Below are 56,187 nucleotides of genomic sequence, written 5' to 3' on the forward strand. Positions count from 1 at the left end.
CGTACTGGATCCACTCCTTGCCGCGCAGCGCGTGGCCGACCGGCGAGAGCAGCCGGTGCGCCAGCTCGATCACCTCGGAGTGGGCGTCCCGGACGCCGGCGCCGCAGAACAGCATCACCTTCCGCGCCCGGTTGAGCGCGCCGGCGAGCTGCTCGACCTGGTCGGCCGGCGGACGGACGATGCCCTTGCGGACGAGGAAGTCGTGCTCGCCGGTCGGTTCGGCGGTGTCACGGCCCGCGACGTCCCCGGGCAGCGTCAGCACGGAGACGCCGCCGAGCCCGATCGCGTGCTGGATGGCGGTCCGCAGGATGCGCGGCATCTGCTCCGGGGTGACGATCGGCTCGCAGAAGTGGCTGCAGTCGACGAACAGCCGCTCGGGGTGGGTCTCCTGGAAGTAGCCGCTGCCGATCTGCACGCTCGGGATCTGCGACGCCAGCGCCAGCACCGGCGCCCCCGACCGATGCGCGTCGTAAAGCCCCTGGATGAGATGGGTGTTGCCCGGGCCGCAGCTCCCCGCGCACACGGCGAGCCGTCCCGTGGTCTGCGCCTCGGCCGCCGCCGCGAACGCGCCCGCCTCCTCGTTGCGGACGTGCACCCAGTCGATCCCGCGCGTCCGGCGCACGGCGTCGACGACCGGGTTGAGGCTGTCGCCCACCACCCCGTAGATCCGCCGGACCCCGGCCTGCCGCAGCACCTCGATGAACTGGTCGGCGACGGTCGCCATTCGCCCTCTCCCCCGCTGAGTCCCCCGCTACGTCTCCCCCGCCATGCAATGCCCCCTGGCTCACGGCTGACACCGGGCTACGGCTGACACCCCCGGCCCCACCGGGGTTAAATGGTCAAACCATGAACTAGATGGGCGGGACTGCGAGCGGATGACGGACGACCACGCGGACATGAGCACCGACGACCGGGCGGAGCTGGACTTCTGGTCGTTCGTCGATCTCGCGGGACGGCGGCTCTCGGAGGAGTACGGGTTCCGGCACCGGCTGGCGACGCGGCTGCTGCTGACGCTGAACCGGGCGTCGGCGATCGTCACCTACGACCTGGAGTCCACGGTGCACCGGCCGCGCGGCCACTCCTGGTCGGCGTTCCGGCTGCTGTTCGTGACCTGGCTCGCCGGGCCGCTGGAGCCCGGCCGGGCCGCCACGCTGGCCGGGATGAGCAGGGCCGCCGTCTCCAACCTGAGCAAGACGCTCGTCGCGGACGGGATGCTCGCGCGCACCCGGGGCGAGCGGGACGGCCGGTCGGTGATCCTCGCGCTGACCGAGCGGGGGCAGGAGGCCATGCTGGAGATCTTCGCCGGGCAGAACGAGCGCGAGCGGCAGTGGGCGGACGTGCTCACCGAGACCGAGCAGCGGATGCTCGTCATGCTGCTGGACAAGCTCATCGCGGGACGCGGCTCGTTCGACGCCCGCGAGCGCAGCTGACCGGGGCGCCGACGCCGCCGCCGATTAGGGCCTTCCCCTCTGAGGGAGAACAGCCGTAAGGTCGGCAGAAAGTAGTTAATGCGTTAATCATCGGAGGCGATGGAGCATGGCCCACTACCGCCGGGTCGGCCACGTGCCGCCGAAGCGCCACACCCAGCACCGCCACAGCGGCCAGGGGGGCGGCGAGGAGCGGCTCTACTTCGAGGAGCTGATGGGCGAGGAGGGCTTCTCCTCCGACTCGTCACTGCTGTACCACCGGGAGATCCCGTCCGCGATCGTCGACTCGCGGGTCTGGGACGTCCCCGACCAGACCACGACGCCCAACCATCCGCTGCGGCCCCGCCATCTGAAGCTGCACGAGCTGTTCCCCAAGGAGACGTGGTCCGAGACCGACGTCGTCACCGGCCGCCGGATCGTCCTCGGCAACGGCGACGTCCGGATCTCCTACGTCGTGTCCGCCGCGGACTCGCCGCTGTACCGCAACGCGACCGGCGACGAGATCGTCTACATCGAGTCCGGCACCGCGACGGTCGAGACGATCTTCGGGGCGGTGGAGGCGAAGCCGGGCGACTACGTCGTCATCCCGACCTCGACCACGCACCGGTGGCTGCCGACCGGCGACCAGCCGCTGCGCGCGTACGCGATCGAGGCCTCCGGCCACGTCGCGCCGCCGAAGCGCTACCTGTCGCGCTACGGCCAGTTCCTGGAGCACGCCCCGTACTGCGAGCGCGACCTGCACGGCCCCGGCGAGCCCCTCCAGGCCGACGGCGCCGACGTCGAGGTCCTCGTCAAGCACCGCACGTCGCGCGGCATCTCCGGCACCCGGCTGACCTACGCGCGCCACCCGTTCGACGTCGTCGGCTGGGACGGCTGCCTGTACCCGTTCACGTTCAGCGTGCACGACTTCGAGCCGATCACCGGCCGCGTCCACCAGCCGCCGCCCGTCCACCAGGTGTTCGAGGGCCCGGGCTTCGTCGTGTGCAACTTCGTGCCGCGCAAGGTGGACTACCACCCGCTGTCGATCCCGGTGCCCTACTACCACTCGAACGTGGACTCCGACGAGATCATGTTCTACTGCGGCGGCGACTACGAGGCCCGCAAGGGCTCCGGCATCGGGCAGGGCTCGGTCTCGGTGCACCCGGGCGGCCTCGCGCACGGCCCGCAGCCCGGCGCGTACGAGCGCAGCATCGGCGTCGAGTTCTTCGACGAGCTGGCGGTCATGGTCGACACCTTCCGGCCCCTCGAACTGGGCGAGGGCGGCCTGGCCTGCGAGGACGAGGCGTACGCCTGGACCTGGGCGGGGCGGCGATGACCACCCCGTTCGCGGTTCCCCCGTTCGCGGCGGCCCTGTGCGACGACGCCGCCGTCTTCCCGCCGGGGCTCGCGCCGCTCGCCGACGCCGTCCCGGCGCACCGCGACCACCGCGCCGCCGCCTACGCCGACCTCGTCGGCCCGCTGGTCCTGCCCGCCTCCGCGCTCGACGCCCTGCACCCGCTGCTCGACGGCGAGCCGCTCGACGTGTCGGTCACCGCGCCGAACGGCCCGTGCGAGGCCGCCAAGGCGGTGGGCGTCGCCGCCGGCCTGCCCGTCGACCTGCGCGGGCTGGAGGTCGCCGTCCCGACCGGCATGGGGCCGGAGGAGTTCTTCCGCGTGCTCGGCCGCCCCGGCGTCCCCGTGTACGTCGAGATCCCCCGCGACGAGCGGCGCCCCGCGTTCATCGAGGCGGTCGCCGCGCGCGGCGACCGCGCGAAGTTCCGCACCGGCGGGGTGAAGGCGCACCTGTACCCGGGCACGGACGAGCTCGCCGCCGCCGTCACGTCGGTCGTGGAGGCGGGCGTTCCGTTCAAGGCGACGGCGGGGCTGCACCATCCCGTCCGGAACACCGATCCCGAGACCGGGTTCCACCAGCACGGATTCCTGAACCTGCTGCTCGCGACCGACGCCGCCCTGCGCGGCCGCCCGCACGCGGAGCTCGCCGCCGTCCTGGCCGACCGCGACGCGCCGGCGGTCGCCGCCCGCGTGGCGGGGCTCGGCGAGGCGCGCACGGCCGCGGCCCGCGCCCGCTTCCTGTCCTTCGGGACGTGCAGCATCACCGACCCCCTGACCGAACTCGCGGACCTCGGACTGCTCGGGTCCGCCCTCCTGGAGACCTCCCGATGACCCGCATCGCGATTCCCGGAGACTCCCTCTTCGGGCTCGCCAACCTCCCCTACGGCGTGTTCTCGCCCCCGGGCGCCGCGCCCCGCGTGGGCGTCCGCGTGGCCGACTCCGTCGTGGACCTCGCCGCCGGCCTCGGCGACGACGTCTTCGCCGCGCCGACGCTGAACCCGTTCATGGCCCAGGGCCACGCGCGCTGGGTCGAGGTCCGCGAGCAGGTCCTCGACCTGGTCTCCGAGGACGTCCCGGACGAGGCCGTCCACCCCCTCGGCGCGGTGACCCCGCACATGCCGTTCGAGGTCGCCGACTACGTGGACTTCTACGCCTCCGAGCACCACGCGTCCAACCTCGGCCGGCTGTTCCGCCCGGACTCCGAGCCGCTCATGCCGAACTGGAAGCACCTGCCGGTCGGGTACCACGGCCGCGCCGGGACGGTCGTCCCGTCCGGGACGCCGATCGTGCGCCCGAGCGGGCAGCGCAAGGGCGAGGCGGCGCCCACGTTCGGGGAGAGCCGCCGCCTCGACATCGAGGCCGAGGTCGGCTTCGTGGTCGGCACCGGCTCGGCGCTGGGCGACCCGGTGGGCGCCGACGACTTCGACGAGCGGGTGTTCGGCGTCGTCCTCGTCAACGACTGGTCGGCCCGCGACATCCAGGCGTGGGAGTACGTCCCGCTCGGCCCGTTCCTGGGGAAGAGCTTCGCGACGTCGGTGTCCCACTGGGTCGTCCCGCTCCTCGCCCTGGAGGCCGCCCGCGTCGCCACGCCGCCGCAGGACCCCGAGCCGCTGCCCTACCTGCGCGAGAAGAACCCGTGGGGCCTGGACCTCGACCTCGCCGTCTCCTGGAACGGGCAGGTCGTCTCCCGTCCGCCCTACCGGGAGATGTACTGGTCGCCCGCCCAGATGCTCGCGCACATGACGGTGAACGGCGCCTCGTCCCGCACCGGCGACCTGTTCGCCTCAGGGACGGTCTCCGGCCCGGACAAGGACCAGCGCGGCGCCTTCATCGAGCTCACGTGGGGCGGCAAGGAGCCCGTGACGGTGAACGGCGAGCCGCGCACCTTCCTGGAGGACGGCGACGAGGTCTCGATCACCGCCTCCGCCCCCGGCCCCTCCGGCGCCCGCATCGGCTTCGGAGAGGTCACCGGCCGGATCCTTCCCGCCCGCTGAGTTTCCGGCGGGCGCCGCCCTCGGGGGGTGGCGCCCGCCGGACCCGCGGTCTCAGAGGGCGGCGAGGAAGGCGAGCATGGCGGCGTTGACCTGGTCGGGCGCCTCCATCTGGACGAAGTGGCCGGCGCCCTCGATGACGTGGACGCCGCGCAGGCCCGGTACCTGAGTCTCCATCTGCTTCAGTGCGTCGGACCCCATCATCTGGAGGACGGGGTCGCGCTCGCCCACGAGGAACAGCGTGGGAACGGTGACAGGCTCGTCCGGACGGCTCTGCTTCTCGTTCCACACGTGGTCGTAGGCCCGGTACCAGTTGAGGCCACCGGTGAAGCCCGTCCGGCGGAACTCGTCGGCGTAGAAGGCGAACTCGTCCTGCGACAGCCACGGCCATGGAAGGGGCGGGGCTTCGGGGAGCACATCGAGGTATCCGTTGCCTTCGCTCGGGTGCTGCCAGATGTCGAGGTACCGGTAACCGCCGCTGAGCGCCCAGAAGACGTTCGCCAGGAAGCGGTCTGGTTCGGCCCCCAACTCCTCGTCCGCAGGCCCCTCCTCCTGGAAGTAGTGCACGTGCACGAAGTGCTGTTCGGCCATGCGCGCGTACAGCTCGGTGGGAGGACGCTTCGAGACGGGCATGCGCGGCACGCTCAACTGCATCAGCGCCTTGACCCGTCCGGGGGCCCATTGGGGAAGGTCCCAGACGAGAGCGGCCCCGAAGTCGTGGCCCGCGAAGACGGCCTCGTCGATGCCCAGGGCGTCCAGGACACCGACCATGTCGGCGACGGTGTGCCGCCGGTCGTAGGCCCGCGGCGAAGGCGGGCGGCCGCTGCGCCCGTATCCGCGCATGTCGAGGGCGATGGCCCGGTATCCCGCCGCGGCCAGAGCCGGGAGCTGCCGCCGCCAGCTGAACCAGAGGCCCGGGAAACCATGGCACATCACCACCGGGAGACCGTCGCCCTGCTCGACCGCGTGAAGGGTGACGTCACCCGCGTCCAGCATGTGGTGGCGCTCGCGGAAGCTCATCCCGGGCCCTCCCTCCGCCAGGGACGATCCTGAAGCCTCGCGCGCGGCGCGGCGCTCCGCCCTCCCGGTCACCGGGACGGCGGTTGGACGGGCGGCCGTCCCGTCGGCGAGGGTCGGGCCACCATGTCACGACTCCCGAGGACGCAGCCCCCGAGTCCCGACCTCGCCGCGCGCGTCGCCCGGCTGGAGGCCATCGAGGAGATCAAGGCGCTCAAGCACCGCTACCTGCGGGCCTGCGACGCCAAGGACCCCGACGGGTTCCGCGCCTGCTTCATCGCCTCGGGCGCCTCGATCGACTACGGCCGGCTGGGCGCGTTCGACGACGCGGAGGGCATGGTCAGGGTCTTCGAGGCGATCGCGCTCCGGAAGGTCGACGGCCGGAGCGCCGTCCTCGACATGCACCACGCGACGCACCCGGACATCACCGTCCACGACGGGACGCGCGCGTCGGGACGCTGGACGCTCAAGTTCCGCCAGGTGAACCTGGAGGACGGCACCGAGTCGGTGAGCACCGGCGAGTACGACGACGAGTACGTGGTCGAGGACGGCCGCTGGAAGATGGCCAGGTGCCGCTTCCGCCGCCACTGGACGATCACCCGTCCGCTGGGCCCCGGCTGCCGCGTCGACCTCGACGGTCAGTTCGAGCCCGCGAAGGAGACGTAGCCACCGGTGTCGGTGATGAGGACCGTCCTGCCGTCCTTCTCTCCGGCCGGTGGCCGCGGTGCCGGGACCTCGGGGGCCGGCCGGTTGCGGCACGGAACGGCTCGCCCGCTGACCAGGTAGGTGCCGACCGAGGTCCCGGATCCGGTGCGCCGGCCGTCCTGGTCGTAGACACCGGAGGTGGTCAGCGTCCAGATCATGAACTGGCCGCGCTCGAAGTGGCCCGGGTTGATCGTCATCTTCCAGCCGCCGCCCGGCCGCGGGAGATCGCTCGGCACGGTGTAGAGCCCGTCCGGCATGTCGTACACGTTCGGCGGGAGGTCGACCTGCCTGGCATGGGGCTGCGGGCACACCTGGCCCTCAGGGATGGAGTACACGACCGCCGGCACGCCCAGCGAGCGCAGCTCCCGCGAGAGCGCGTCAGCGTCGCGCGAGTCCAGGGTCTTCTCGGTGACCTCGACGGTGACCAGGCCGGACGGATCCCGGGTCACCGCGTAGGCGGGCTGGGCGCCGCCTGTCCAGGCCGGAAGAACGCCGGCGACCGCGCACGCCGCGCACGCCGCCGCGAGTCCCCACGCCCGTCGCCCGCGCACCGCCCGCGGCCGGCGCTGCGGCCCGGGCGCCGACGCGCGAGCGTCCCGCTCCGTTCTGGCGGCGACCGCCGCGGTCAGCTCGGCCAGCCGCCGTTCCTGGTAGCCCGCGAGCGGAGTGTCGTCGCCGGAGATGCTGCTCATGAGGAGGCTCCCTTCGCCAAGGGGGACGGTGGAGTGGCGGTCGACCGAGCGGATGCCGCGTCGTCCGCGGAGAAGGCGGCCTTCAGCCGCCTACGGGCCCGGTGCAGTCGAACCCGGGCGGTACCGTCGCGGATGCCCAGCGCCGCGGCCGCCTCGGCCAGGCTCAGGCCGTCCAGATCGACGAGCTCGATGACGCTGCGCAGCCGCTCGGGCAGCACGGAGAGCTTCGCGTGCAGGCCGCGCGCCGCTCGCTGGGCGTCGATCTGCTCTTCCAGCCGGACGATGTCGTCACCGTCCAGATGGCGATGACCCCCGGCCCGCCGCGCCTTGTCGCGTTCACCGGCGTGGCGCCGCCACTCGGCGGCCACCACGTTCCGGGCGATGCCCAGCAACCACGGCCGCGGGCTTCCCCGGCCGGCCTGGTAGCGCCCGGCGGCGTCGATCGCCGCCAGGAACACCTCGGTGGTCAGATCGTCGACCGTGTGAGGATCGGAGATCCGGCGGGCCACGAAGCGGGTCACGTCCGCGACATGCCGCCGGTAGAAGACCTCCAGCGCCGCTGGATCACGGCCGATCGCGGTGACGTCCGCCGGATCCGTGTCCACGGCCGACTTCTCATCTCCCATCCAAGAGCCTCCCGCCATGTGCTGTTTGGTCTTCTTGGTGGGAGGGCCTCGTCGTGTTACACCCGCCGTCCCTGTGCGGATCGGGACCACGGCCCGGCTAGAGTCGCACCCGACGAACGACGCGAGCCCGCGGGCCGCCCCGACCTGGTGAGCAGCACGGACCTGGTGAACAGCGTGGACCTGGTGAACAGCGTGGAACCGATCTTCCGGACGGCCGAGGCGGACGACGTCCCGGCCCTCGTCGCGCTCGTCGAGAGCGCCTACCGCGGAGACTCCAGCCGCGACGGCTGGACCACCGAGGCCGACCTTCTGGACGGCCAGCGCACGGACCCGGAGGCCGTGGCCGCCGTGGTGCACGACCCGCGCGCGGTGATGCTGGTGGCCGAGACGGACGGCGCGCTCACGGCGTGCTGCCAGCTGGAGGACCGCGGCGGGCACGCCTACTTCGGCATGTTCGCCGTCAGCCCGTCCCAGCAGGGCGGCGGGCTCGGCCGCCGGGTCCTGGCCGAGGCCGAGCGGCGGGCGCGCGAGCAGTGGGGCGCGGCCGAGATGCGCATGACGGTGATCAGCCAGCGCGAGGACCTGATCGCCTGGTACGTCAGGCGCGGCTACACCCGGACCGGCGAGACGAGCCCGTTCCCCTACGGCGACGAGCGCTTCGGCCTGCCCAAGCGCGACGACCTGGAGTTCGAGCTGCTGGTGAAAAAGCTCAGCTGACGCCCGCGTACCGTTCGAGCCGGGCCGCCGCGTACGCCGGGCCCGGCGCGGCGCGCAGCCGTCCGGCCAGCGCGGTCGCGGCCTCCCGTTAGGACGGGTCCTCGATCACCGTGCGGACGGCCGCCGCGATCTCCTCCGGGCCGGCGCTCTCACCTTCCAGCGCCAGCCCGGCGCCCAGCTCGGCCGCGCGCCGGGCCAGGGCGGGCTGGTCGGCCGCCGGGTTCGGGAGCGCGACGACCGGCACGCCATCGTCAGCCCCCCGCCAGCAGAGATTCGATCATCACGGTCATCGTCGCCTCGGCCTCGGCCCGCGATCCGGCGGGGTCCGCAGTGCTGTTGAGGGTTGACCTCCGTCAGGCAGCTCATTGGCGACCAAAGCCTCACCGGGAGTTTCAATGACACCCTTGAAGGCGTGGATCGATGGGAGGCGGACGCGTGAAGTTCGTTCTTGAAGTGGACATGAGTGAGGGCGCCGTCGCGAAGGACGCCGTCGCCGAACTGGGGCGGATCCTGCGGTACTGGGGCGGGAACGTCCGGCACTACGAGTTGAGGCCGGGAGACGGGTCCGCCGTCTACGACTCGGACTACCGCGAGGTGGGGCGCTGGGAGATCACCGAGACGCCCGCATAGCCCGGGAAACCCCACGCCCGGCCGGGAGATCCGGCCGGGCGCTGTGCGGGGAGCTCAGCGGGAGTTCAGGAGCGCGACGGGACCAGGCGGAAGGCGACGAAGGCGGGAGAGTGCTCCAGCTTCGCGTGGTCCTCCGGGTAGCGGTCGGCCATCTCGGGGACGGGCCGCGGCTCCACGAGCTCCTCGATGAGGAACCCGGCGGCGCGGAACTCGGCGCAGATCGCCGTCAGGGGGCGCCGCCACGCCCGGATCGGCCAGTCCCGTTCGGGGCTCAGCGACTCCTCCACCGGCTCTTCGAGGAAGTAGGAGCCGCCCAGGCGCAGCCATCCCGCCATCGGATGCTCCGTCGAGAGGACGACGGCGCCGCCCGGGGCCAGCATGCGGCGGAACTCCTCCAGCAGCGCGACGCGGTCGTCGAAGTAGTGCAGCGCCAGCGCCAGCACCACCAGGTCGACGGAGGCGTCCGGCATCCAGGCCACGGGCGTGGACAGGTCGTGGACGCGCAGGTCGGCGCGGCCTCCGGTGCGTTTCACGGCCATGTCGACGAAAGTGGGGCTGACGTCGCAGCCGGCCACGCGGGCGCCGCGGTCGAGAAGTTCCCGCGCGTAGAGGCCGGGACCGCACGCGGCGTCGAAGACGGTCAGGCCGGCCACGTCCCGCGCGAGGCCGAGCACGGCGGGACGGTCGTAGAGGGCGTTGTAGGAGCTGTCCTCGGCATGGGCGGCGTACTCGTGGGCGAAGCGCTCGTACATGCCCCCGATCGTGCCAGAAAGATCAACCGGAAGTGTCAGGAGGACGACCGGTCTCTGTCAGGTCCTCGGGGACCTCCGGCAGGACGGAGGTGAGGTAGTCGCGCGCCGCGGCCGACGTTCCGACGTCGCGTCCCGCCTTCTCGGACAGGAACCAGCGGTGTTCGAGCACCTCGTGGAACAGTTCGACGTCGTCCAGCCGGTCGCGCAGACCGGGCGGGACCGCGGTGACGACCGGCTCGTACACCTCCGCCAGCCACCGGTTCGACGCGACCACCTCGGGGACCGGGCCGCCGCGCACCCGCTCCAGGTGGCCGCGGTAGGCGGCGATGTCGTTGAGGAGGCGGCGGGCCTGGTTCTCCTGCGCGTCCAGCCCGGTGCGGGCCATGAGGATGCGGCGGTGATGGCCGGGTTCGGCCACGCGGGTGCGGACGCGCAGGCGGGCCCCGGACGGTCCCGCGTCCACCAGCTCCACCTCGTCCACGTCGAAGCCGAGGGAGTTGATGCGGCGCAGGCGCTCGGCGATGCGGTAGCGCTGCTCGTCTGGACGCAGGATCTCCTCGCGGGTCAGCTCGTCCCACAGCCCCCGGTAGCGGCGGACGGTGTCGTCGGCGACGTCGATCGGGTCGACCTCGCGGGGGAGCGTGCCCGCGGCCGCCAGGTCGAACAGCTCCCCGGCGATCCGCTCGCGGGCGAGGGAGAGGTCGTAGCCGCGCTGCCCCTCGGTGAGGGAGGGGTGCAGCTCGGCGGTCTCCGCGTCCACCAGGTAGGCGGCGAACGCTCCGGCGTCCATGCGGAACAGGACGTTGGACAGCGAGCAGTCGCCCCACATGAAGCCCGCCAGGTGCAGCCGGACGAGCAGCTCCACCAGCGCGTCCAGCAGCCGGTCCGTGGGGTGGCCGTAGCGCGCGTTGGCGAAGAGCGCGCGGTAGGACGAGGAGTGGTCGAGGAACCGGGTGACGAGGACGGCGTCCAGCTCCGGGCGGTCCACGACCACCCCGACGACCTCGACGGCGGGCAGGCCGAGCTCGCGGAGCCGCCGCAGGAGCCGGTACTCGCGGCGCGCCAGCCGCGCGTCCAGCTCCTTCACCGCGTAGACGCCCCCGCCCTCGGACACGAACCTGACCGTGTGCCGCGACAGGCCCCGCTGCCGGATCTCCACGAGCCGCTCGTCGTCCCAGGCGTCGAGCGGCTCGGACCACGGCAGGTCCAGCAGGCCGGCCGACGACTCACCGGGCGGGGTGAAGACGAAGTGCACGGCTCAGGGCCGCGCCGCGGACGTCCCGCCCGCGGTCCCGGCGGCCGGCTCGCGCTGCGCCTCCCGGTGGGCGGCGCGCGACTCCTCGGCGAGCCGGTCGAGCTGCGCGACGCGCTCCTCGTCGCGGGTCAGGTTCTCGCCGGTGGCCGGGTCGAACAGGTGCACCCGCGTCGTGTCGATCCACAGCTCCGCCCCGCGCCCCGGCGCGATCATGCTGGCCGCGTCCAGCGCCACGACCGCCTGGGTCCGCAGCTGGTCGCCGTCGAGCTCCCGCGACAGGTCCCGCAGCTGGGCGGCGAGATCCTCGGGCGCCTCGTACGGGACGTAGGCGTACAGCTCGTTGCCCAGCCACTCGGTCACGTCCACCCGGACCCGCACGAGGCTGCCGCGCGCCTGCTTCTCCTCGCCGACGAGCGAGGCGTCCTCGAAGTGCTCGGGGCGGATCCCGACGAGCACGACCGACCGGTCGCCGACCGCGGCCGCCTTGCGCGCGTCGCGCAGCTCGAACCGCCCGAGCGGCGTCTCCAGGAACACGCCGTCCGCCGCGCGGTCCACGGACGCGGGCAGGAAGTTCATCGACGGCGACCCGATGAACCCGGCGACGAACAGGTTCACCGGCTCCTCGTACAGCTCGCGCGGGCTCCCGACCTGCTGCAGGACGCCCCTGCGCAGCACCGCGACCCGGTCGCCGAGCGTCATCGCCTCGGTCTGGTCGTGGGTGACGTACACGGTGGTGACGCCGAGGCGCCGCTGGAGCCGGGAGATCTCGGTGCGCATCTGCCCGCGCAGCTTGGCGTCCAGGTTCGACAGCGGCTCGTCGAACAGGAACGCGTCCGCCTGCCGGACGATCGCGCGGCCCATCGCGACCCGCTGCCGCTGCCCGCCGGACAGGTTCGCGGGCTTGCGGTCCAGGTGCTCGGTCAGCTCCAGCAGCTCGGCGGTCTCCGACACGCGCCGCCGCACCTCGTCGTCGGCGACCTTCGCGAGGCGGAGCGGGAAGGCGATGTTCTCGTACACGCTGAGATGCGGGTAGAGCGCGTAGTTCTGGAACACCATCGACAGGTTCCGCTCCCGCGGGGCGACCTTGTTGACGACCCGGTCGCCGATGACCATCTCGCCGGACGTGATGTCCTCCAGCCCGACGATCATCCGCAGCAGCGTGGACTTGCCGCAGCCGGACGGCCCGACCAGGATCATGAACTCGCCGTCCCGCACGTCCAGGGAGACGTCGTTCACGGCCGGGAAACCGTCGCCGTACCGCTTGACGATGTTCTTCATGGTGATGGCGGCCATGGTTTCCTCTCAGCCTTTGACGGCGCCGGACGTCAGCCCGGCCACGATGCGGCGCTGGAACGCCAGGACGATGATCACGACCGGGACCGTGACGACGACGGCGGCGGCGCAGATGGCGGTGGTGGGCTGCTCGAAGTAGGACTCCCCGGTGAAGAACGCCAGCGCCGCCGGGACGGGCCTGGCCCGGTCGGTGGAGGTCAGCGAGATCCCGAAGACGAAGTCGTTCCAGCAGAAGAAGAAGGTCAGGATCGCGGCGGTGAACACGCCGGGCGCCGCCAGCGGGACGATCACCTTGCGGAACGCCTGCCAGGAGGTGGCCCCGTCCACCTGCGCGGCCTGCTCCATCTCCCACGGGATCTCGCGGAAGAACGCCGACAGCGTCCAGATGGCGAGCGGCAGCGCGAACGAGATGTAGGGGATGATCAGGCCCGGCCAGGTGTCGTACAGGCCGATGTTGCGCCACAGGTCGAACAGCGGCCCGACCAGCGACACCACGGGGAACATCGCGATGGCGAGCGCGAACGACAGGATCAGCCGCTTGCCGGGGAACTCCAGCCGCGCGATGGCGTAGGCGACCAGCGTCGCGAACACCACCCCGACGAACGTGGCGATCAGCGAGATGCCGATCGAGTTGATCAGCGCCGAGGTGAACAGGTCGGTCTTGAAGACCGTCTCGTAGTTGGCCCACGTCCAGGTCTTGGGGAAGAACCCCTGGACGTTGCCGATCTCGCTGGGCTGCTTGAACGACAGCATCACGATCCACACGATCGGGAACGCCGTCCACACCAGGATCAGCAGCGAGGCGACGATCCACAGCGACTTCGAACGCGCCGACTCCATCAGCGATCACCTCGCACCTGGGACAGGTCCACGCGGAACCCCTTGATGAACACGGCCGCGATCAGCACCACCGACAGGAACAGCAGCACCCCGACCGCGTTGCCGAGGCCGAGCTCGGTCCGGGTGATGATCTGCTGGTAGGTCAGGAACGACAGCACCTGGGTCTTCTCCTGGCCGGACGTCATGATGAACACGTTGTCGAAGATCCGCCACGCGTCCAGCGTCCGGAACAGCACCGCGACGAGGATCGCGGCCTTCATGTTCGGGATCGTCACCCGCCTGAGGCGCTGCCACGCCGTCGCGCCGTCCACCGTCGCGGCCTCGCCGAGGTCGGCCGGCACCTGCGCCAGCCCGGCGAGCAGCAGCAGCGACACGAACGGGGTCGTCTTCCAGATCTCCGACAGGATGATCACGAACAGCGCCGCCCAGCGGTCGGAGAACCAGGCGAAGTCGCCGAGCCCGAACCAGGAGTTGACGAACCCCGACTGGACGTCGAAGGCGTACTTCCAGGCGAACGCGGAGATGACCGTCACGATCCCGTAGGGCAGCAGGATCGCGGTCCGCACCGTCCGCCGCCCGAAGACGGCCCGGTGCATCACCATCGCGAGCGCGAACCCGATGACCAGCTCCACCCCCACCGTGGCCACGGTGATGATCAGGGTGGTGAGCACCGTCTGCCAGAACAGGGCGTCCGACAGCGCGGTCGCGTAGTTGCCGAGCCCGACGAAGCGCCGGTCCTCGGGTGCGGTGATCCGGTAGCTGAACAGCGACTGGTAGACGGCGTTGACCAGCGGATACGCGGTGACCAGCAGCATCACCACCACGGCGGGCAGCGAGAGCAGCAGCCCCAGCCTGCGCTCCGCGCGGCCGCGGTCGGAGATCTCCGCGCGGGCGGGGGCGGGGGCGCCGTCGGCGCGGCCGAGCTTCGGCGCCGTTTCTGCGGACGTCATCCGGACACCTTTCTCTCCGAGGCTTCCCTCACGGCGGCGCCGGCCTCGCGGCGGCCCTGCCTCACAGCAGGGCCTGGTCGCTCAGGACCGCCCGGACGAACTCCGCGGACCGGCGCGGCGTCGTCGCGGGGTTCACCGAGGCGGGCGGATGCCAGCGGTTCTGGACGGCGCCGGACAGGTCGGCGTAGTAGGGGGTGGCCGGACGGACCGCGGCGGCGGCGATGGAGTCCCGCATCAGCGGGGCCATCGGGAACTCCTTGAGGATGTCGGGATCGTCGTAGATCGCCGGGCGGGCCGCGACGTTGCCCTCGTCGAGCATGTAGCGCTTCATGTTGGCCGGAGAGGTGATGCACCGGACCGCGTCCACCGCCAGGTTCTGGTGCTTGCCGTAGGCGCCCACGCCGATCTCGATGCCCCCGAACGGCGGTCTGCTCGGCTGCCGCGGGTCGACCCGCGGGTAGCGGGCCCAGCCGAGGTCGCCCACGATGTTCTTGCCGATGGCGCCCGCGTCGGCGTCGCCCTTCTCGGCCCGCCAGACGTAGCCCCAGTTGAGCAGGAAGCCGCCGCGCGCGCCGTTGATCGTCGCCCGGGACTGCTCCTCGATGTCGGTGGACAGCGTCGGGCTCGCCGCGGCGGACCGGGCGAGCCTCCGGATGATCGACGCCGCCTGCCGGCCGGCCGGCGAGTCGATGTCGATGCTCGCGTCGTCGCCCTTCTCGGCCTCGCTGATGACGCGTCCCCCCGCCGAGGCGATCAGGGCGTTGATCCACACCATGTAGCCCTCGTACCGGTTGCCCTGGACGCCGATCGTGGTGTTCGTGCGGCCGGCCGCGTCGATGAGCTTGTCCCAGGTGAAGTCGGCCGCGTTCGGGTCGATGCCCGCCTTCTTCGCCACCGACTTGCGGTACCAGAGCAGCTGCGTGTTGGCCCAGAAGGGCGCCGCGTAGAGCTTGCCCTCCCACATCGAGCTCTGCACCGCGGGGGCGAACACCCCGTCGGTCAGCGGCGCGGCCTCGCTCCTGGTGAAGGGGCGCAGGAACCCGGCGTTGGCGGCCTCCGCCACGAAGACCGGGTCCAGGCTCATGAGGTCGAGCCCGGAGTCCTTGGCGGCCAGCCGCCTGATCAGCTGCTCGCGCTGCTGCGTCGCGTCGCTCGGCAGCAGGGACGTCCCGATCCGGTACCGGCCGCCCGCGGCCTGCGTGCAGGACTTCGCGATGGCCGCCTGGCCGCCGTTGTCAGGGTTGACGTACCAGGTGAGCTTCGGCGCCCCGCCGCCGTCCCCGCAGGCCGTCAGCCCCCCGGCCAGCAGTGCCGCCGCCACCGCGCCCCTGAGCCAGGCCGATCGCGCCCGCTCCGCGGGACCGCGCCGGCCGGCCGTCCCCTCCCAGGGCCGGGCGTGTCCCGCCCGGTCGCTCTCCGCTCGGTCGACTCGCTCGCCCATAGGGCCTCCCGGTGCTCCCACCGGACTGCGGGCGCTTCGCCGGGCCGCACCTGGCGGGATTGGCCCTCCATTCGACCATCGGATCGCGTGACTGTCGAGATCCGGAGAGTCATCGGAAGGCAAAGGCCCTTGGTCCGGATATGGGAATGCCCCGGGCGGAACGCGCTACACGTCCGCGAACCGAGAAGGCGCGAAGGGGGCGCGGACCCCGACCGATCCGCGCCGCCCTCCGCGCCTTCGCCTGATGGGCGGGTAGCGCGTGGCGGACGGCCCTAGTAGCCGCCCCCCGACCCGTAGCCTCCGCCTGTGCCGCCCCCGTCACCGGTGCCGGAGCCCGTGCCGACGGCCTTCTTGCCGGTCGGCGTCGTGGCCCACCAGACCCCGCCCACGCCCTGGCCCTTGGTGTCGCCGGGCCGCTTGTCCTGCTCGTAGTAGTACATGGGCCAGCCGTCGATGGTGAGCTGGCACTTGCCGTCGTCCTTGCGCTCGATGAAGTCGACGACCTTCTTCGAGACGCCTTCGAGCTTGAGGTGCTTCCAGCCGTTGAAGACGGCCGGCGGCCACGCCTTCTTGCACGAGCCGAAGCAGTTGGTCGTCGGCGGCTTGTTCCTGTCCTTGTCGTAGCGGTAGAGCGTCATGCCCTTGCCGTCGGTCAGGATCAGGCCGAGCTTCGGGTCCCGCCTGGCCTTGACGACCGTCCAGCCCTTCCAGCGGTTGCCGTTCGCCTGCTTGAGCGGGGCCGCCTTCTTGCCGGTCGGGGCCGCCGCGTACCAGGTGCCGCCCACGCCCTGGCCCTTCGTGTCGCCGGGGCTGCGGTCCTTGGCGAACCGGTAGAGCGGCCACCCGCCGAGCGTGACCTGCCACTTGCCGTCCGGCCGCTTCACCTTGCCGACCAGCGACTGCTGGACGCCCTTGACCTCGGTGTTCCCCTGGCCCGCCCACACCGGCGGCCACGCCTTGGCGCACGCGGCCGCGCAGGTCGACGCGGGCGGCCGGGAGGTGTCGTTGTCGAAGCGGTAGAGCGTCATGCCCGTGCCGTCGGTGACGACCCTGCCGAGCTTGGTGACGCTGGCCACCTCCAGCACCGTGGGCTCGGGGGCGGGCGGCTCGGACGGCTCGGCCGACGGCTCCGCCTGCGCCCGGGAGCCCGCGGCGTTCTGCTTCCCCCCGGCCTTCTCCTGGCCGCACCCGCTCAGCACCAGTCCCGACGCCGTGAGGGCGGCCGCAGCGGGGATCGCCCAACGTGGGAATTTCATGTCGTGTCCTCCAGGTCGTCCCGGGCCCCGGCTCCGGTTCCAGGTCCCGCACGTCGATCGAGGTGGAGCCGCCGCTCCGGGATCGAGGAGGAATACGGTGAACCCCTCGGATCGGGTTCAACCACCTGGAACCGGTCGTCCGCGCGCCGAGTCACATCCCTGTGCCGCAGGTGTGCGGCGGCGGACGAGGAAGGCAGCGGTGACCACGGGAAACGACGCGGCGGGCGGCCCCGTCGACCTGACGAAGAAACGTCCCCCGGCGCCGGAACCCGAACGCGGCGCGGGCCCCGCGTGGCTCGTCGTGCCGGCCCGCGTCGTGGCGCTGATCGTCGTGGTCCCGCTGCGGCTCGGCTGGGACCTGGTCGTCCTGCTGGCCCGCGGCGTCCGGGCGGCCTGGAACGCTCTCATGCGGGTGCCGGGCCGGTTCGGCCGGTTCCTCGGCCGGATGCTGCGCGGCGCCTGGCGCGCCCTGTACCGGTGGCTGCTCGCCCCGGTCGGACGCCTGCTGGCCGCCGTCGGACGGGGCATCGCCGCGCTGCTCGACCTCCTCCTCGTCCGGCCGCTGCGCTGGCTCGCCGTCGTCGTGGTCCTCGGCTTCCTGCGGTGGTTCGGACGCGGGACCGGGCGGCTGGCCCGATGGGTCCACCGCGTCCTCATCGCGCCGATCGGCCGGTTCCTGGCCCTGCTCGGACGCGGCCTCGCGGGACTGCTCGCGTTCCTGCTGCTGCGTCCGCTCCGCGCCCTCGGCCGCGGGCTCGCCCGGCTGTTCGGCGTCCTCGGGCAGGGCCTCAGGCTGCTGTTCCAGGGCATCGGCCTGCTGATCGGCGTGCTCGTCGTCCTGCCCGCCGTGCTGCTGTGGCGCTACGTCCTGCGCCCGCCGCTGCTCGGCCTCGCCTGGCTGGCCCGCGCCCTGTGGGCCGGTCTCTCCTGGCTCGGCCGCGGCGCCCTGACCCTGCTGGCCGCGCTCGGCGGCGTGCTCGCCTCCGGCTGGCGCGCCTTCGCGGCGGCGGTGGCCTGGTCGTGGCGGCTGATCGGACGCTGCCTGGCCTGGCTGGGACGCGTCCTGATCGTCGCGCCCGCGAGGGCGGTGTGGCGGTACTTCCTGGCCCCGATCGTCGCCGGAGCGGTGGGAACGTGGCGTCTCGCCGCGCGAATCCTCCGCTGGCTCTGGCGGACGCTGGTCGTCGTCCCCGTGCGGGTACTGGTCGTCGCCCCGGCCCGCTGGGTCCGCGCAAGCGTGCTGCGCCCGCTGGGCCACGGCATCCGCTCGACCTGGCGCGTCACCGTAAGCGACCCCCTCCGCGCCGCACGCCGCACGATGCGAGAAGCAGCCCGCGACGTCCGCCTCACCCTCCGCCGTACCTTCCGCGGAAGGTGAACCGCGCCGGTCCCGAGCAGGGACCGGCGCGGTTCGCGTGTCACTCGTCGTTGGCGGTGGTGCGCCGCTCGTTGCGTTCGCGCATCTTGCGGAGCAGGTCCTTCTTCTTCTCGGCCGCCTTGGCGGCGTCGGTGTCGGCCGCCCGCGCCTTACCCCCGCGCAGTTCGCTCCGCGACAGGTTCCTGCGCTGGCCGCCTACGCCGAGCATGCCGTTGCGACCTCGGCTCTTGGACATGGGTTCTCCCGTTCGGCTGGGTGTGCGTGGTTCTTCGGCACCCAGGTCCGGCCGCGCGGGAGCGTGCAGCTCAGACGTCGATGGCGTCCCGGCCGGACCTGGCGGCGGGACGGTCGCGGTAGACGCGCTGCGGCGTGGGCCACCAGGCGGTGGCCTCGGCATGGAGAAGCATGGGGTCAGGGTAGGGAGCCGGTTCGGCGGCCCTCAAACGATTTTCCTTTGGGGCTGCTGGGATACTGGCCAGTGATGTATCGACTCTTCTTCTCACTGGTCATCGCCCGCATACCGGCGGAGCGCGCCCACCATCTGACCCTGCGCGCTCTGCACGCGATCCAGGTGGTGCCCGGCGCCGTGCCGCTGCTGCGGCGGCTGTTCGTGCCACGCGACCCGGCGCTGGCAGTCCGCGCGTTCGGGCTGGACTTCCCGAGCCCGCTGGGCCTCGCCGCCGGGTTCGACAAGGACGCCGTCGCCTACGCGGCGCTCGGCGCGTTCGGGTTCGGCCATGTCGAGATCGGGACCGTGACCGGGCGCCCGCAGCCCGGCAACCCGCGCCCGCGGCTGTTCCGGCTCGTCCAGGACCGGGCGGTCGTCAACCGGATGGGCTTCAACAACGCGGGCTCCGAGGCCGCCGCGCGGCGGCTCGCCCATCGGGCGCCGGGGACCGTCGTGGGCGCCAACATCGGCAAGACCAAAGCCGTCCCGGAGGCGTCGGCCGCCGCCGACTACGTGGCGAGCACCGAACGGCTCGCCCCGCACGCCGACTACCTCGTCGTCAACGTCAGCTCCCCCAACACGCCCGGCCTGCGGAACCTCCAGGCCGTCGAGCACCTGCGCCCGCTGCTGACGGCCGTGCGCGAGGCCGCCGACCGCTCGTGCGACCGCCGCGTCCCGCTGCTGGTGAAGATCGCGCCGGATTTGGCGGATGACGACGTCGACGCCGTCGCCGACCTCGCCCTCGAACTCGGTCTCGACGGCATCATCGCGACCAACACCACCATCGCCCGCGACGCCCTGCTCAGCCCGCCCGCGCTGGCCAAGGAGACCGGCGGGCTGTCGGGCGCGCCGCTGCGGGAGCGGTCCCTGGAGGTCCTGCGCCGGCTGCGGTCCCGCACGGGCGGGCGGCTCGCGCTGGTCTCCGTCGGCGGCGTCGAGACGGCCGACGACGTGTGGGAACGCGTCCGGGCGGGCGCGACCCTCGTCCAGGGCTACACCGGCATGATCTACGGCGGCCCGCTCTGGGCGCACCGCGTCAACCGCGACCTGTCGCGCCGCCTGCGCGGCAGCGCCTTCCGCACCCTGGACGAAGCCCGCGGCTGACCCCCGGAGGCGGCGCCTCCGGGTCAGGCGAAGAAGCCGTCGGCGATCAGCTCCGGCAGGACGGCGTCGGCGTGCGCGCGGACCTCGCCGGGGTCCATGCCGGTGAGCTGGGCGATGGCGTCCAGGAGCGGATCGAGCGGCAGGGCGCCGTCGCAGACCCCCGCGAGGGCGGCCTCGACCGTCCCGACGCCGGCGGCGCGGCGGAGCCGGTCCGCCTGCCGCAGGATGATCCGTTCCGGGTCCTCGGCGCCCGGCGGGCCTATCTGCTCCTGGACGAGACCCGGCACCGCGGCGAGCGGCCGTCCACAGGCTGTGGAAAACTCTTCGGCCTTCACGAGGCCGTCCAGCACGTCGTGCGCGTACGCGCCGACGGGCTGATCGACGGCGTGCCGCAGCTCCTCGATCCGGACGGCCGGGCGCTCGCTGCGCCGCAACGCGATCCAGCCGAACCCGATCCCGGTGACGTTCCGGCGCTCGAACTCGTCGAGCCACGCCTCATACCGGGCGCGGTATTCGGGCGTGCCCGCCTCGCAGGAATCGCGCAGCCACAACTCGGCGTACTCCGCCGGATCCTGAACGTCGCGCTGGACGATCCACGCGTCGCAGCCGTCCACCCACGCGCCGACACGCTCCTCCCAAGGAACCCCGTCGACATGCAGCCAGTTGGCCAGGAGCTGGCAATACCCGCCGTCGTTCAGGTACCGGGAGGCGCTCCCGACGAGCCGGCGGCAGAAGTCGTCGCCCGCCATCCCCGACTCGCGGTAGGTGAACCGCCGGTCGCCGGGCGGCGCGACGACGAACGGCGGATTCGACACGATCAGGTCGAACCGGCGGCCCTCGACCGGCTCCAGCAACGACCCCCGCAGCAGTTCGGCGCCCTCCACACCGGACAGCGCGAAGCTCATCGCGGCCAGCTCCAGCGCCCGCGGGTTCACGTCCGTCGCGGTGATGCGCGCGGCCGGCGACCGGCCCGCCACGTGCACCGCCTGCACGCCGCAGCCCGTGCCCAGATCGAGCACGTTGTCCACAGGCCTGTGGACGACCAACCCGGCGAGGCTGCCCGACGCGCCTCCGGTTCCCACCACGTGATCGTCCGCCGGGACGCGCCCGTCCCCGGGGCGCACCTTCAGATCGGAGACGGCGTAACCGGCGTGCCCGTCGCCGTCCACCGCCTCCAGCGGCTCGACGCGCAGCAGCGCCCGCACCTGCCCGCCGGACACCTCGGCGAGCCCCGCCGCCGCCAGCTCGTCCGCGGCGACCGCGGTTTCGGGGACGGGCACCTGGAGCCAGAACAGCCGGGTCAGCACCTCGACCGGCGAACCGCCGGCCGTCGCCCGCAGCGCGGGCACGATCTCGTCCCGCGCCAGCGCCCCGCCCGCGACCGGGCCGAGCGACTCGCGCACCCCCGCGACGGTGTAACCGGCTCCGAGCAGCAGTTCGCGCACACGACGAAGATCAGGCATCCGCTCATCCTGCCCGCTGCGGGCCCGGCGCGCGTCCCGGATCGCTGTCCGCGATCAGCCCGGGATCAGCCCAGGTAGGTCTGGAAGCCCTCGGCCAGGGACTCGGCGATGCGCTGCCGGAAGGACGCGCTGGACAGCTTGTCCGCGTCGCCCTGGTTCTGCATGTTGCCGCACTCGATGAAGACCTTCGGCACGGTCGACATGTTGAGCCCGCCGAGGTCGTCGCGCCGGTCGATGGCCTTCTTGCCGAGGTAGTTGGAGTACGGGATGCCCGTGCCCTCGTGGTAGGCGTTCCGCAGCGCCTCGCCGAGCGCGGACGAGGCGGACACCATCTCGGCGTTCCGGCCGATGGAGAGCGGCTCGATGATGTGGAAGCCGTGGCCGGACGCGGACGCCCCGTCGGCGTGGACGGACAGCGCGGCGTCGGCCTTGAGCCGGTTGCCGAGCGCGGCCCGCTCGGTGACGCACGGGCCGACGCCCTTGTCGTCCTTGCGGGTCAGCGAGACCTTCGCGCCCCGGGACTTCAGGATCGCGGCGAGCCGCTTCGACACGTCCCAGGTGAAGGCGTGCTCGGTGTAGCCGGCCTTGGTCTCGGTCCCGGTCGTGTCGCACGCCTTGCTGCCGTTGCCGATCTTCACCTGCCGGTTGATCTCCGACGGGTGGTCGGCGTTGCCGCCGTTGTGCCCGGGGTCGATGACGATCACCTTGCCGTCCAGCGACGTGGGGTCCCCCTTGGCGGACGCGGGCGACTTCCCGCCCTTCGCGCCCGGGGACGCAGCCCCGGCCGTCGGCGGCCCGGCCGCCTCGCCGCCGGACGTTCCGGAGGAACCGTTGCACGCGACGAGCGCGCCCAGGCACAGCGCGATACCGGCGACCGCGGGGCCGCCCCGATGAATTCGCACAGGCCGTTTTCCTCCGTGATGACTTCGTTACCGACCCTGACAGTCTGCACACCGGCGCAGGTTCGTCAAACGGAGTCGGGGAAATCAGCCGCGCAGCGGGTCCTCCTTGCCCAGCAGGGCCGCGAGGGCGCGCGCCTCGTCGGCGTCCAGGCCGAGGACCACGCGGGGACGGCCCCACGGGTGGTCGATCGAGTGGGCCACGTAGCTGGCGACGGACTCCGACACCTGCTCGGCGAGGCCGCGGGCGTGCCGCCACTCCGACCACGCGCGTTCCAATTCGCTCGCCGCGCGCTGCGCGCACGACACCAGTTCCGGATCACGCACGACCTGTTCTCCTCTGGGTGAACGGACCCTCTCCCGACCGCCGGCCCGGCCCGGCCCGGCGGCCTTCCGCGAGGCCGCCAGGGGCTGCCCGCCGACGGTGAAGTCCCATTAACCACCTGGCCGCGGGCCCCGTCCCGGCGAATGCGGCAGGTTTGGCCTGCCCCTTACCCGGCGCACACCGTCTCGTGGAACGATCGACCGTCCCCGTACCCCGCCCATGACCGGCCCCGGCGACGCCTGCGCGATGCGCGGCGCTGCGCGCGGGTCACGTGAGCCGCGGGCCACCGGAACGACGGGCCTCGGGATCACGGCCGCGGCGGCGCTGGGCGGCGGCGCGGCGCGCGGCGTCGCGCGGCCGGGCGGCAGGCGTCACGACGCGCGGATCACAGCACGCACGGGGCCGGTGGGAGCGAGGGGAAGGCGGGGGGTCGTCCTGCGGCGCGGCACAGGCGGGGTCACCGGACGGGAGCGGGCCCCGTCGTCGAGCGGACCACCAGGTGCGGGACGACCAGCTTCTGCCGCGGGGCGCGGGGCGGGTCGCCGATGCGCGCGGTGAGCATCTCGGCGGCCACCCGGCCCATGTCACGGCGCGGCTGGTCGACGCTGGTCAGCGAGATGTGCCGGATCGCCGCGAGGTGGGTGTTGTCGTAGCCGACGATCGAGAGGTCCGCCGGGACCCGCATGCCGAGCTCGTCGGCGGCCGACAGCGCCCCGGTGGCGACCAGGTCGTTGGGAGCGAAGATCGCGGTCGGCCGGGGGTCGCGGCGCAGCAGGGACAGCGCGGCCCGGTAGCCGCCGTCCTCGGTGAAGTCGCCGGGCTCGACGACGATCTCGCCGGCCAGGTCGTGCCGCCGCATCGCCTTCTCGTAGCCGGCGCGGCGGTAGCGCGCGGTGGTGGAGCGCGCGCCCTCGATGTGGGCGATCCGGCGGTGGCCGTGCTGGACGAGATGGTCGACCGCGAGGCTCGCGCCGAGCTCGTCGTCGTCCACCACGATGTCGACGCCGACCACGTCGCGCTCGCCGACGACCACCACGGGGACGCTGGCGGCGGCCTCCTTGAGCGACTCGGGCACGACGCTGAGCAGCACCAGCCCGTCCACCCGCATCTCCAGGAACGCCTCGACCGCCTCGGCCTCGAACATCGGGTCCCAGCGGCCGCTGCCGACCAGCATCCGCAGGCCCGCGCCGTGCAGGCTCTCCTGGAGCCCGTCGAGGAACTCGGCGAAGAACGGGTTGTGCAGGTCGGCGACGATGGCGCCGATCAGCCGGGTGCGCCCCTCGACCAGGCTGCGCGCCACCGCGTTCGGGCGATAGCCGAGCTCCCGGGCGGCCTGCAGGACGGCCTGCCTGCGGCGCTCGCTCACGTGCGGTGACCCTCGCATGACCAGCGAGACGAGCGATTTGGACACTCCGGCGCGTTCAGCGACATTGCGGATCGTCGGTTTCGGCGCGGGCATCGTCTTGCCCTCGTCGCGCGGTGCGGGAGAGGGCTCGTTGCGCGGCCGAGGCACCGCGCCCTCTCCCAGCATGCCGTGCGGGGGATTTGCTTCATCAGCTGACATGGCGCTCCGTCCAGGGGAACCTGCAGGACCTGCCGCGGCGGCGCCCCGGAGGGGTATTCGGCGCGCCGCCCTCCGCTCAGGAGGAGATGCCATGATGCCGCGCCTTCCCCCCATAGCGCCGCGACAGTGAGTAACGGGCATCCGACAATGGTGGTTCGGGCCTGTGGTGTTCTGGATCACAACCGGGGCGGGGAACCGGCGGCGGGCCCGCGTCCGGCCCGCTCGGTGTGGGCCCTGACAGCGTCCGGCTCGGATACCCTGCCCAGGTGGGAGATCGTGCGGTGGCCGGCGCGAAGGCGCGCACCCGGCCGAGCGGCGGGCGCGGCCGTCGCCGACTCAGCGTGGACGAACGGCGGGACGAGCTGATCGAGGCGGCGCTGCAGCTGTTCAGCACGCGCTCGCCCGAGGACGTCTCGATCGACGACGTCGCGGCGAAGGCCGGGGCCTCCCGGGCGCTGGTCTACCACTACTTCGGCGGCAAGAACGAGCTGTACATCGCGGCGCTCGGCAGCGCCGCGAAGCACCTGTCGGTGCTGCTGGAACCGCCCACGGAGGGCAAGCCGCTCGAACGGCTGCGGATCTCGCTGAAGCGCTACTTCGACTTCGTGGAGAGCCACGCGGCCGGTTACACGGCGCTGCTGCGCGGCGGGCCGGCCGATCGCTCGGGCGAGGCCGGCGAGATCGTGGACGGGATCCGCCGGCTGCTGCTGGACCGGATCCTGCACTCGCTGGACGTCGACGTCCCGCCGCCGATCCTGCGCATCACGCTGCGCTGCTGGATGGCGACCGTGGAGACCGCCGGCCTGGACTGGCTGGAGAACCGCGACGTGGCCCGCCCCGACCTGGAGCGGCTGCTGGTCGACCAGCTCGTGGTGATCATGCAGGTCTCCGGCAGGCACGACCCCGGCACTGGCGCCCTGTTCGAGCGCCTGGCCCACGAAGAGATGAACCCTTAGCCGCCCGGAGACGAACCAGTAACCGCTCGACCTGCGGTTATCGCGTTGACGTGCGCGGAGTTTCGGACATCCAACTCGGCTGCGTCCACAACCGGACACAACCCCCGGAACAGCATTCCGTCGCCCGAAGGCAGCGCGCTCTGCCCCCGGAGCGGGCGGACTGGTGCCCGTTCCGGGGACAGTGCGGCTTCGGCGTCCGGGACCGACGGTTCTCGGATGACCGTTGTCCCGTGTCGGCCAGGAGACACCGAGCGGGTCCCCGCACGTGACTCGGGTGCGAGGTCCGTTCCAAAGCCTCCTGGCCGCCCCCCTCCTGCGCTGTGCGTCCGGAGGGCTCCCTCGGAGCCCCGCCGGTCGGCGTGTCTACTCCGAACGCTGCTGCGGGATTCCCGCGAGCAGCGCCCGCACCTCCGCCTCGCGGTACCGGCGATGCCCGCCGAGCGTGCGGATCGACGTGAGCTTTCCCGCCTTCGCCCAGCGCGTGACGGTCTTGGGGTCGACGCGGAACATCGTCGCCACCTCCGCCGGCGTCAGCAGGGGCTCGGCCTCTGGCGTACGTGCTGACATGTTTGCGGCCTCTCCTCCGTGGACCGATGACAGCGATCCTGCGATTGATCCTCGCGTGGTCACTGATGTCCCCTATGGCCCGAAAGAGCCACTATGACATCACAACGTGTAACCTTGCCACCACTCAGCGCAACAAGCAAGTTCCTGGCGGTAGTTGCGTGCAAACATCCCCGCGAGAGCGGGGAAGTGTGCATGTCCGGTGGCTGCTGGGTCACGCTGCGTGATTCTAGCGACACGTATAGTCGTATCGCGCGCGGATTCGGGAAATTTGTTTTAGTTCGCGGCCTCCAGCGCCCGCACGGGGCGCCAGCGGGCCAGGAGACGCTTGTACATCGCGACGGTCAGCTCGACCTCACCTCGCTCCATCCCGGTGAGGGCCACGGTCATCTCCGCGACCGACTCGTCGGTACGGAGCGTGGCGTCGTCCAGGAGGTGGACGAGCCCGCCGTAGTCGAGTTCCACGAGCGCGCGGGGATGGAACTCGCCGAGCCACCGGTCGAGGGTCTCCAGCCGCCCCGCCGACAGGAGGTAGATGTCCTCCGCCCCCTCGCCGAGGTTCTCGCGCACCACCGGGAGCGCGGCCGCCACCCGGTGGCGGGCCTCCCCCATCGAGGTGACGTAGACCAGGGTCCGCGCGGGCGCCGCCGTCGCCGGCCCGTGGGCCGCGAGCTCCTCGGCCGTGTCGTCCGCCGGCCGGTACCCGGTCCCCGGCGTGCCGAGCATCAGGCTCCGCTCGCCGCGCGCGAACGGCACGAACCAGTCCAGCGGGATGTGCCAGGTGCTCGTCAGGATGTGCGGGCGGAGGGACCGGCCGGCGTTCTTCCACTGCTCGAAGTCGCTCCGCACCCGCTCGGACAGGGGCGGCGGGACGAAGGCCGCCGCCACGCCCGCCGCGTGCTCGTCCCTGAAGCGCTCGAACGCCAGCCAGGACCGCAGCCGCGTGCCCCACGGGCACACGTAGACCATGTCCTCCAGGCGCCGCACGTAGGCGTCCCTGCTCTCGCGTTCCGGGACGACCTCGGGCGGCGAGCCCGTCAGCCTGAGCACGGACTCCCGGTGCTCCGCCCCGAGCGCGTGGATCCGCCTGGGACGGCGCCTGGAGTCGGCGTAGACCGTCCACAGGGTCCGCGCGGGCTCCGGGAAGGCGGTCACCGGTTCATAAACCCGTAGGTACGCCGCGTACGGAAGCACCATCGCATCGTGACATGAGATCCGGTCGGGCGTGGCGCCATCGCGCGCCCTAGGCTGATCTTAGAGACAGAGAGGAGGGCACTACCGTGCCTAATGTCTTCGGGGCGCCCCACAAGGGCACCGAACCCCGACACGAGCAGGTCGTCTTCTGCCAGGACGAGGCCAGCGGTCTGCGCGCGATCATCGCCATCTACTCCACCGCGCTCGGCCCGTCCCTGGGAGGCACCCGCTTCTACCCGTACGGCTCCGAGGAGGATGCCCTCGCGGACGTGCTGAACCTGTCCCGGGGCATGGCGTACAAGAACGCCCTCGCCGGGCTCGACCTCGGCGGCGGCAAGGCCGTCATCATCGGCGACCCCGCCACGGACAAGTCCGAGGCGATGCTGCGGGCCTACGGGCGTTTCGTCCAGTCTCTGAACGGCCGGTACTACACGGCGTGCGACGTGGGCACCTACAGCGAGGACATGGACATCGTCGCGCGCGAGTGCCGCTTCGTCACCGGGCGGACGGTCGCGCACGGCGGCGCCGGGGACTCGTCCATCCTGACGGCGTTCGGCGTGTTCCAGGGAATGCGGGCCGCGGCCGAGACCGTGTGGGGCCGGCCCACGCTGCGCGGCAGGCGGGTCGGGGTGGAGGGCGTCGGGAAGGTCGGTCACCGCCTCGTGGAGCACCTGCGCGAGGACGGCGCGGACGTCGTGATCTGCGACGTGGACGAGGCCGCCGTCGACCGCGTCCGGGCGCTGCACCCCGAGGTGGAGGTCGTCGCCGACACCGGCGCCATGGTCCGCACGGAGCTCGACGTCTACGCGCCGTGCGCGCTGGGCGGCTCCCTCGACGACGACACCGTGCCCGTGCTGGCGGCCAAGGTCGTCTGCGGCGCCGCCAACAACCAGCTCGCCCACCCGGGTGTGGAGAAGCGCCTCGCCGACCGCGGCGTCCTGTACGCCCCCGACTACGTGGTGAACTCCGGCGGTGTGATCCAGGTCGCGGACGAGATCGAGGGCTTCAACTTCGACCGCGCCAAGGCCCGGGCCGCGGGCATCTACGACACCACTCGCAAGATCTTCGCGCTGGCCGCCGACGAGGGCGTCCCCCCGGCGGTGGCCGCCGACCGCCTCGCGGAGCGCCGGATGTCGGAGGTCGGCAGGCTGCGCGGCATCCTCCTCTGAGCGCCCGGACGGCTCCGAGCTCCCGGAGGGCTCGGTCCGGGTGTGGGTTTCCTAGACCTGATTAGACCGTTGCAAAACCGTTGTGAGGGCCACCGCGGGGCGGCGTACGACCGTCCCACGGTGGCCTTCCCACGTTGACGTGACCACCGGATACACTGTTGTCATCAGCAACAGGGGCGCCGCCACGTACCGTCGATGTACCGAGCCAGGCGCAAAACGGGTACGGTTGTACCCGTGACTGACGCATGGCTCATCAGGCACCGGTTCGTGTGGTACACGCGCGCGTTGATGGGCCCACGAAAGCCCTGACCATCGAGGGGGTCGAGCCAATGGGTCGCGGCCGAGCCAAGGCCAAGCAGGTGAAGGTTGCCCGGCAGCTCAAATACAGCACCGGCAACACGGACCTCGACCGCCTTAAGGATGAACTAGGAGTCAGCGACTCCGGCGAAGACTCCTATGACGAGCTCGCCGAGAAGTACGCCGACTACGCCGACGACTACGGCACGGAGCCCCGCAAGGACGGCACCTCCGGTTGACCGGCAGACGAACGCCACCGCCCGCATCGCCGGGCGGTGGCGTTTGTCTTGGGTCGGAACACGCCCCGGGGGACCGGCGCTCACGCTGAGCGACCCCACGGGCGACGTTGGGTGTCCGGCATGCCCCTCATGACCTGACAGGTCTGGGAGGCCCTCAGCGTCCCGTTCACCCCCGTCCGCGAGGTCGGACAGGGCCGTCCAGGGGCCTCCGGTCAGCGAACCGTCGCGGCGCCGGAGCCTTCGGTGATCTCTCCGAGGGTCCAGGACGGGACGCCGCGGGAGGCCAGCAGGCGGAGCGCCTCGTCGGCGCGGTCCGGGGCGACGATCGCGGCCATGCCGACTCCGAGGTTGAACGTCTTGTCCATCTCGGCCTGCGGCACGTCGCCGTGCGCCTGGAGCAGGCGGAACACGGCGGGGACCTCCCAGGACGAGCGGTCCAGCACGGCGTCGACCCCCGGCGGAAGCGACCGGGCCAGGTTCGCCGCCAGCCCGCCGCCCGTGATGTGGGCGAACGCCCGGACCGCACCGGTCTCGGCCAGGGCCAGGCAGTCCTTGGCGTAGATGCGCGTCGGGGTGAGGAGTTCCTCGCCGAGCGGACGGTCGAGTTCGGCCGTCCGGGTCTCCAGCGTCAGGTCCGTCGTCGCCAGGATGTGCCGGACGAGCGAGTACCCGTTGGAGTGGATGCCGGACGACGCCATGGCGAGGACGACGTCGCCCGCCCGCACGCGTTCGGGCCCGAGGATCCGGTCGGCCTCGACGACGCCCGTGCCGGCGCCCGCCACGTCGAACTCGTCGGCCCCCAGCAGGCCCGGGTGCTCGGCGGTCTCGCCGCCCACGAGGGCGCAGCCGGCCAGGGCGCACGCGTCGGCGATCCCGCCGACGATGTCGGCGACGCGCTCCGGGACGACCTTGCCGCAGGCGATGTAGTCGGTCATGAACAGCGGCTCGGCGCCGCACACCGCGAGGTCGTCGATGACCATGCCGACCAGGTCGTGCCCGATCGTGTCGTAGACGCCGAGGCGCCGCGCCAGGTCGACCTTGGTGCCAACGCCGTCCGTGGACGTCGCGAGCAGAGGCCGCTTGTAGCGCAGCAGGGCCGAGGCGTCGAAGAGACCCGCGAACCCGCTCACGTCGTCGACGACCTCGGGCCGCCGCGAACGGGCCACCCGGGACTTCATCAGCTCGACGGCGCGCTCGCCCGCCGCGATGTCGACGCCTGCGGCCTCGTAGGAGGTCGTCGGGCGGTCCGTCATCGGGTGGCCTCCAGCAGGTGCTTGCCGCGGGCGTCCTGCTCCACCGGGATGGGGTACTGGCCGTCGAAGCACGCCCGGCACAGGTTGTCCTTGGCGATGTGCGAGGCGGAGATCAGCTCGTCCAGGGAGATGTAGCCGAGCGAGTCGGCGCCGATGGAGTCGCGGATCTCCTCCACCGACAGGTTCCCGGCGATCAGCTCGGCCCGGGTCGCGAAGTCGATGCCGTAGAAGCACGGCCAGGAGACGGGCGGGCTGGAGATCCGCACGTGCACCTCGGCGGCGCCCGCGTCGCGCAGCATCGACACGATGGCGCGCTGGGTGTTGCCGCGCACGATCGAGTCGTCCACCACGACCAGGCGCTTGCCCTCGATCGCCTCCCGCAGCGGGTTCAGCTTCAGGCGGATGCCGAGCTGGCGGATCGTCTGGGACGGCTGGATGAACGTCCGGCCGACGTAGGAGTTCTTCACCAGGCCCTGGCCGTAGGGGATGCCGGACGCCTCGGCGTAGCCGATCGCGGCCGGCGTGCCCGACTCGGGCGTCGGGATGACCATGTCGGCCTCGACGGGATGCTCGCGGGCCAGCCGCCGCCCGACCTCGACGCGGGTCGCCTGGACGCTGCGCCCGGCGATCGTCGTGTCGGGCCGCGCCAGGTACACGTACTCGAACAGGCAGCCCTTCGGGCGCGCCTCGGCGAACCGCTCGGACCGCACGCCCTGGCCGTCGCACGCGATCAGCTCGCCCGGCTCGATCTCCCGGACGAACCGGGCGCCGACGATGTCGAGGGCGGCCGTCTCCGAGGCGACGACCCAGCCCCGGTCCTCCAGGGCGCCGAGCACGAGCGGCCGGATGCCCTCGGGGTCGCGGGCCGCGTAGAGGGTCCCCTCGTCCATGAAGACCAGGGAGAACGCGCCGCGGGTCGCCGGAAGGATCTCCCGCGCCGCCTCCAGCACGCCGCCGCCCTCGCCGCGGGCGGCGAGCAGGGCGGTCAGGACCTCGGTGTCGGTGGTGGCGGTCAGCTCGCCGGGGGCGAGCCGCGCGGCCAGCTCCGGCGTGTTGATGAGGTTGCCGTTGTGGACGAGCGCCAGCCCGCCGTCGTCGGTGGACCGGAACGTGGGCTGCGCGTTCTCCCACGTGGGCGAGCCGGTCGTGGAGTAGCGGCAGTGGCCGACGGCGATGTGGCCGCGCAGCGTGTTCAGCACCGACTCGTCGAAGACCTGGGCGACGAGGCCCATGTCCTTGAAGACGACGATGCGCGAGCCGTCGCTGACGGCGATGCCCGCCGACTCTTGCCCGCGGTGCTGAAGCGCGTACAGCCCGTAGTACGTGAGCTTGCTCACTTCGGCCCGGGCCGCCTGCTCGGCGGGGACCCAGACGCCGAAGACGCCGCAGGCGTCCTGCGGAGCGCGGTCGGAGGGATCGATGTCGTGGCTCAGACGTCCGTCACGGAGAGGCACGTTCGCCAGTCTAGATGCCCGGTTCACCTGCTCCGATCGGTGGCATCTCTTAACGGACCTTTACTCCCCGGAACCACGGGGATCTCGCGGTCCGGGGGAATCTGGGGACGACCCATGGAGGAACGCATGACCATGCCCGGGTACCGGACCCACTCGCCCCCCGCCCCGGCGAGGCGGAGCACCCTGGCACGCGCCGCGCAGGTCCTCGGAATCCTCGGCCTGGCCGGGCTCGCGGCGTGCCTGGCGGGGATGATCCCGGCGCTCGCCGGTCTCGTCCTCGGGACGGTGTCCCTCGTGCGCCGCGACCCCGACCGGCGCCCCGCCCTCGTCGGGGTGGTCTGCTCCGCGGTCGCCCTCCTGATCGGATCCGGGACGCTTTTCTGGCTGCTGAGCAAAGCGGCCCAGTGCGGGGACGCGGCCCGGTATCCGGACGACCTGGCGCGGCGGCACTGCGTCGAACGCGAGTTCCCGTTCGCTCACGCCGGCCCCTAGTCGCCCTGTCTAACCGTCCGGCTGGTCCGCCAGGGCGCGGACGGCCTCCTGCCCGAGCGCCGAGGCGTACACGCGCAGATCGTCGACGAGGCCGCCGAAGCCGGGCTTGGCGGGCTCCCTGCCCAGGTAGACGGGCCCGGCCGGGGTGACGACGGGGTGTTCCAGCGCGGCGGCGGAGTCCTGCTCGCCGTCGATGTGGAGGGCCATGCCCCGGGTGTCCACGACGAAGGCGACGTGGGCCCATCCGCCCACGGTCAGCCGGGCCCGGCTGTCGACGTAGCCGGGGCCCTTGACGGTGAACAGCTGGACGCGCAGCCTCATCGCGTCCGGGTACAGCCAGAGGCCGAGGCCGCGCGCGTCGTTCTCGGCGACCGGCTTGTAGAGGATGCTGCGCCACTCGCCGGTGGGCCCCTCGTCGACCCGGACGAAGAAGGCCAGGCTGAACCCGAAGATCTGGCTGAGGACGAGCTGCGGCGCCCCGGGGATCACGGCGCGGTCGTGCTCGCCGAGCGACAGCGCCTCCCCGTCCCGTCCCGGGACGATCCGGGCGCCGTCCGCCAGTTCGGCGGCGGGGGCGGTTCCGGCGGTGTCGGCGGCCCGGCGGCCGTCCACGGTGCCGGCGTCGAACGTCCAGTGCGCGATCAGCACGGGGATCACCTCCGGTAGGGCGCGTCACCCGCGCACGCTATGCGCGCCTCCCCGCCGCGTCGAGGGGCCCATCCGTCGAGGAGCGTCAGCCGAGGGGCAGCGGGAGGTGGGGCGTCAGGTCGGCGCGCGGGCCGCTCGCCCGCACCCGTCCGTTCGCGGTCGCGTCCTGCCAGGTGAGACGGCCGGTGGCCAGCGCGATCCAGGTGGCGGCGTCCATCTCCACCACATTCGGTGGCGTACCCCGGGTATGGTGCGGGCCGTCGATGCACTGAACGGCGGCGTGCGGGGGGACGCGGACCTCCACCGAACGGCCGGGGGCCAGCTCGGCCAGCCGGTCGAGCAGGTACCGCACCGCTCCCCTGACCACCGGACGGCTCGGTTCGGCGCCGCCCGACTCGACGCCGGCGAGGACCGTGTCCAGAGCCGCGCGGCGCAGCGCGGCGGGCTCGTCCGGGCCGGTGTAGGGCGCCAGCCCGAGCGCGGCGCGCTGCTCGTTCAGGACGGCGGAGGAAAGCGGTGTTCGCGGCATCGCGCATGACGCTACCGGGTCAGCCTCGGTACCGCGCAGGCGGTAGAAAGGACCCCGGTGCCAGGCATGGGGGTGCAGGAGACGGGGAGGCCGGGGACGCCGTCCCCGGAGGAGACGGAGGTTCGTCAGATGCCCGAGGCGCTGCCCCTGCAGCCGGGCGACCCGAGACGGCTCGGCTCGTTCGAGATCACGGGACGGCTCGGCGTCGGCGAGCAGGGCGCCGTCTTCCTCGGCAGGGATCCCTCCGGGCACCCCGTCGCCGTGAAGGTCCTGCACGTGCGGCTGAGCGGCGAGCCGGTCGCGCGCTCGCGGTTCGCCGACGCGTTCGCCCCGGCCCGCAAGGTCTCCGGGTTCTGCACGGCGGCGATCCTGCACGCCGACGTGGAGGGCGACCGCCCCTACGTGGTGAGCGAGTGGGTGGACGGGCCGTCCCTCCAGCAGCTCGTGGACGAGGAGGGCGCGCGCGGCTTCGCCGTCGTCGAGCGCGTCGCGGTCGGCATGGCGATCGCCCTGGCCGCCGTCCACCGCGCGGGCGCCGTCCACCACGACCTGAAACCCGGGAACGTCCTCCTCGGCCGTGGCGGCCCCCGGATGAGCGACTTCGCCATCGCGCACGCCATGGAGGCCGTGAACGTGGCGTTCCGCGGTCACATGACCGAGGACCCGGCCTACAAGTCCCCCGAGCAGCTCAGCGGCATGGGCATCGGCCCCGCCGCCGACGTGTTCGCGTGGGCGTCGACCGTGCTGTTCGCCGCCGCGGGCAGGCCGCCGTTCGGCGAGGGCTCGCCGTCCGAGGTGATGCAGCGGATCGTCTACGACGAGGCCGACCTGTCGGCGGTGCCCGACTCCCTGCGCGAGGTGGTGACGGCCGCCCTGGTCAAGGACCCGGCCGAACGCCCGATGGCCAGGACGATCCTCGAACGACTGCTGGGCGCGGGCGGCGAGCTCGTCGAGCGCCTGCCGGCCTCGATGGTCGAGGAGGGCCGGGCCCTCGCGACGGGCGTGATGGTCCGCCACACCCTTCCCCGGGTCGCGCCGCCGCCGCGTCCGCCCGTGAACGTCCCGGGCAGCCCCATGGGAGCGGCGCCCCCGGCCGGGTTCGCGCCAGGCCCCGCCGCGCCGGCGGGCCCGCCTCCCGGCCCGCCTCCCGGCCCGCCTCCCGTCCCCCCGCCCGGCCCGCCGGTGGGCCCGCCGCTGGAGTCCGCATCGCCTTCCGTGCCGCTGCTCGGGAAGCTCGCGCGCTCCCGCCGCGCGCGTCCGGAGCACGAGCCGCAGCCCGAGCCGCCCGCCGCCGAGCTGGATCCCGCCGCGTTCGAGGCGACCGCGACCTTCGACGCGGTCGGCCCGAACCGGACCGAGCAGCTCGCCCGCGCGGGCGAGCCGGAGCAGGCCGATCAGACCGCGCGGTTCGACGCCGTCGGCGGCGACCGGACCGCCATCTTCGACGCCGACCGGACCGCCACTTTCGACTCCGACCGGACCACCACTTTCGACTCCGTCGACATGCCCGCCCCGCCGGACCCCACCGCGCCGAACCCCCTCGTCCCGGGGCTGGGCCACGGCCGCGAGGGCGGCGGCGGGCACCGCTCCCCGGTCCGCTCCTCGCCCTTCGCGGCCCTCGCGAAGATGCGGCGGCCCGGCAACCACGTCCTCGGCCTGGCGCTGTCGCTGGTCATCGGCGTCAGCGTCGGCATCGCCATCATCGCCCTGGTGCTGTGGCCCCAGCTGAAGGCCGACGACGACGGGTCGCCGCCCGACAGCACCAACACGTCCGACAACCGCCCGGTCACCACGATCCCGGCCTCCTTCGCGGGGACATGGAAGGGGACGGTGGTCAACACGGGCCGCAACGCGTCCTTCCCGGTGCAGATCACGTTCGAGACCGGCGGGACGACGGGGCGCGCCCTGTACCCGCGGGAGAACTGCAACGGCACCCTCCGGCTCGCGCGGGGCACCGAGAGCGCGCTCAGGATGAACCTGGAGATCGGCAAGCCGTGCACGTCCGGGGTCGTCCAGGTCACCCGGCAGCCGGACGGGACGCTCCAGTACACGTGGACGAAGCCGGGAACGAACCTCGGCTACGGCGGACGGCTCAGCCGGGCCTGACCTCCTTCTGCCACCTTTGGCAATACGTCCAATTTGTCGACTCATATCAGGACAGTTCCGCTAGGGTTTCCCCTCGATCGAAAACATCGATCATGGGCGGGACCGCCTCCGCGCGCTCCCCGGCAGAAGGAGGGGTATGCGGGCTGTCCACCGAAGGCTGCTGCTCGTCGGCTCGGTCGCGGCGTGCCTCGGCGCCGCCGCGGCGTTCCCGGTGCTCGCCGACGACGCGTCGTCCCTGGTGAAGGTGACGGCGGCGGAAGGCACCCCGGTCCCCGGCCGGTACATCGTCACGCTGAAGTCCGGAGCGTCCACCGACGCCGCCGCCAAGAAGGTCAAGGCGACGGGCGTCCGGCGCTTCGACGGCGTCCTCAACGGCTTCGCTGCGCGGCTGAACGCCGACCAGCTGGACAAGCTGCGCCGCGACGACCGCGTCGCCGCGATCGAGCAGGACCAGATCGTCAAGGCCACCACGACGCAGCGCGCACCGCTGCCCTGGGGGCTCGACCGCATCGACCAGCGGTCGGCGAAGCTGTCCAAGACCTACACCTACAAGTCGTCCGGCAAGGGCGTGAACGCCTACGTCGTCGACACCGGCATCGACGTCAGGCACGCGGAGTTCGGCGGCCGCGCCTCGATCGCCTGGGCGGCGAGCAGGTTCAACGGCGACGGACGCGACTGCAACGGCCACGGCACCCACGTCGCGGGCATCATCGGCTCCAAGACCTACGGCGCCGCCAAGTCCGTGAAGCTGCGGGCCGTCCGCGTCCTCGACTGCAACGGCGAGGGCTCGATGTCGGACATCGTCGACGCCGCCAACTGGCTGCGCACCCACGCCGTCAAGCCGGCCGTGGCGAACATGTCCCTCGGCGGACCCAAGTCCACCGCGGTGAACACCGCCGTGACGAACCTGTCCAAGTCCGGGGTGTTCACCTCCGTCTCCGCCGGCAACGAGAACGCCGACGCGTGCAAGGTCTCCCCGGCCGGCGCGGGCTGGGTCATGGCGGTCGGCGCGACCACCAAGACCGACACGCGCGCCTCGTTCTCCAACTGGGGCAAGTGCGTCGACATCAACGCCCCCGGCTACGGCATCTACTCCACCTGGCCCGGCAACCGCAGCAAGGCGCTCAGCGGCACCTCCATGGCCGCCCCCTACGTCAGCGGTGTCGCCGCCCTCTACCTGTCCACCCACCCGAAGGCCACGTTCCCGACGGTGCAGAAGGTGCTGAACGACAACTCCACCCACACCCTCAAGGGACTGCGTTCGCAGCCCAACAGGCTCCTGTGGAAGGGCAAGCTGTGAGTCCCGTCACGTAGGATGGCCCGGCTCCCAGCAAGGGAGCCGGGCATCTCGCGCCTCGGCCTCGTCCCACCACCGCAGGGGTCTACCCTTGGCGAGGCAGACGGCTCTTTAACGTTCATTGACCTTCGGCCATGACGAGAGGAGAACACGTGGAGACCCCCGCCTCCACCCGTCGGCACGCAGACCGCCGCCGTGGCCGGCGACGCGCCGCCGCGGCTCTCGTGGCCCTCGCCGCCGCGGTTCCCCTGGTCGCCTCCGCCACGCCGTCCGCGGCCGCGCCGGCGTCCCTTCCCCTCGACCCGGGCGACAGCGGCAAGTTCGCGAGGCTGAACCGCCAGATCGAGCAGCTCGACAAGGAGTACGGCGGCGACCTCGCCAAGCTGAAGGACGCCGAGTACGCCGCGAAGAAGGCGCTGGACAAGTCCAACGACCTCCAGCGCGACCTCCAGGAGGCCCGCGGCGTCGTCGCCCAGCTCGCCGCGTCCCAGTACATGACGAACGGCGAGGACCCCACCGTCACCTTCCTGGCCGACGCCGACCCCTCCGACCTGCTGAGCAACGCCACCCTGGTCAGCCATCTCGCCCAGAACAAGGCGGGCAAGGTCGCCCAGATCCAGAAGCTCGTCAACGACCAGCTCGCGGCCCGCAAGGCGGCCCAGCAGAAGATGACGGAGCTGAACAAGGAGATCAAGGACCTGAGGCGGCGCAAGTCGCAGATCCAGTCCCTGGTCAAGAAGTACAAGCCCGAGTCCCCGAGCGTCGGCATGGGCGGCGTCACCCCGCGCATGCTCAAGGTGAAGAACACCCTCGACCTGGAGATGGGCCCCTTCCCCACGATCGGCTGCGTCCGGCAGACCGGCGACCCGCAGGACCACGGCACCGGCCACGCCTGCGACTTCATGGTGACCACGGGCGGCGTCATGGCCTCCGGCAGCGCCCAGTCCCTGGGCGACCGCACCGCCGCCTACGCCATCGCCCACGCGAGCGCCCTGGGCATCAAGTACATCATCTGGCGCCAACGCATCTACGACCTCCGCAGCCCCGGCTGGCGCGCCATGGAGAACCGAGGCGGCGTAACCGCCAACCACTACGACCACGTCCACATCTCGGTCTTCTAACCGCACCCACCCCCGACCAGGCCCGCAGCTCCGAGAGGGCACATCCAGGGCACTCGTGCCCGGAATCGTTCCCCAGGTGTCATCGATCGCCTTGCGCACCCAATCGCAGCTCGACGGCATCAGATCCGCGTAGCTCCGGAGCGCCAACCCAGGCTCAGCGTGCCCGAAAACTCAGCCAGCGCCCGAAACGGCGCTCAAGCCGCTGCGCAGCCCGACGCTAGGCCGTACCTCGCACCGCGCCACGCCCACCGGACGGGTCTCGCCGGAGTCGTGTGCTGCTGTTGCGCGGCTCCACCCTCGTCATCGTCCCAGATTGGCTTTATGGAGAGCAGCGCTTGCACGGAAGCGGAGTCGTAGGCACCGGTCCTCGGCTTCTTCTGCCGCGTCGGCACCACAGCAGCAATGTTCTGCGAGCCAGCGGAGATCATCAGGGTCCAGCCACAACGCGACCCGGCCGAGGGCTTGTTCTTTGTCTGGTTCGGTGGGTTCGATGTTCGTCGACACAATGGGGAGAGTAGGCGTTGTTCGTGACGTTGGCGCGAACGGTCGTCAGCGGTTAGGGCACCCCAGGGTGCTCACGCCCGAAGACGCTCCCGCGTGTCGTCGGGGCGTGGCATGCGGGTAATGCGGGCGCGCCTCGGGCGGACCGTTACTTGTACCAGTCGTCGCCGTCCGCGGCCGCCCGCGACTCCAGGTAGGCCTTCAGCGAGTCGGCGACTCGGATGCGTTCGTCGGTTTCGTGATCCCAGACGAAGACGCCGCCGGGGCGTTCTCCAGTCGGCAGGACATACGCGAACTGGTCCCCGCCGCCGTTGTCTCCCACGAACATGAACTGGTCGAATGGCTTGTAGAGATCGGCGATATCGGTGTTCTGGCGAAACTCCGTGTTCTGGTCGATGATCTCCCGCACCGGCCACACCAGTCCGGAGCCGTAGTCGCCCAAGACCCCGTCGGTCTCTCGGAGCACCTCTCGCAGTTCGTCCGGGACTCTCTGCCCCAGCCGCCGCTCGATGTCATCGATGGTCGCGTCGGTGGCGGGCGCGGCGAACTCCGCATCGTCGTACAGCCGCTCGATCAGCTCTCTCCACATGGCTTCGCCTCTGACGCGCGATTGCGGCGCCGGTCTAGGGTCGGGGGATGGGTGAAAAAGGGGAGCTTCCGCGGTATCGGGTTTTGACCGGGCCGGATGACGAGACGTTCTGCCGGCGGGTCAGTGAGGCGCTTGAGCTGGGGTACGAGCTGCACGGGTCGCCTTCGGTGACGTTCAACGGGCAGCGTGTCATCGTCGCTCAAGCGGTCGTTCGCCGCCCGGGATAGCGGGTGGCATGGGAAGGGCGCCCCCGGTTCGGGGGCGCCCTTCACTGCTCGGGTCAGTCGGCGTAGGTGGGGAGCATGCGTTCGTGGGCCTCGCGGAGTTCCGAGAGGCCGATGCTGAACAGCTCCTGGTCGCCTTCGGGGCCGCGGGACGTCACGTGCAGGGCGTCGCCGCCCGCCACGCCGATCTGGCTGACCGGGACGCCCGCCGACTCGCACAGGGCCGCGAGACGCGACTCGGCGCCCGGGCGGACGACGACCATGGCGCGGGCCACCGACTCGCTGAACAGCGCGACGAACGGGTCGCCGTGCAAGGTGATGCGGGCGCCGAGGCCGCCGCGCAGGCACGACTCCACCAGCGTCTGCGAGAGGCCGCCGTCGGAGAGGTCGTGCACGGCGTTGACCAGGCCGTCCCGGACGGCCGCGACCATGACGGACGCCAGGGCCGCCTCGGCCTTCAGGTCGACCAGCGGCGGCAGGCCGCCCAGGTGCCCGTAGACGACGTGCGCCCATTCCGAGCCGCCGAACTCCTCGCGGGTCTCGCCGAGGAGGGCGATCGTGGCGCCGTCGGTGGCCAGCGACATGTTCACCCGGCGGCGCACGTCGTCGTGGACGCCGAGGACGCCGATGACCGGGGTCGGGTTGATCGGGGCGTTGCCCGTCTGGTTGTAGAAGCTGACGTTGCCGCCCGTGACCGGGATGCCGAGGTACTGGCAGCCGTCCGCCAGGCCCGTGACCGCCTGCGCGAACTGCCACATGACGCCCGGGTCCTCCGGGGAGCCGAAGTTCAGGCAGTTGGTAACGGCCAGGGGCCGCGCGCCGGTCGCGGCGACGTTGCGGAACGCCTCGGACAGCGCGAGCTGCGCGCCCGCGTACGGGTCGAGCCGGGTGTAGCGGCCGTTGCCGTCCAGGGACAGCGCGATGCCGAGGCCCGACTCGTCGTCGATGCGGACGACGCCGGCGTTCTCGGGCATCGCCATGACGGTGTTGCCGAGGACGTACCGGTCGTACTGGGACGTCACCCACGTCTTGCCGGCGAGGTTCGGGGAGCCGGCCAGCCAGAGGACGGTCCGGCGCAGCTCGTCGCCGTTGGACGGGCGGGTGAGCCGGCCCGGGGTGTCGGACTGCAGGGCACCGAGGTCGTGCGGGGGCGCCAGCGGACGGTTGTAGACCGGGCCTTCGTCGGCGGCCGTGACCGGCGGGATGTCGACGATCGTCTCGCCCCGCCACGTCATGACCAGCCGGCGGGTGTCGGTGACCGTCCCGATCACGGTGGCCGGGATCTCCCAGCGCGCGCAGATCTCCATGAAGCGCTCGACCTTGGCGGGCTCCACCACCGCCATCATGCGCTCCTGCGACTCGCTCATGAGGATCTCCTCAGGGCGGAGCGTCTCGTCGCGGAGCGGGACGGCGTCGAGGTCGACGTGCATGCCGCCGGTGCCGGCCGCGGCCAGCTCCGTCGTGGCGCACGACACGCCGGCGGCGCCGAGGTCCTGGATGCCGACCACGAGGTCCTCGCGGAACAGCTCCAGGCAGCACTCGATGAGCAGCTTCTCCATGAACGGGTCGCCCACCTGGACCGACGGCCGCTTCTGGTGCGACTCCTCGTCGAAGGTGGCCGAGGCGAGGACGGACGCGCCGCCGATGCCGTCCGGGCCGGTCAAGGCGCCGAACAGGATCACCTGGTTGCCAGGGCCGGGGGCCACCGCGCGCTTGATGTCCTCGTGCTTCATCACGCCGACGCACAGGGCGTTCACGAGCGGGTTCTGCTCGTAGCAGGCGTCGAAGACCGTCTCGCCGCCGATGTTGGGCAGACCGAGGGAGTTGCCGTAACCGCCCACGCCGGCGACGACGCCGGGCAGGACGCGCTGGGTGTCGGCGGCGTCGGCCGGGCCGAAGCGCAGGGAGTCCATGACGGCGATGGGGCGCGCCCCCATCGACATGATGTCGCGGACGATCCCGCCGACGCCGGTCGCGGCGCCCTGGTACGGCTCGACGTAGGACGGGTGGTTGTGCGACTCCACCTTGAAGGTGACGGCCCAGCCCTGGCCGATGTCCACGACACCGGCGTTCTCTCCCATGCCGACGAGGAGCTTGTCGGTCTTGGGGGCCTTGTCGCCGAACTGGCGCAGGTGCACCTTGGAGCTCTTGTAGGAGCAGTGCTCGCTCCACATGACGGAGTAGATCGCCAGCTCGGCCGAGGTGGGCCGGCGTCCCAGGATGGTGCGGACGCGCTGGTACTCCTCCTCGTTCATCCCCAGCTCGGCGTACGGCTGCGGGCGCTCGGGGGACGCGGCGGCGACGGCGACCGTGTCGGTGCCATGGTCGTAGCGCGCGGGCGCCTCGATCGCGGGCTGCGGGCCGGTGCTGCGTCCGATGGCAGGCTGCGGGCCCGTTCCCCGCCCGACGGCGGGCAGGGGGCCCGTGCCGGAGCCGACCGCGGGCTGCGGGCCGGTGCCGCGCCCCACGGCGGGCTGCGGACCCGTGCCGGAGCCGACCGCGGGCAGCGGACCCGTTCCCGGACTGATCCGGGGCAGCGGGCCCGTCCCCGGGCGGACGGCGGGCAGGGGGCCTGTGCCGAGGCCGACCGGAGGCTGGGGGCCCGTGCCCTGCCCGATGGCGGGCAGCGGGCCGGTTCCCGGGCGGACGGTCGGCTGCGGGCCCGTGCCGCGCCCGACGGCGGGCTGGGGGCCCGTACCGGTGCCCACGGCGGGCTGAGGGCCCGTGCCCGGGCCCACCGGGGGAAGCGGGCCGGTGCCCGGGCCTTGAGCCAGCGGGCCCGTGTTCAGGTCGATGAGAGGCTGCGGGCCCGTGCCCCGCCCGACGGCGGGCTGCGGGCCCGTGCCCGAGCCGACCGCGGGCTGCGGGCCGGTGCCGGTGCCCACGGCGGGCTGCTGGCCCGTGCCGTGGCCGACCGCCGGCTGCGGGCCCGTGCCGGAACCGGCCACGCGCTGCGGGCCGCTGCCCGTACCGCGGGCGGGCGGCGGCGCGGCGAAGGCGCTCAGGTCGGGCACGGTGAGCGACGGGTCCGCGACGGTGGACGTGGGGTCGCCGCTGGAGCGCTCCTCTTCGAGGGCCCGCGCGAACTCCTGGTCGGGCACGCCTTGGGACGGCGCAGGGCCCGGGACGGGTTCGTCGTTCAGCACCGGGATGGGCCCGGTGAAGGGCCCGGGGGCCGGTTCGGCGGCCGGGTCCTCGGAGCCGGGCAGGGCGGGGGGCTGCTCCTCTTCGAGGATGGCCTTGAAGCCCTGCGTCACAGCGGGGTTGACGGGCTGGAGCTCCGGGTCGTCCGCGTCGGACTTGAGCTCGCCGAGCCACTCCATCGAGGGCTCGTCCTCGTCCCGCCTAGCCCTTCCGGAAGCGTGGGGCCGTTGCTCACTCATGCGTTGACCAGTCTCTTGACGATCGAGGTGAAGAAGCCGAGCCCGTCGGTGGACGGCCCGGTCAGCGACTCGACGGCGTGCTCGGGATGGGGCATGAGCCCGACCACGTTGCCGGCCTCGTTGCAGATCCCGGCGATGTCGTCCTGGGAGCCGTTCGGGTTCAGGTCGAGGTAGCGGGCGACGATGCGGCCGGAGTCGGCCAGTTCGAGCAGCGTCTCCCGGTCGGCGGTGTAGCGGCCGTCCCGGTTCTTCACCGGGATCACCAGTTCCTGGCCCTCCTGGTACTCGGAGGTCCACGCGGTGTCGGCGTTCTCGACGCGCAGCCGCTGGTCGCGGCAGACGAAGTGCAGCCCCGCGTTCGGGAGCAGCGCGCCGGGCAGCAGGTGCGACTCGCACAGCACCTGGAACCCGTTGCAGATCCCGAGGACCGGCAGGCCGGCGCCCGCGGCGGCCACGACCTCGGACATCAGCGGCGCGAACCGGGCGATCGCCCCGGCCCTCAGGTAGTCCCCGTAGGAGAACCCGCCGGGCAGGACGACGGCGTCGACCCCCTGCAGGTCGTGGTCGCCGTGCCAGAGGGCGACCGGCTCCGCGCCGGCCAGCCGCACCGCGCGTGCGGCGTCCTTGTCGTCAAGGGAACCTGGGAAGGTGATGATCCCAACCCGGGCAGCGTCCATCTGTTCTGTTCCTCCGAAATGAGGTGCGGCCGAGACGATCGGGATCTCCTCCGCCGATCAACCCCGATGCGCGTCGCATTCCCCCGCGCGCAGGTCCCAATCTACCCGGCGTTGGGAATGAGGTTGCGGTCGAGGCGCCGGACCAGCGCCCCGTCCCTCCAGGTCAGCCGCTTTCGCAGGTGAACGACGGTGCCGCGGTCGGGCGCGGAGTCGATGTTCAGGTCGTCCACCAGCGCGCGCATGAGCCCGATGCCGCGCCCCGACTCGCTCAGCGGCCCGGGCTCGGGCGGGGCGGACCGCAGCCCGCGGCCCCAGTCCATGATCTTGAGCAGGCAGGTGCCGTCGTGCACGTGGCCCGTCACCTCGTAGTCGCCGTTCGCGCGGGCGTGCTCGATGACGTTCGTGCACGCCTCGGAGATCGCGACCAGGAGGTCGTCGACGCAGTCCTCGGCGACGCCGAGGCCGCGCAGGGCCTCGCCCGTCACCCGGCGGACCACCGGGATGCTCATCGCGTCGCGCGGCAGCGCGAGCGAGAACCTCATATCCACCCGGACACCTCGTGTCATGCTCCGGGCGTCCCGACCGTGCCCCCGGTCCCGGAGCGTGCTCGACGACTCAACGCAGCTAACACTTCCCCGGAGGAAACTTCCGTAATCGCCACAGTCGCGGGCCCGCGGATTGGAACGGGCCATGTCACGACCGGAAAACGGCGGCGTTCGCCCGCCGGTTCGGGCGGCGGGCCGGTCCCGGCCACGCGCCCGGACGGTTACAGAACGTGAACCTCGTAGTTCTCGATGACCGGGTTCGCCAGCAGCGTCTCGGCGATCTTGCCGACCTTCTCCAGGGCCGCCTCGTCGGCGTCCCCCTCCAGCTCCACCTCGAACCGCTTGCCCTGCCGGACGGCCACGACCCCGTCGAACCCCATCTGCGGCAGCTTGCGGGCGATCGCCTGCCCCTGCGGGTCGAGGATCTCCGGCTTGAGCATGACGTCCACGACGACACGCGCCACGGTCGCCCCCTCACTGATCTGCGCTTTTGCTTACGATCCTGAAGCGTACGGCACCATGGCCCATCACGAGCCATCAGCACCCCCGGAGCCAGCCGATGAACATCGAGGACCTCACCCCCGTGGAGCGCCGCCTCTGGGAGGCGTTCCCCAAGGGGGAATCCGTCGACCTGTCGGTCGGCGACCAGGCGATGGACGACATCACGCGCTCCGACCGGTGGGGACGTGACCGGATGGTCAGGGCAGAGGTCCTCGTCGCGCTGCTCGTGGGCGCGGTGGAGGCCGAGCCCGGCCAGGTCGCCGCGGTGCGGCTCGGCGGCGCCCGCATCACCGGCGCGCTGAACCTCGGGCACGCGGAGGTCCGGGTCCCGCTGGCGCTCACCGGATGCGACTTCGACGAGGCGCCCCACCTGTACTGGGCGAGCATGAACAGCGTCCACCTGATGCGCTGCCGGCTGCCCGGCCTGATCGCCTCCGGCACGCGGGTGGACGGCCACCTGTGGCTGGAGGGCAGCCGCGTCAACGGCGGCCTGTGGCTGGACGGGGCGAACATCACCGGCATCCTCAACCTGTCGGGCGTGCACCTGTCCAACCCGGGCGGGGACGCGATGCTCGCCGACCGCCTCTCGGTCGAGGCGAACGTCTACTGCGACCAGGGGTTCGCCGCCAACGGCGAGGTCCGGCTGCCGGGGGCCCGCGTCGGCGGCCAGCTGATCTTCCGGGGCGCGCGGCTGTACAACCCGTCCGGCGCGGCCCTGTACGCCAGCCGCCTGGACGTGGCCGCGAACGTGTTCTGCGACGGCGGGTTCAGCGCCGAGGGCGAGGTCCGGCTGCGCGGCGCCCGCGTCGGCGGCTACCTGTCGTTCGTCGGCGCCCGTCTGGCCGCCCCCAAGCGGACCGCCCTGAACGCCGACGACCTGGCCGTCGAGACCGACGTCTACTGCTCGGACGGGTTCACCGCCGTCGGCGCCGTCAGCTTCTCCGGGGCCCGCGTCACCGGGCAGCTCAGCCTGCGCGACGCGCGCCTGCTCCACGACGAGGGGACCGCGCTCGGCCTGCAGCGCCTCCAGGCCGAGGAGCTGCTGATGCGCACCGCCGAGCCGATCAAGGGGACCGCGGACCTGTCCTACGCGCGCGTCAACCTGCTGCGCGACGACGCCGCGTCCTGGCCGGAGCGCCTCCAGCTCGACGGCCTCCAGTACGAGACCCTCGAACCGCCGCTCACCGCCCGCGAGCGGCTGGCGTGGCTGCGCCGCGACACCGACGGCTACGCCCCCCAGCCCTACGAGCGGCTCGCGCAGACCTACCGCTCCCTCGGCCTGGACGCCGACGGCCGCTCCGTCCTGCTCGCCAAGGCCCGGGACCGGCGCCGGACGCAGGGCCTCCCACGCAAGATCGTCGGCTGGTTCCAGGACGTGCTGGTCGGCTACGGCTACCGCCCGTTCCGCGCCGCGAGCTGGCTGATCGGCCTGCTCGCCTTCGGGACGATCGTCTTCTCGGTCCACCGGCCGGACGTCCTGGACGACGGCCACAAGCCGCACTTCAACGCGTTCTTCTACACACTCGACCTCCTCCTGCCGATCGGCAACCTCGGCCAGGAGATGGAGTTCGCGCCCAAGGGCGTCTACCAGTGGATCGCGAACTTCATCGTCGCGGGGGGCCTGCTCCTCGGCCTGACGGTCGCCGCGGGCGCCACGCGGGCCCTCTCCCGGGAGTAGCGAGCCGGGCGATCCGGACATGGGGGGCAGCGGACGTAACGTGCGTCACGCCCGGGTCGCGGGGTAGGGCCGGGGGTAGAACCTCCGGTGGCGGGACGCGCATCGCGGTGGCGGGGGCTTGCATCGCAGGGTGTGATGTCTGCCACGATGGTGTTGCGGCTTTTGTCCCTTACCGGGGGCGGGCCGTCGACATCGGCCGACCGCGCGGCGACCCCGCGCGACGGCCCCGAACGAGGAGTGTCATCGATGACGATCGACTCCGTGCGCGGCGCGCCCGACACCCCGAAGGCCGCCGAGCCCGAACTCGTCCAGCTGCTCACCCCCGAGGGCGAGCGGATCGAGCACCCGGACTACCCGCTGGACCTCGGCCCCGAGGACGTGCGCGGCCTGTACCGCGACCTCGTGATCGTGCGGCGGATCGACCAGGAGGCCGTGGCCCTCACCCGGCAGGGCGAGCTCGGCCTCTGGGCGTCGCTGCTCGGGCAGGAGGCGGCGCAGATCGGCTCCGGGCGGGCGGCGTCCGCCAACGACATGGTGTTCCCGACGTACCGGGAGCACGGCGTCGCCTGGTGCCGGGACGTGGAGCCGCTGAAGCTGCTCGGCATGTTCCGGGGCATCAACCACGGCGGGTGGGACCCGAAGGAGCACGGCTTCCACCTGTACACCGTCGTGATCGGCAGCCAGACGCTGCACGCGACCGGGTACGCGATGGGCGTCCAGAGGGACGGCGTGCTCGGCACCCCGTCCGCCGGCGCCACGATCGCCTACTTCGGGGACGGAGCGACGTCCCAAGGCGACGTGAACGAGTCCTTCGTGTTCGCCTCGGTCTTCAACGCGCCGATCGTGTTCTTCTGCCAGAACAACCAGTGGGCCATCTCCGAGCCCCTCGAACGGCAGTCCAGGATCCCTCTCTACAAGCGCGCGCAGGGTTTCGGCTTCCCGGGCATCCGCGTGGACGGCAACGACGTGTTCGCCTGTCTGGCCGTCACCAGGAAGGCCCTGGAGAACGCCAGAACCGGCCAGGGCCCCACGCTCGTCGAGGCGTACACCTACCGGATGGGCGCCCACACCACGACCGACGACCCCACGCGCTACCGGCTGAAGACCGAGGAAGAGGCGTGGAAGCTCAAGGACCCGATCGAGCGCGTCAAGGCGTACCTGGTGCGCGGCGACATGGCCGACGCGGGGTTCTTCCAGAAGGTGGAGGACGAGGCCAAGCAGATCACCAGGGAGCTGCGTGAGGCGTGCCTGGCGCTTCCCGACCCGGAGCCCCTGTCGATGTTCGACCACGTGTACGGGGAAGAGCATCCGCTGATGACCGAGGAGCAGGAGCAGTTCGCCGCTTACCTGGCGTCGTTCGAGGAGGAGGCGAAGTGAGCACCCTGACCCTCGGCAAGGCCCTCAACGTGGGCCTGCGCAAGGCCATGGAGAACGACCCCAAGGTCCTGGTCATGGGCGAGGACGTCGGCAAGCTCGGCGGCGTCTTCCGCATCACCGACGGCCTGCAGAAGGACTTCGGCGAGGAGCGGGTCATCGACACCCCGCTCGCCGAGTCCGGCATCGTCGGGACGGCGATCGGGCTGGCGCTGCGCGGCTACCGGCCCGTGGTGGAGATCCAGTTCGACGGGTTCGTGTTCCCCGCCGCCGACCAGATCATCACGCAGCTGGCGAAGATGCGGATGCGCTCGCTCGGCGCGCTGGAGCTGCCGGTCGTCGTCCGGATCCCGTGCGGCGGCGGCATCGGCGCGGTCGAGCACCACTCCGAGTCGCCCGAGGCGTACTTCACGCACACCGCCGGGCTGCGCGTGGTGGCGTGCTCGAACCCGCTGGACGCCTACTCGATGATCCAGCAGTCGATCGCCTCCCCCGACCCCGTGGTCTTCTTCGAGCCCAAGCGCCGCTACTGGGACAAGGCGGAGGTCGACACCGACGCCGACCCCGCCGACTGGACGCCGCTGCACCGGGCCGCGGTCGTGCGGCCGGGCGAGCACGCGACGCTGCTCGCCTACGGGCCGGCGGTGAAGACGTGCCTGGAGGCGGCCGGAGCCGCCGCTGAGGAGGGGCGGGAGCTGGAGGTCATCGACCTGCGCTCGCTGAACCCGCTCGACATCGGCACGGTGACCGACTCGGTGAACCGGACGGGACGCTGCGTCGTCGTCCACGAGGCGCCCGTGTTCAACGGGTACGGCGCCGAGCTGGCCGCCCGGATCACCGAGAAGTGCTTCTACCGGCTGGAGTCGCCGGTGCTGCGCGTCGGCGGGTTCTCCACCCCGTACCCGCCGTCCCGCATCGAGGACCATTACCTGCCCGACCTCGACCGCATCCTGGACGCGGTCGACCGGACCTTCGCGTGGTGACGCCGGTGAGCCAGCCCAAACTGTTCAAGCTGCCCGACGTGGGCGAGGGCCTGACCGAGGCCGAGATCGTCAAGTGGCACGTGCAGCCCGGCGACACCGTCGAGGTGAACCAGACCATCGTCGAGATCGAGACGGCGAAGGCGATCGTGGAGCTGCCCTGCCCGTTCGAGGGCGTGGTGACCGAGCTCATGGTCACCGAGGGGCAGACGGTGGACGTCGGGGTCCCGATCATCGCGGTGGACCCCGGCGGCGAGGGCGGCGTGGCGACGCCGGTGTCCGAGCCCCCGGCGCAGGCGGCCGCGCTCCGCGAGGAGGGCGTCCCGACCGTCAACGAGCCCGGCATGGTGTCGCCGCAGGAGCCGCCGAAGCGCACGCCCGTCCTCGTCGGCTACGGCGTGAAGGAGGGAACGACCAGGCGCCGTCCCCGGAGGTCCGCCAACGGCGCGGCGTCCGCGGCCCCGGTCGCCCCGGCGCCCGCGCCCGCCCCGGAGGCGCCACCGGCGCCGCCGGCGCCCCGTCCGAGCCCCTCGGGGAACGGGCTGCCGCTGGCCAAGCCGCCCGTCCGCAAGATGGCCAAGGATCTCGGGGTGGACCTCACGTCCATCACGGGGTCGGGCCCGCAGGGATCGATCACGCGCGAGGACGTCCTCGCCGCGCGGTCAGGCGCCGAGGCTCCCGCCGCGCCCGCCCAGGCGGGCCCGCGCGAGGAGCGGATCCCTGTCAAGGGCGTCCGCAAGGCCACCGCGGCGGCGGTGTCCGGTTCGGCCTTCACCGCCCCGCACGTCACCGAGTTCCTCCAGGTGGACGTGACGCGGACGATGGAGACCGTCAAGCGGCTCCGCGAGCTGCCCGAGTTCGCAGACGTGAAGGTGTCGCCGCTGCTGCTGGTGGCGCGCGCGCTGCTCACGGCCGTGGCGCGCAACCCGATGGTGAACTCCGCGTGGGCGGACGGCCCGGACGGCGCGGAGATCGTCGTCAAGCGCTACGTGAACCTGGGGATCGCGGCGGCCACCGAGCGCGGCCTCATCGTCCCCAAGATCAAGGACGCGCACGAGCTCGACCTGCCGGGCCTCGCACGCGCCCTGAACGAGCTGGCGGCGAAGGCCCGCGCGGGCAAGGCGTCCCCCGCCGACCTGTCCGGCGGGACGATCACGATCACGAACGTCGGCGTGTTCGGGGTGGACGCCGGCACCCCGATCCTCACCCCGGGCGAGGCCGCGATCCTGGCGTTCGGCCAGGTCCGGGACATGCCGTGGGTGCACGAGGGCGAGCTGGCGATCCGCAAGGTGACCACGCTGGCGCTCTCGTTCGACCACCGCATCGTGGACGGCGAACTGGGCTCCCGCGTCCTGCGCGACGTCGGGGACATGCTCGAAGACCCGATCCGCATGCTCGCCTGGTCGTAGCCGCCGGGTCGTCGCCGCCGGGCGGCGGGCAGGACCGAGGGGCCGGTGCCGAGCGGTCGGCACCGGCCCCACGCCGTCCCTGGCGCATTCAGGATGACTGCGTCGCGCCGGCGAAAGATTCTTCCTTTTCCGGGTGAGATCCATAGGTGGGAGCATTGCCCCTGATCACCCCTCCCAGTACACTCGCCAGCTACGCGAAACCTCCAATCTCGAACGGACGGGAAGAAAGGACACGCGGGCCTCTCCAGAAGGAGATCCCGTTCCCTACCTGATCGAGAAGCATGACGACTGCCTGTCTACGATTGCCGACCCCCGCACCCAGTCCCACCCTGCCATGGCAATGGGGCCCTGCTGCGCCGGGGAGACACCCGAACGCGGCCTGCATCGGCTCTGACCACTCGGTCTCCACCATGCGCTGGACGTTACGTCGCGTCCAGTATGGCGTCACCCCCCATTCCTGAAGTCCGTGGTCTCATGACCGGGCCTCAAAGCTCACGGGACGGCCGCCTCCCATAACCGGCCATTCCCAAAAAGGACCGACCCTCCGGCGACCGATACCAGGCGCCACTGTGGTCGAGCCGCGACTCCGGGTAGGCGGAAACCGACGGCTGCGGTAACCCGCCGAAACGGAGCGCTTTCGCACCGCCGAGTGACCGCTGCTCGCTTCCCGGCAAAGAACTCATCATGCGAGGAACCGCGTTCCGCGCGCCCAAAACCGAGATCATTGGAAAGGGACACACCTTGGACTCATTGAGCAGGCATGTGATGGCGCAGCCAGAGGCCGCCGAACCCATGATCATGCACAACACGATCATGGGCGAGGCGGCGGGAGCATCCCTCATCGCGCTGGCCGTGTTCCTCTTCCTGGCACGACGCGGCGACCGGCTGTGGGCCAGGGGGTGGGCGCTGACGTTCGGCGTCGGCTCCCTCATCCTGACCTCTCTGAGCTGGGACGCCATCACCACCGGCCCGTTCACCGCCAAGCCCGAGATCAACATGGTGTTCGGCGGGCCACTGTTCTGGTTCGGCGTCCTGCTCGGTGCCGCCGCCCTCTACCTCTGGGTGCACGGCGACACGCTGCAGGAGCCGACGGGCGCGAAGCGGGGGGAGACCGAGCTCTACCGGTTCACGGCGACCACGCGCGGAACCTTCTCTCCGGTGTATCTGCTGGTCCTGGCCGCCGGCCTCAACCTGCTGGGCAACGCCGCCGCCATCGTCCGGTTCAATCTGGTGGGCGGCGCGCCCGCGTCAGAGCCCATCACCGGGCGTCTCGGGCACATCGCGTGGATCGAGAACAACTCCTTCGGCCTGGTCTACGCACTCGCCGGCATCGCCACGATCCTTCTCATCGGCGCCGTTCGTGACCTCGGGGGCCGCGTCGCGACCGTCGTCATCACGCTGTTCTTCGCGTCCGGTCTGTTCTTCCTGGTCTTCAGCACGCTGAACGAGTACACCCATCCAGGATTGATGATCAACAAGTGCGTGCAGGGAACCATGGAGAACTGCGCCGAGTGGAAGTACAACTACTAGCGACCAGCCTGGTTCGCTCGCCGGGAGCCGCTGACGCCGTCGACGGTCCCGAGGGGCGTCCTCGGCCTACCGCTAGGAGACGGGAACCTTCTCGACCTTGCCGAAGGGCCCGGCGTCGAAAGTCACGGACGTGACGTCGCCGGGCGGGGCGGGAAGGTAGACGAAGCCGCGGACGGGCTCGTTGACCGCAGTGCGGAACACGACCCGTCCAGCGTCGACGTAGTTGGTGGGACGCCCCGGCGTGGGAGGACCGACACGAACGGCGCGGTAGACGTCCTTCTTGCCCGGCACCTGGATCGAGAACGCTCCGAAAACTCCGCCCGGATAACTCGGGTTCGGGTAGGACGCGTCCGGCGGCGTGGTGCCGGGCCCCTCATTCACGATGTCGAACACGGCGACGATGTAGGCGCCGTCCCGGTAGAAGGGTTTGACCTCAAGGCGCCTCTTGGCGGCTCCAAAGGGAGCCGTGCGCGACGCCATCTTCTGCCGGTCCTGCGCCCGGAAGGTCGCCGGTGAACCGGAACCCGGCGCCGACGACTTGAGCTGGTAGGTAACGTCGACCCCGTCACCGTCCTGCCGCCCGTTCGCCGTGTAGGTGAAACCGGTGCCGAGTCTGGTCTTCATCTCGTTCAAAAGCGCCTGGGCCCGATCCCCGGACACCTTGGCGTCACTGGCATGCGCCACAAGCGTCAGCGCGCCGGCCGCCTGCCCCTTGACCTTCTGGGCGACCCCGTCCAGCGCGGCCTTGGCCCCACTCGTCAGCTTGGCCGAACCAGCCTCGAACAGGGCATCGCTACGCAGACCGACCGTGACGCTCGATCCGTTGGACGAGACAGTCCGCCCCTCCTCCTCGACGATGTCGTACAGCTCCACGGGGTTCCCGCTCGGCGGGGACGACGCCGTAGCCGACGGGGAGGTCGTGATCGGGGAAGGTGCGCCCGCCATGAACGGCTCGGCCCCGACCGAGGGAGTGGACGACGCCGACGGAGAAGACGAGGCCGACCCACTCGGCGGCGCGGACGAGACAGACGGCGTGGCCGGCGTGGCCGGCGTGGCCGACGCGGCGGCGACCGGGATCCCGGTGAACTCCCCGGCCGTCCCCGGCGTGATCGCGGTGACCTTCTGGACGGTCGCCGGGATCGGCGGATAGTCGGCGGTCATCTCGCGCGTCGTGCCGGGCGCGAAGCCGGAGCCGCTGGTGGTCCCGGTGGGCTTGTAGAGCTTGCGCCCGGCCGCATCCAGCAGCGCGATCTCGAACGGGACCGACTTCACCGACGAGTCCAGCGACGTCACGCTGTAGCGCAGCACCGACTTGGCGGCCTGCCGCTCGACGCCCCTGATGGCCACGCGCGCGTGCAGGCCGTCCGCGCCCCCGAACCACCCCTCCTTGGCGTACGCGCCCGCGGGCTGCACGGTGGGCAGAGCGGCGCCCGTGCGAACCGTCGGCGGAGCGACCTTCTCTGCCAGGTCGGCATCGGCGCATCCGGCCACGAGCAGCAGGCCGATGGAAGAGACGGCGAGGGGCAGCGCACGCATCGTTCATCCGCTCGGGGAGGGGGACGGGCGAGGGACGCGGGCAACAGTAGTCAACCACCCCACCCCCCGCCAGAACCCCAGCGATCCGCGGCCGCCGGTGGCGGTGCTCCGTCGGCCGGGTGCGGGGTCTGGAATGCCGCCGAGCGGCGGGGGTCGCGCATATGATCAGTGCGAACTTCACAAACCAGAAGAAATTTCCGGTTCTGCGGAGTCTCGTCGTATCCATCGGCGCGATCTCCAGGGGACCGGCTCATGGCTGATCCTCCTGCGCGCCTGTCCGAGGGGATCAGAACAATGAGGAATACGCCGGCCGCCAGGCCGGACAACATAGCCCTGGGCGCGGGTCTCACCCTCGTCGAGGGTTCGTCAAAGCTGTTCGGGCGCTCGATCTTCAAGAACTACCTGCTCGAGGGCATCACGATGTCGGCCCTGGTCGTCGCGACGGCCGAGTACGGCATCGGCGCGATGGTCATGCTGCTGGTGGCGTTCAGGCTCCAGATTCTGGGGCTGTTCCGCCACATGACGTCGCGGTCCCAGCGGTTCCGGTACACCCGGCGGGCCTTGAAGGCGACCATCGTGTTCACGACGGTCGTTCTCATCCTCACGGTGGCCGAGTACGGCACCGTGCTGGCGGCTCTGCTGGTGGTGTTCAGGTTCCAGGTACCGGGTCCTTACCGTCCCGAGGAGCCGCGGCCCGTGCGGCTCCGGTTCACCTGGAAGACCGTGACGGCCGTCATCGTCTTCGCCGGCTGCAACATCGCGGGCCGGGGAATGATCGTGATGGCGATGATGTCGGCGGGGACGGCCCTCGCCACCATCAACGCGATCACGTTCGCCGTCTCGACCATGACCTACTCGGTGGGGGTCTGGAAGACCGGGCAGTGGTTCGCGGCGATGCTGGTGCCGCTGCTCATCGTGCTGGGCCTCGCCGTTTCCATCGAGGCGTGGCACATCACCGCGAGCCCGTGGGGAGTCATCTGGTCCATCGGATCGGCTCTCTCCGGCGTCGTGTACATGGCGCTGTCCCGAGGTTTCGTCGAGCGGGGCGGCGCGGAGGCCGATCAGTTCCAGGCGCTGGGCACGGGCCTGGGCGTGGTCGGTCTCGGCGTGTGGGCGATGCTGGCGGGCGAGGATCCGTCGGTCGGCTGGTCCTGCGGGGTCCTCTTGGCGCTGCTCTGCACGGCGCTGATGACCGTCGTCGTCCCCCGGTACCTGCACATCCGGGCGAGGAGGGCCCTCGGGGACGCCGTCTACACGATCTTGTGGAGCGTCATTCCGCTGCTCGGCCTGCTGGTCGACCTGATCATGGAGCAGAAGATCCCGACGGCCTGGCAGGTCATCGGGATGTCCTGGATCAGCGTGGTCGCGGCCGTGGCGTCCCTGCTCCGCAAGCAGCCCGAGGCGGAGATCGTCAAGCGGCGAACGTTACGCGAGATGATCATGCGCCTGAAAAGGCCGCTCGGCTGCGTGTGATCCAAGCCGATCGGTATAGTTCGTGCGGTTTCGCCTAATTCGCACGAATTCCACGCCGGGGAGAACAGGCTCAGTCTTCCCACCGTTTGCGGTGTCCCGGCGGAAGGCTCGAAGCCTCTCCGCCGGGACACCGTTCTTCCCCGGGTTGCTGTTGGTGTGGCTCAGCGGTAGGCGGCCAGGCCGTCCGCCAGTTCTTCTTCGTCGCCGTCACGGATTGCGTAGAGGGCTTGCTGCAGGGCGAATGTGTTGCGGATCGCGGTGATGCGGGTGACGAGTCCGGCATCTGGCCAGTGGCCCAGGGCGAGCAACCTTTCCAGGAACTCACGGCCGTAGCTGGCACCGATCGCAGCGAGGTCTTCGGCCTGGTCGCCGAGGGCGACATCGTCCCAGTCGAGTACTCCGGCGAGGCGCGGCAGTCCGTTCGTCCACTCCCACAGGACGTTTTCGGCGCCGAGGTCGCCATGCACCACCGCTTGGGCGGGGTGGGGAAGGTCGTCGAGTGCTGCGAGCTCCCGCTCGGCCTGTAGACGCCCATTGTCGGACATGAGCGGGAACAGCTCAGCGCGCACACTCTCCGCGAACCGCCGCCACCGGTCTTCTGCCGCGTGAGGGAGAACCGCTCGTGCCGTTTCGTCGTTGCCGGCACGCGCCAGGCCGGACAGCAGCGTGGCGTACTGCTCTGCCACGGTCTCGGCTACTTGAGCATCCTTGAGCGCCTCGCCCTCCAGCGGTTCCCCGGGAATGCGGCTGAGCACCAGGAACGGTGCCTCGTCGTTGCCGTGGGCGCCGCCTTGGAGCAGCGGCTCAGGTATGCGAAAGCCGAGGTCAAGCCCGGCGAGTGCGTGCAGTGCGGCTGCCCGCTCGGGCAGCCGGGCGGCCGCTGCCGGGGTGCGAGGCAGGCACACGACGCGGTCTGGCCCAATGACCACTGTGTGGAATTGCCCCTGACGCTCTGCGAGGTCGTCCGGTTCGGCACCGGGCAGCAGACGGCTCAGCAAAGCGCGATGCGTCGTACGGATGCTCACGAGTGAGACCTCTGGGTTCTTCGAAGCACGGGCTGTGCGAAAAGTAAGAAGCGACCTCCGGAGAGGTCGCCCATGAAACCAGACGGAACCTCGGCGAGCCGAGGAATCATCCTTCCATGTCGTCAGTCGCCCAGGATCTTGTCGGGGTCGTAGCCCGCGAGATCCAGCGCTTGTTCGAGTTCTTCGTCGGTGGCGACTTCGTCATCGCCTTGGGGGCCGCTGGTGTTGGCCATTTTCTTTGCTCCCTGCCTCGCAGTGAGCCGACGGCTCTTGCCGCCGACCTTGGTGATCGTCCGGGAGGCGGGGGCGTTGTCAAGCCTCGGAGCGGCCGGCCGGCGTCTCGTCGACGACCTCGCGACCCGGCCGCCGGACTTGGCGAAAAAGCAGTTGGCTGGGTGGGGTGGGCGCTGCTAGTTTTTCGGAGGCCGTGCTGAAGAAAGAGGAGGTGGTACCCGTGAACCTGATTTCGACATGGGTGCTCCCCTCTGGGGTCACGGTCGGGCGGTAGGTCGTCCGGGAGCGCCGTTCGAGAGCACTCCCGAAAGGCACGACCATGCAGTTCACTTCTGAGCAGCGTCTCGACGACGGGCTCCTTGAACGCGAATTCACCCTCGGCGAGGTTCCCGGCGTCCTGTGGACGCCCGAGTCCGCGTCCGCAGCGGCACCGGTTCCGCTGATCCTGATGGGCCACCCCGGCGGGCTGGACAGGATGCGCCCCCGCCTGGTGGGCCGGGCTCGGCGGTCCGCGGCGGACGGCTTCGCCGCGGCCGCCATCGAGCTCCCCGGAAGCGGTGAGCGGCCCCGCTCGGCCGCCGCCGAGCAGGCCCGCGCCGACCTCCAGCGGGCGGTGAAGGCCGGTGGGCCCGTCGATGACGAGATCGTGGACCGGCTCGTCCTCCCGCTGGTCGACAAGGCGGTCCCGGAGTGGCAGGCCGCTCTGGACGCCCTCCTCGCGCTGCCTGAGATCGGCGGCCCGGTCGGACTCTCGGGCGGAGTCACCGCCATCGGGGTCCGGCTCGCGGTGGTCGAACCGCGCATAGCGGCCGCCGTTCTGTTCGCCGGGAGCTTCGTGCCTCGCGTCCTGTTCGAGGAGGCCCGCCAGGTCACCATTCCGCTGCACGTCCTGCTGCAGTGGGACGACGAAGGGAACGACCGGCAGGCGGCCCTGGACCTGTTCGACGCCTTCGGCTCCGAGGAGAAGTCGCTGCACGCCAACATGGGCGGGCACACCGGCGTCCCGCAGTTCGCCGGGGACGCCGCGGCGGCGTTCTTCACCCGGCATCTGAGCTAGCCGTCGGCCCGCTCGCCTGACAGCACTGTGGCCCTGCCCGGACGGGC

General features: G+C 71.8%; 54 protein-coding genes (1 of these 54 only partly in view). 24 read left to right on the forward strand and 30 right to left on the reverse strand.

Annotated elements, in window-relative coordinates; translation table 11 throughout:
* On the reverse strand, positions 1–724 hold the beginning of the coding sequence (locus ABD944_RS00275; RefSeq protein WP_345171039.1) for a pyruvate dehydrogenase. The gene continues 1,010 nt to the left of window position 1, outside the view; the window shows 724 of its 1,734 coding nt (coding positions 1–724); it begins with the start codon at positions 722–724; the stop codon falls past the left edge of the window.
* A gap of 151 nt (positions 725–875) precedes the next feature.
* Between ABD944_RS00275 and ABD944_RS00280 the strand changes: the two genes are divergently transcribed.
* The 4 genes from ABD944_RS00280 (at position 876) to fahA (ending at position 4,753) form a co-directional block, all read left to right on the forward strand.
* Positions 876–1,430: a MarR family winged helix-turn-helix transcriptional regulator gene (locus tag ABD944_RS00280; RefSeq protein ID WP_345171041.1), complete on the forward strand. Its 555-nt coding sequence runs from the start codon at positions 876–878 to the stop codon at positions 1,428–1,430.
* A 106-nt stretch (positions 1,431–1,536) separates the two neighbouring features.
* Positions 1,537–2,742, forward strand: a complete 1,206-nt coding sequence (locus ABD944_RS00285; protein WP_345171043.1) for a homogentisate 1,2-dioxygenase — start codon at positions 1,537–1,539, stop codon at positions 2,740–2,742.
* A complete protein-coding gene (locus ABD944_RS00290) occupies positions 2,739–3,590 on the forward strand; it encodes a hypothetical protein (protein WP_345171045.1) in 852 nt (283 codons plus the stop codon). Before ABD944_RS00285 ends, ABD944_RS00290 begins: the two co-directional genes overlap by 4 nt.
* Positions 3,587–4,753 (forward strand): fumarylacetoacetase, encoded by a 1,167-nt coding sequence (gene fahA / locus ABD944_RS00295; protein WP_345171047.1) that lies wholly within the window; start codon positions 3,587–3,589, stop codon positions 4,751–4,753. Before ABD944_RS00290 ends, fahA begins: the two co-directional genes overlap by 4 nt.
* Positions 4,754–4,804: 51 nt before the next feature.
* On the opposite strand, the gene ABD944_RS00300 is transcribed toward fahA, so the two are convergent.
* A complete protein-coding gene (locus ABD944_RS00300; protein WP_345171049.1) occupies positions 4,805–5,770 on the reverse strand; it encodes an alpha/beta fold hydrolase in 966 nt (321 codons plus the stop codon).
* 123 nt (positions 5,771–5,893) lie between these two features.
* Between ABD944_RS00300 and ABD944_RS00305 the strand changes: the two genes are divergently transcribed.
* Complete coding sequence (locus tag ABD944_RS00305; RefSeq protein WP_345171051.1) at positions 5,894–6,433, forward strand: nuclear transport factor 2 family protein; 540 nt, start codon at positions 5,894–5,896, stop codon at positions 6,431–6,433.
* Here the strand turns inward: ABD944_RS00305 and ABD944_RS00310 are convergent.
* Positions 6,406–7,164 carry a hypothetical protein gene (locus tag ABD944_RS00310; RefSeq protein ID WP_345171053.1) on the reverse strand — a complete coding sequence of 253 codons (759 nt, stop codon included), beginning with the start codon at positions 7,162–7,164 and terminating at the stop codon, positions 6,406–6,408. The two genes, ABD944_RS00305 and ABD944_RS00310, sit on opposite strands and share 28 nt — an antisense overlap.
* On the reverse strand, positions 7,161–7,769 hold the full coding sequence (locus ABD944_RS00315; RefSeq protein ID WP_345171055.1) for a sigma-70 family RNA polymerase sigma factor: 609 nt from the start codon (positions 7,767–7,769) through the stop codon (positions 7,161–7,163). The genes ABD944_RS00310 and ABD944_RS00315 overlap by 4 nt, the downstream gene beginning before the upstream one ends.
* 168 nt (positions 7,770–7,937) lie before the next feature.
* On the opposite strand from ABD944_RS00315, the gene ABD944_RS00320 reads away from it, so the two are divergent.
* On the forward strand, positions 7,938–8,507 hold the full coding sequence (locus ABD944_RS00320; protein WP_345171057.1) for a GNAT family N-acetyltransferase: 570 nt from the start codon (positions 7,938–7,940) through the stop codon (positions 8,505–8,507).
* An 88-nt stretch (positions 8,508–8,595) separates the two neighbouring features.
* Here the strand turns inward: ABD944_RS00320 and ABD944_RS00325 are convergent, their stop codons facing one another.
* A complete protein-coding gene (locus ABD944_RS00325) occupies positions 8,596–8,751 on the reverse strand; it encodes a hypothetical protein (RefSeq protein WP_378188148.1) in 156 nt (51 codons plus the stop codon).
* A gap of 191 nt (positions 8,752–8,942) precedes the next feature.
* Here ABD944_RS00325 and ABD944_RS00330 point away from each other — a divergent pair, with 191 nt between their 5' ends.
* A complete protein-coding gene (locus ABD944_RS00330; RefSeq protein ID WP_345171059.1) occupies positions 8,943–9,137 on the forward strand; it encodes a hypothetical protein in 195 nt (64 codons plus the stop codon).
* A gap of 65 nt (positions 9,138–9,202) precedes the next feature.
* On the opposite strand, the gene ABD944_RS00335 is transcribed toward ABD944_RS00330, so the two are convergent.
* The 7 genes from ABD944_RS00335 to ABD944_RS00365 form a co-directional block, all read right to left on the reverse strand.
* Positions 9,203–9,889, reverse strand: coding sequence for a class I SAM-dependent methyltransferase (locus ABD944_RS00335; protein ID WP_345171061.1), 687 nt, complete (start codon positions 9,887–9,889; stop codon positions 9,203–9,205).
* Between the two features lie 22 nt (positions 9,890–9,911).
* On the reverse strand, positions 9,912–11,144 hold the full coding sequence (locus ABD944_RS00340; RefSeq protein ID WP_345171063.1) for a DUF4032 domain-containing protein: 1,233 nt from the start codon (positions 11,142–11,144) through the stop codon (positions 9,912–9,914).
* Positions 11,145–11,147: 3 nt separating this feature from the next.
* Positions 11,148–12,437 (reverse strand): ABC transporter ATP-binding protein, encoded by a 1,290-nt coding sequence (locus tag ABD944_RS00345; protein ID WP_345171065.1) that lies wholly within the window; start codon positions 12,435–12,437, stop codon positions 11,148–11,150.
* A 9-nt stretch (positions 12,438–12,446) separates the two neighbouring features.
* Positions 12,447–13,277, reverse strand: coding sequence for a carbohydrate ABC transporter permease (locus ABD944_RS00350; protein WP_345171067.1), 831 nt, complete (start codon positions 13,275–13,277; stop codon positions 12,447–12,449).
* Positions 13,277–14,227 carry a carbohydrate ABC transporter permease gene (locus tag ABD944_RS00355; RefSeq protein ID WP_345171069.1) on the reverse strand — a complete coding sequence of 317 codons (951 nt, stop codon included), beginning with the start codon at positions 14,225–14,227 and terminating at the stop codon, positions 13,277–13,279. Before ABD944_RS00355 ends, ABD944_RS00350 begins: the two co-directional genes overlap by 1 nt.
* 61 nt (positions 14,228–14,288) lie before the next feature.
* A complete protein-coding gene (locus tag ABD944_RS00360) occupies positions 14,289–15,668 on the reverse strand; it encodes an extracellular solute-binding protein (RefSeq protein WP_345171071.1) in 1,380 nt (459 codons plus the stop codon).
* 272 nt (positions 15,669–15,940) lie between these two features.
* Positions 15,941–16,924 (reverse strand): hypothetical protein, encoded by a 984-nt coding sequence (locus ABD944_RS00365; RefSeq protein WP_345171073.1) that lies wholly within the window; start codon positions 16,922–16,924, stop codon positions 15,941–15,943.
* Between the two features lie 199 nt (positions 16,925–17,123).
* On the opposite strand from ABD944_RS00365, the gene ABD944_RS00370 reads away from it, so the two are divergent.
* The gene (locus tag ABD944_RS00370) at positions 17,124–18,302 is read left to right on the forward strand and encodes a hypothetical protein (RefSeq protein WP_345171075.1); all 1,179 of its coding nucleotides are present in this window, start codon (positions 17,124–17,126) and stop codon (positions 18,300–18,302) included.
* Positions 18,303–18,342: 40 nt separating this feature from the next.
* On the opposite strand, the gene ABD944_RS00375 is transcribed toward ABD944_RS00370, so the two are convergent.
* On the reverse strand, positions 18,343–18,537 hold the full coding sequence (locus ABD944_RS00375) for a DUF6243 family protein (RefSeq protein WP_345171078.1): 195 nt from the start codon (positions 18,535–18,537) through the stop codon (positions 18,343–18,345).
* Positions 18,538–18,783: 246 nt separating this feature from the next.
* Here ABD944_RS00375 and ABD944_RS00380 point away from each other — a divergent pair, with 246 nt between their 5' ends.
* Positions 18,784–19,854, forward strand: a complete 1,071-nt coding sequence (locus tag ABD944_RS00380) for a quinone-dependent dihydroorotate dehydrogenase (protein WP_345171080.1) — start codon at positions 18,784–18,786, stop codon at positions 19,852–19,854.
* Positions 19,855–19,877: 23 nt separating this feature from the next.
* Here the strand turns inward: ABD944_RS00380 and ABD944_RS00385 are convergent, their stop codons facing one another.
* The 4 genes from ABD944_RS00385 to ABD944_RS00400 all read right to left on the reverse strand — a co-directional run bounded on the left by ABD944_RS00385 (position 19,878) and on the right by ABD944_RS00400 (position 24,105).
* Positions 19,878–21,317 (reverse strand): DUF7059 domain-containing protein, encoded by a 1,440-nt coding sequence (locus ABD944_RS00385; RefSeq protein ID WP_345171081.1) that lies wholly within the window; start codon positions 21,315–21,317, stop codon positions 19,878–19,880.
* A 65-nt stretch (positions 21,318–21,382) separates the two neighbouring features.
* Positions 21,383–22,219, reverse strand: coding sequence for an N-acetylmuramoyl-L-alanine amidase (locus ABD944_RS00390; RefSeq protein WP_345171083.1), 837 nt, complete (start codon positions 22,217–22,219; stop codon positions 21,383–21,385).
* Between the two features lie 84 nt (positions 22,220–22,303).
* Positions 22,304–22,543 (reverse strand): hypothetical protein, encoded by a 240-nt coding sequence (locus ABD944_RS00395; RefSeq protein WP_089315141.1) that lies wholly within the window; start codon positions 22,541–22,543, stop codon positions 22,304–22,306.
* Positions 22,544–22,998: 455 nt separating this feature from the next.
* Positions 22,999–24,105, reverse strand: a complete 1,107-nt coding sequence (locus ABD944_RS00400; RefSeq protein ID WP_353833935.1) for a LacI family DNA-binding transcriptional regulator — start codon at positions 24,103–24,105, stop codon at positions 22,999–23,001.
* A 266-nt stretch (positions 24,106–24,371) separates the two neighbouring features.
* On the opposite strand from ABD944_RS00400, the gene ABD944_RS00405 reads away from it, so the two are divergent.
* A complete protein-coding gene (locus ABD944_RS00405) occupies positions 24,372–25,061 on the forward strand; it encodes a TetR/AcrR family transcriptional regulator (RefSeq protein WP_345171085.1) in 690 nt (229 codons plus the stop codon).
* A 363-nt stretch (positions 25,062–25,424) separates the two neighbouring features.
* Here the strand turns inward: ABD944_RS00405 and bldC are convergent, their stop codons facing one another.
* Positions 25,425–25,628 (reverse strand): developmental transcriptional regulator BldC, encoded by a 204-nt coding sequence (gene bldC, locus ABD944_RS00410; RefSeq protein ID WP_012850682.1) that lies wholly within the window; start codon positions 25,626–25,628, stop codon positions 25,425–25,427.
* Positions 25,629–25,901: 273 nt separating this feature from the next.
* Entirely contained in the window at positions 25,902–26,822 is a 921-nt protein-coding gene (locus ABD944_RS00415) for a DUF8083 family protein (protein WP_486303764.1), read from the reverse strand.
* Between the two features lie 83 nt (positions 26,823–26,905).
* Here ABD944_RS00415 and ABD944_RS00420 point away from each other — a divergent pair, with 83 nt between their 5' ends.
* Both ABD944_RS00420 and ABD944_RS00425 read left to right on the forward strand, forming a co-directional pair.
* Positions 26,906–27,988, forward strand: a complete 1,083-nt coding sequence (locus ABD944_RS00420; protein ID WP_345171087.1) for a Leu/Phe/Val dehydrogenase — start codon at positions 26,906–26,908, stop codon at positions 27,986–27,988.
* Positions 27,989–28,317: 329 nt separating this feature from the next.
* A complete protein-coding gene (locus ABD944_RS00425; RefSeq protein ID WP_149260363.1) occupies positions 28,318–28,524 on the forward strand; it encodes a DUF3073 domain-containing protein in 207 nt (68 codons plus the stop codon).
* Positions 28,525–28,736: 212 nt separating this feature from the next.
* Here the strand turns inward: ABD944_RS00425 and purM are convergent, their stop codons facing one another.
* Together purM and purF are read right to left on the reverse strand one after the other, a co-directional pair.
* On the reverse strand, positions 28,737–29,777 hold the full coding sequence (gene purM, locus ABD944_RS00430; RefSeq protein WP_345171089.1) for a phosphoribosylformylglycinamidine cyclo-ligase: 1,041 nt from the start codon (positions 29,775–29,777) through the stop codon (positions 28,737–28,739).
* The gene (gene purF, locus ABD944_RS00435) at positions 29,774–31,231 is read right to left on the reverse strand and encodes an amidophosphoribosyltransferase (protein WP_345171091.1); all 1,458 of its coding nucleotides are present in this window, start codon (positions 31,229–31,231) and stop codon (positions 29,774–29,776) included. The genes purM and purF overlap by 4 nt, the downstream gene beginning before the upstream one ends.
* Before the next feature lie 126 nt (positions 31,232–31,357).
* Between purF and ABD944_RS00440 the strand changes: the two genes are divergently transcribed.
* The gene (locus ABD944_RS00440) at positions 31,358–31,723 is read left to right on the forward strand and encodes a hypothetical protein (protein ID WP_345171094.1); all 366 of its coding nucleotides are present in this window, start codon (positions 31,358–31,360) and stop codon (positions 31,721–31,723) included.
* A 9-nt stretch (positions 31,724–31,732) separates the two neighbouring features.
* On the opposite strand, the gene ABD944_RS00445 is transcribed toward ABD944_RS00440, so the two are convergent.
* Both ABD944_RS00445 and ABD944_RS00450 read right to left on the reverse strand, forming a co-directional pair.
* Positions 31,733–32,371 (reverse strand): LamG domain-containing protein, encoded by a 639-nt coding sequence (locus tag ABD944_RS00445; protein ID WP_345171096.1) that lies wholly within the window; start codon positions 32,369–32,371, stop codon positions 31,733–31,735.
* Positions 32,372–32,456: 85 nt separating this feature from the next.
* Positions 32,457–32,900, reverse strand: a complete 444-nt coding sequence (locus ABD944_RS00450; protein WP_345171098.1) for a sterol carrier family protein — start codon at positions 32,898–32,900, stop codon at positions 32,457–32,459.
* Between the two features lie 129 nt (positions 32,901–33,029).
* Between ABD944_RS00450 and ABD944_RS00455 the strand changes: the two genes are divergently transcribed.
* The 3 genes from ABD944_RS00455 to ABD944_RS00465 all read left to right on the forward strand — a co-directional run bounded on the left by ABD944_RS00455 (position 33,030) and on the right by ABD944_RS00465 (position 37,424).
* The gene (locus tag ABD944_RS00455; protein WP_345171100.1) at positions 33,030–35,006 is read left to right on the forward strand and encodes a serine/threonine protein kinase; all 1,977 of its coding nucleotides are present in this window, start codon (positions 33,030–33,032) and stop codon (positions 35,004–35,006) included.
* A 136-nt stretch (positions 35,007–35,142) separates the two neighbouring features.
* Complete coding sequence (locus tag ABD944_RS00460; RefSeq protein WP_345171102.1) at positions 35,143–36,306, forward strand: S8 family peptidase; 1,164 nt, start codon at positions 35,143–35,145, stop codon at positions 36,304–36,306.
* Between the two features lie 149 nt (positions 36,307–36,455).
* Positions 36,456–37,424 (forward strand): coiled-coil domain-containing protein, encoded by a 969-nt coding sequence (locus ABD944_RS00465; protein ID WP_345171104.1) that lies wholly within the window; start codon positions 36,456–36,458, stop codon positions 37,422–37,424.
* A gap of 649 nt (positions 37,425–38,073) precedes the next feature.
* Here the strand turns inward: ABD944_RS00465 and ABD944_RS00470 are convergent.
* Positions 38,074–38,514, reverse strand: coding sequence for an SMI1/KNR4 family protein (locus tag ABD944_RS00470; RefSeq protein WP_345171106.1), 441 nt, complete (start codon positions 38,512–38,514; stop codon positions 38,074–38,076).
* A 47-nt stretch (positions 38,515–38,561) separates the two neighbouring features.
* On the opposite strand from ABD944_RS00470, the gene ABD944_RS00475 reads away from it, so the two are divergent.
* Positions 38,562–38,741 (forward strand): DUF1737 domain-containing protein, encoded by a 180-nt coding sequence (locus ABD944_RS00475; protein ID WP_345171108.1) that lies wholly within the window; start codon positions 38,562–38,564, stop codon positions 38,739–38,741.
* A 53-nt stretch (positions 38,742–38,794) separates the two neighbouring features.
* On the opposite strand, the gene purL is transcribed toward ABD944_RS00475, so the two are convergent.
* The 4 genes from purL to purS form a co-directional block, all read right to left on the reverse strand.
* Entirely contained in the window at positions 38,795–40,993 is a 2,199-nt protein-coding gene (gene purL / locus ABD944_RS00480; RefSeq protein ID WP_378188183.1) for a phosphoribosylformylglycinamidine synthase subunit PurL, read from the reverse strand.
* Positions 40,994–42,117: 1,124 nt separating this feature from the next.
* On the reverse strand, positions 42,118–42,798 hold the full coding sequence (purQ, locus tag ABD944_RS00485; RefSeq protein ID WP_345171110.1) for a phosphoribosylformylglycinamidine synthase subunit PurQ: 681 nt from the start codon (positions 42,796–42,798) through the stop codon (positions 42,118–42,120).
* 101 nt (positions 42,799–42,899) lie between these two features.
* On the reverse strand, positions 42,900–43,340 hold the full coding sequence (locus tag ABD944_RS00490; RefSeq protein ID WP_345171822.1) for an ATP-binding protein: 441 nt from the start codon (positions 43,338–43,340) through the stop codon (positions 42,900–42,902).
* 224 nt (positions 43,341–43,564) lie between these two features.
* On the reverse strand, positions 43,565–43,807 hold the full coding sequence (gene purS, locus ABD944_RS00495; protein WP_089315160.1) for a phosphoribosylformylglycinamidine synthase subunit PurS: 243 nt from the start codon (positions 43,805–43,807) through the stop codon (positions 43,565–43,567).
* 95 nt (positions 43,808–43,902) lie between these two features.
* Between purS and ABD944_RS00500 the strand changes: the two genes are divergently transcribed.
* From ABD944_RS00500 to ABD944_RS00520, 5 genes are all read left to right on the forward strand, one after another.
* On the forward strand, positions 43,903–45,522 hold the full coding sequence (locus ABD944_RS00500; protein ID WP_345171112.1) for a hypothetical protein: 1,620 nt from the start codon (positions 43,903–43,905) through the stop codon (positions 45,520–45,522).
* Positions 45,523–45,768: 246 nt separating this feature from the next.
* Positions 45,769–46,899: a pyruvate dehydrogenase (acetyl-transferring) E1 component subunit alpha gene (gene pdhA / locus ABD944_RS00505; protein ID WP_345171114.1), complete on the forward strand. Its 1,131-nt coding sequence runs from the start codon at positions 45,769–45,771 to the stop codon at positions 46,897–46,899.
* Positions 46,896–47,879, forward strand: a complete 984-nt coding sequence (locus ABD944_RS00510) for an alpha-ketoacid dehydrogenase subunit beta (RefSeq protein ID WP_345171116.1) — start codon at positions 46,896–46,898, stop codon at positions 47,877–47,879. Before pdhA ends, ABD944_RS00510 begins: the two co-directional genes overlap by 4 nt.
* A gap of 5 nt (positions 47,880–47,884) precedes the next feature.
* On the forward strand, positions 47,885–49,285 hold the full coding sequence (locus ABD944_RS00515; RefSeq protein ID WP_345171118.1) for a dihydrolipoamide acetyltransferase family protein: 1,401 nt from the start codon (positions 47,885–47,887) through the stop codon (positions 49,283–49,285).
* A gap of 765 nt (positions 49,286–50,050) precedes the next feature.
* Positions 50,051–50,815 (forward strand): DUF981 family protein, encoded by a 765-nt coding sequence (locus ABD944_RS00520; RefSeq protein WP_345171120.1) that lies wholly within the window; start codon positions 50,051–50,053, stop codon positions 50,813–50,815.
* A gap of 72 nt (positions 50,816–50,887) precedes the next feature.
* On the opposite strand, the gene ABD944_RS00525 is transcribed toward ABD944_RS00520, so the two are convergent.
* Positions 50,888–52,351, reverse strand: a complete 1,464-nt coding sequence (locus ABD944_RS00525) for a hypothetical protein (protein WP_345171122.1) — start codon at positions 52,349–52,351, stop codon at positions 50,888–50,890.
* 294 nt (positions 52,352–52,645) lie between these two features.
* Here ABD944_RS00525 and ABD944_RS00530 point away from each other — a divergent pair, with 294 nt between their 5' ends.
* Positions 52,646–53,824: a DMT family transporter gene (locus tag ABD944_RS00530; protein WP_345171124.1), complete on the forward strand. Its 1,179-nt coding sequence runs from the start codon at positions 52,646–52,648 to the stop codon at positions 53,822–53,824.
* A 161-nt stretch (positions 53,825–53,985) separates the two neighbouring features.
* Here the strand turns inward: ABD944_RS00530 and vph are convergent, their stop codons facing one another.
* On the reverse strand, positions 53,986–54,849 hold the full coding sequence (gene vph, locus ABD944_RS00535) for a viomycin phosphotransferase (RefSeq protein ID WP_345171126.1): 864 nt from the start codon (positions 54,847–54,849) through the stop codon (positions 53,986–53,988).
* Between the two features lie 553 nt (positions 54,850–55,402).
* Here vph and ABD944_RS00540 point away from each other — a divergent pair.
* Positions 55,403–56,140: an alpha/beta hydrolase gene (locus ABD944_RS00540; RefSeq protein ID WP_345171128.1), complete on the forward strand. Its 738-nt coding sequence runs from the start codon at positions 55,403–55,405 to the stop codon at positions 56,138–56,140.
* Positions 56,141–56,187: the final 47 nt, after the last annotated feature.

Origin of the sequence: Actinomadura verrucosospora (genome assembly GCF_039540335.1) — a bacterium.
Taxonomy (GTDB): domain Bacteria; phylum Actinomycetota; class Actinomycetes; order Streptosporangiales; family Streptosporangiaceae; genus Spirillospora; species Spirillospora verrucosospora.

Coding starts and splice junctions, on each gene's coding strand:
- ABD944_RS00280 (WP_345171041.1), top strand. CDS start 876: ATGACGGACGACCACGCGGACATGAGCACCGACGACCGGGCGGAGCTG.
- ABD944_RS00285 (WP_345171043.1), top strand. CDS start 1,537: ATGGCCCACTACCGCCGGGTCGGCCACGTGCCGCCGAAGCGCCACACC.
- ABD944_RS00290 (WP_345171045.1), top strand. CDS start 2,739: ATGACCACCCCGTTCGCGGTTCCCCCGTTCGCGGCGGCCCTGTGCGAC.
- fahA (WP_345171047.1), top strand. CDS start 3,587: ATGACCCGCATCGCGATTCCCGGAGACTCCCTCTTCGGGCTCGCCAAC.
- ABD944_RS00300 (WP_345171049.1), bottom strand. CDS start 5,770: ATGAGCTTCCGCGAGCGCCACCACATGCTGGACGCGGGTGACGTCACC.
- ABD944_RS00305 (WP_345171051.1), top strand. CDS start 5,894: ATGTCACGACTCCCGAGGACGCAGCCCCCGAGTCCCGACCTCGCCGCG.
- ABD944_RS00310 (WP_345171053.1), bottom strand. CDS start 7,164: ATGAGCAGCATCTCCGGCGACGACACTCCGCTCGCGGGCTACCAGGAA.
- ABD944_RS00335 (WP_345171061.1), bottom strand. CDS start 9,889: ATGTACGAGCGCTTCGCCCACGAGTACGCCGCCCATGCCGAGGACAGC.
- ABD944_RS00345 (WP_345171065.1), bottom strand. CDS start 12,437: ATGGCCGCCATCACCATGAAGAACATCGTCAAGCGGTACGGCGACGGT.
- ABD944_RS00350 (WP_345171067.1), bottom strand. CDS start 13,277: ATGGAGTCGGCGCGTTCGAAGTCGCTGTGGATCGTCGCCTCGCTGCTG.
- ABD944_RS00355 (WP_345171069.1), bottom strand. CDS start 14,227: ATGACGTCCGCAGAAACGGCGCCGAAGCTCGGCCGCGCCGACGGCGCC.
- ABD944_RS00360 (WP_345171071.1), bottom strand. CDS start 15,668: ATGGGCGAGCGAGTCGACCGAGCGGAGAGCGACCGGGCGGGACACGCC.
- ABD944_RS00365 (WP_345171073.1), bottom strand. CDS start 16,924: ATGAAATTCCCACGTTGGGCGATCCCCGCTGCGGCCGCCCTCACGGCG.
- ABD944_RS00375 (WP_345171078.1), bottom strand. CDS start 18,537: ATGTCCAAGAGCCGAGGTCGCAACGGCATGCTCGGCGTAGGCGGCCAG.
- ABD944_RS00380 (WP_345171080.1), top strand. CDS start 18,784: ATGTATCGACTCTTCTTCTCACTGGTCATCGCCCGCATACCGGCGGAG.
- ABD944_RS00385 (WP_345171081.1), bottom strand. CDS start 21,317: ATGCCTGATCTTCGTCGTGTGCGCGAACTGCTGCTCGGAGCCGGTTAC.
- ABD944_RS00400 (WP_353833935.1), bottom strand. CDS start 24,105: ATGTCAGCTGATGAAGCAAATCCCCCGCACGGCATGCTGGGAGAGGGC.
- bldC (WP_012850682.1), bottom strand. CDS start 25,628: ATGTCAGCACGTACGCCAGAGGCCGAGCCCCTGCTGACGCCGGCGGAG.
- ABD944_RS00415 (WP_486303764.1), bottom strand. CDS start 26,822: ATGGTGCTTCCGTACGCGGCGTACCTACGGGTTTATGAACCGGTGACC.
- ABD944_RS00425 (WP_149260363.1), top strand. CDS start 28,318: ATGGGTCGCGGCCGAGCCAAGGCCAAGCAGGTGAAGGTTGCCCGGCAG.
- purM (WP_345171089.1), bottom strand. CDS start 29,777: ATGACGGACCGCCCGACGACCTCCTACGAGGCCGCAGGCGTCGACATC.
- ABD944_RS00440 (WP_345171094.1), top strand. CDS start 31,358: ATGACCATGCCCGGGTACCGGACCCACTCGCCCCCCGCCCCGGCGAGG.
- ABD944_RS00450 (WP_345171098.1), bottom strand. CDS start 32,900: ATGCCGCGAACACCGCTTTCCTCCGCCGTCCTGAACGAGCAGCGCGCC.
- ABD944_RS00455 (WP_345171100.1), top strand. CDS start 33,030: ATGCCCGAGGCGCTGCCCCTGCAGCCGGGCGACCCGAGACGGCTCGGC.
- ABD944_RS00460 (WP_345171102.1), top strand. CDS start 35,143: ATGCGGGCTGTCCACCGAAGGCTGCTGCTCGTCGGCTCGGTCGCGGCG.
- ABD944_RS00470 (WP_345171106.1), bottom strand. CDS start 38,514: ATGTGGAGAGAGCTGATCGAGCGGCTGTACGACGATGCGGAGTTCGCC.
- ABD944_RS00475 (WP_345171108.1), top strand. CDS start 38,562: ATGGGTGAAAAAGGGGAGCTTCCGCGGTATCGGGTTTTGACCGGGCCG.
- purL (WP_378188183.1), bottom strand. CDS start 40,993: ATGAACGAGGAGGAGTACCAGCGCGTCCGCACCATCCTGGGACGCCGG.
- purQ (WP_345171110.1), bottom strand. CDS start 42,798: ATGGACGCTGCCCGGGTTGGGATCATCACCTTCCCAGGTTCCCTTGAC.
- ABD944_RS00490 (WP_345171822.1), bottom strand. CDS start 43,340: ATGAGGTTCTCGCTCGCGCTGCCGCGCGACGCGATGAGCATCCCGGTG.
- ABD944_RS00500 (WP_345171112.1), top strand. CDS start 43,903: ATGAACATCGAGGACCTCACCCCCGTGGAGCGCCGCCTCTGGGAGGCG.
- pdhA (WP_345171114.1), top strand. CDS start 45,769: ATGACGATCGACTCCGTGCGCGGCGCGCCCGACACCCCGAAGGCCGCC.
- ABD944_RS00520 (WP_345171120.1), top strand. CDS start 50,051: ATGGCGCAGCCAGAGGCCGCCGAACCCATGATCATGCACAACACGATC.
- ABD944_RS00525 (WP_345171122.1), bottom strand. CDS start 52,351: ATGCGTGCGCTGCCCCTCGCCGTCTCTTCCATCGGCCTGCTGCTCGTG.
- ABD944_RS00530 (WP_345171124.1), top strand. CDS start 52,646: ATGAGGAATACGCCGGCCGCCAGGCCGGACAACATAGCCCTGGGCGCG.
- ABD944_RS00540 (WP_345171128.1), top strand. CDS start 55,403: ATGCAGTTCACTTCTGAGCAGCGTCTCGACGACGGGCTCCTTGAACGC.